We start from the raw sequence: 57,671 nt of genomic DNA on the forward strand, positions 1-57,671 counted from the left end.
GGTCCACGTCGAGGCGAGAATAAATAAGCGTTGCCTGCGGTGACTTGTGGTTGAGGCTCTTGCCGATGATCGCCATCGAGGCACCGGTCTTTGCCTGCCAGCTACCCATGGTTCGCCGCAGGTCATGAAGACGGAGGTCGGTCATATCGAACAGTTTTGGATCAACGCCGTGGCTTGCGGCTAGAACCTGACACTTCATTTCCGCATTACCCAACGACCGGCTGGCATCCGACCTGATCGCTGCTCGGGCCGCGTCATCGAGGGCGCCCTTGGCATGCAATGCATCCACCAGCCGGGAGAAACTGGCCTTGTGACGGACGGTGTCCCAAGCCTTTTTCGGCTCGACTAGGTGGCCCGTTTTCCCGCTGCCCGGAAAAACGAAGGGGCAGAAGACTGTCGACTTGTCTGCGCGCACCTCATGGTCCGCCTCTGCGGCACACTTTCGCGCTTCAAGGATCGTAACGGCCTCGGGCAAGAGCGGCACGTATTGCGGCGTGCCATTTTTGGTTTTTCCGATCCGCCAGATGGCATCGGCAAGATCCACGTCCTGCCACCGCATGGCTTGGACATTTGACCGGCGGGCACCGGTCAACAGAAGCAGTAGGAAATAATCCCGCTGATCGCTCTCGGAGATCGCCTGAAAAAGGTAAGGGACTTCGCTTGCTTGCACAAATCGCTCTCTTGCCTCCTCGGCATAGGAAAGAACACCAGCCGCGGGATTATCGCCCGCGAAAATCCGCTTGGCCTTCGCGAAGTTGAAAATCGCGCTGATCAGGGTTTTGGCCCGATTGGCCGCGTAGGGAGAATCCTTGCCGATCTTGTGGTGCAGGCGAGCAACCTGCTCATGGCTGATTCCCGACAATCTCTGGGCCATGAATCCGGAAAGATGACGGCTGGCAATCTCGCGGTACTCAGCGACAGTGCGATCCGACAGTGCCGATCCGTTCCGTTTCCGCTTGTGGATGAGATAGTCGTCAAAGACCTCCTGCAACGTCGGCTCGCCTCTCACGGTCCTCTTCGCAGCCGCAGGGTTCGCGCCGTTCTCGAATTCGGCGATGATCTTCGATGCTTCCTTGCGAGCCTGCTCGACCGTCATCGCCGGAAACTTGCCGAGAGTGACGCGCCCGGCTTCGCCGCCCTTCACGCGCCGAAAGACACTGAACGACTTCACCCCCGTCGAAGAAACCCGGAGCTGCAAGCCCCTCATTTTCTGGTCGTGGTAGGTAAAGCGGCCCTTCTCCGGCGAGGGCAAATCCGCGATCTTTTCCTTGGTGAATGAAAAACGCGAACTGTCGTTTGCAGCCATCTGCTTGCCTCGCCTCGACCAATCTGGGGTAACGCTGGGGTTACGGTTTCGGGAAAAGACGGTCAAGATTGAGGCGGCTTGGTTAAGCGAAATGTCACACAATTGTTTGTTTTATATGAATTAATGATGCTGCGTTAAGGTCGGAGAAAACACACCCCCACAGATTTGTAATCAGGGGGCCGCGGGTTCGAATCCTGCAGCCGGCACCATTTGGCGCCTTCTTTGGGGCTTCCCCCTTTATCGTTTCTTCCGCCGGCCTAATTGCATTGCCGGCGCTTCGACATCGCTCGTTGGGGAGATGGTTGGCTCTATTCCCCTCCACCACCTTTAACCATCATTGGCGCCTGCGACAGCTCGCCGAGCGGCACCGGCACGCTTGTGCTGACATGGCCGAGGTTCCGCGTCCGTCGCTGCCCATAAGCAGGTGGCATCGCTCGGAAGGCGCGGACGCGGGGGCAATGAAGTCGCAGGCCAGCGGCTGCTGGACCAAACCCGACCGGCCAAAGCGTTAGATATTCGCGCCAAAGCGAGAAGTCGAAAAACCTGAAGAAAAGTTCGAATGCCAGTTTTCATGCAGCAATTCAATGGCGTCGCTGCCTGAACGTTCGTACCTTTGTCGTACACGACTCCTCGGCAGATACCCAGCGACCGTGATCGACTTAGCCTCGGGAGCCCCTGAACCCCGCTCCCGAGGCTTCTTTTGATCTGCGTCCAGGCTTAGACAGCTTCCATGCCGTGACATCGTGGCGCGTCACCCATGGCTTCACGACCGCATCCGGCCGCCGATCATGCTTTGTCCGCGCGATCGCCTCAGCGCGTTTCGCAGCCATGGCGCAAGAAGGATCGGCACGGCGACCAAGAGCGTGAGGCTCATCCACAGCGCCAGCGGATCGCCGGACGCCTCGCCGGGCATGTCCAGATGTGCGGCGCATGCGGCCGCGATCATGAAGGCGGTGAGCGCACGCAGCGCTGCCGAGAGGTTGGAAACCTTGCACGGCGGCACCGCAGCCAGCACAGTGACGAGCGTCCCTGCAACATAGGTGGCGGCCGCGGAATTCGGCCAGATCGCCGCTGCCAGCGCGGACCCCGCCAGCGCCGCCGGCTGCCCCCACAGCACCGCGATCCAGAGCCGTTCCAGACGCGGCGAGTGCAGCCCCTTGGCCTGCCGCCGCTCGAACCAGATGGTCATGCCCGTGGCGGTGATCCAGCACAACGCAAATCCCAGCAGGACATAGAGCAGGCGCATGGCAAGTCCGCCGAACTTGCCGACGTGCAGCGGATAGAGCGCGGCCTGAAGCTGCTTGCCCGTGCTTCCATCCGTAAATCCGGCCTTGATGAATTGCCTGCCGTCCCCGACGGGATACCACGCCTCGCCATTGGCGAGATCGTACGGCGCATCAGTGCCGATCTCGATCGACCGGTCCCGCCTTCCGGCGCGCTGCACGAGCAGAAAGTTGACGCGCGCCGGAGCCGCCTTGCGTTCGACTGCGCGCACCATGGCCGCGATGTCCGGATAGGGCTCGGCCCCATGCCGGACGGCCGCCGCGGGCGGCGCGAAAAGCTCGGCCCGCGCGCCTCCTTCGCCGGGGGAAAGCTGGGCAAGCAGCGGCCAGGCAAAGGCCATGAGTGCCAGCGCAGCCCCGGTCAACGCAATGCCCGCGTGAAAGGGCAGAGCCCACACACTCATCCGGTTGTGGAGGTCGGCCGCCTCCAGCCGCTTCGAGCCGCCGAGCCGCAGGCGAAACGCGTCCCTGAAGATGCGGCCATGGGCCATAACCCCCGTCCCGACGGCGGCGAGCAGGGCAACGCCGGATACCGCGATCAGCAGCCGTCCCCAAGGGAAAGGCAGGTGCAGGCTGTCGTGCAGACTGACGAGGAATGTCGTCCAGGGCGTTGTCGCCGGAGCGACCGGAACGCCATCGGCGTTGGTCCAGCCATGCAGCGTTCCGGGCACGCGAACGCGCATACGCGCCAGTTCGTCCGTTGGGCCGAACACCATGACGGTCGCGTCCGGATCGCGCGCCTGCTCGATGCCCGCCGCCAGTGCCGCCGCGAAAGCCTGCGGATCGGCCGCCTCGACCCGCGGCGCCCCGGGCTGCTCCCAGCGCTTCCACTCGGGCGCGAGCATGCTCACCGTCCCGGTCAGACAGACCTGATAGATCAGCGCCCCGAGTACCAGCCCGAGGAGCGAATGGGCGCGCAGCGCCTGCGCGATCAGGCGGCGATAGCCCGTCGGCCCCATTCTGTCGGACCTGCTCATGCGAATTGCCGGGCGGTGATGGCGGCCGCGGCAATGCAGGCCGCGAGAAACGTCGCCGCCGATGCGCGCGCCGGCCTGCGACTGCCGAGAATCCAGCCGGCCAATGCCGCCCAGACCAGCGGGAACGAGAGGACGGCGAAAATCAGGCGCGGCTCCATGTCCCCCGGCAGCCAGACGGCCACGGCAACCGTGGTGGCCAACGCGGCCGCCAGCGCGCAGACCGCCGCGCCCGACCAGCGCATGGTCAGGCGTGCCGATACGCTCGGATCGTCTGCCCCGGGCGGATGCGTCCTTGCGCGAAGCGGTGGACGCCGGGTGGCATTGACGGCCACCACCGCGAACGCGGGAACCGAAAGCGTCACGGCCAAGACGGCGACGGCGACTTCCACACTCGTGACGGCGGAGGCGAGCATCAGCGCGACCGGCAATGCCGCCCCGGCCAGGCCCAGCCACATCCCGCGCCGTTGCGGCCGCCCCCAGGCCAGCCGCAACGCCATCACACCGGCGGCGAGCGCAAGCCCCGACAAGATGGCCGGAAAGAAAGCCGGCATCAGTATCGCGCTTGCAGCGTCACTCCGACCACCCGCGAGCGGCCCATCGTGGCGTAATAGTCCTGCACGCCCAGGCCGTAGTCGGTGCGGTCGAAGTAGGTGAAATACTGCTTGTCGAACAGGTTTTCGGCAAAGAGCATCAGCGAGATGTTGGACAGCGCATAGCCGACGCGGGCGTTGGCGATCAGGTAATCGCCCAGCTTGTCGATCGGCGCGTTCTGCATGTCGCGCGCGAGGAATGAGCCCGTGTACTTGACGTCCGCACCCGCGAAGAAGCCCTCGTCCGGCCGGTAGTCGACGCCGGCCGCCACTGACCAGTCCGGCGACTGCGGGAACGACAGGCCAGTAAAGTCGCCGAGACCGGCTGCATCGAAGTCGGTAAAGCGCGTGTTGACATAGCCGACCGACAGAAAGCCCGAGACGTCCGGAAGCGGATTGAGCTTCGCTTCGAGTTCGCCGCCATAGAGGCGCGATTTGCCCGCATTGGCGACGATCCGGGTCGTGCTGCCATCGGGGTTGATGTTGTCGAACTGGATCTGCTGGTCGGTCCAGTCGGTATAAAAGACGTTGAGCGACACGGTCCCGGTCGCGCCCATGGTGTGGCGCACCGAGCCTTCGTACGTCGTCGCCTTTTCCGGACCGAAGGTCATGACAATACCGTCGCTGTCGCGGGTGATGCCACCGGGCCGCCAGCCGCGCTGGAAGACGAAGCCGAGCTTCGTTTCGGGGGAGAGCGCGAGGTCGATCCCCAGCTTGGGCAGAAACTCGGTCTCGTTCCTTTTCCCGTCGTAATCGACGTTGGACACCGGCTGCGACATGTCGGCGTAACTGCGGCGCAGATGCGAGGCGAGCAGCATGTCCGTGTGATCGATCCGCCCGCCCGCGACCAAGCTGATCGGATCGGCCAGCGGTACGGTGACTTCGCCGAACAACGCATAGTTGCGCGCGCGATTGAGCAACGTGCTGTCATCCGTGCGCGTCGTGGCCCCGCGGGGGGTCGTGATCGTCCTGCTCGCGGCGCTGCGCGAGAAATTGTAGTAGAGACCGGCGACACCGCGAAGGCCGTTCGCGCCTTCGTAATTGAGCCGCAGTTCCTGCGTGAAGACGCGGTCCTTCTCGCCTCCGGTGGTCACCAGCGCTTCACCCGCTGTGCCGGCATTCACCGATCCGCGATCCGACTTGGTGTTCACCAGCGACGTGATCGACGACACGGTGACTTCGGGCGACAGCGTATAGGCGATGCGCGACGCGCTCGAATGGTTCTTCGTGCTGCGCACTTCCTGATAATACGGCGCGTTGAAATCGCCTCGCCTGTCCGCGAAGTCCCATCCCAGGCCCGGCCCGCCGATATCGTCATAGGCCGGGGAATCGTAGCTGTAGGCGTGCGACAGATTGATCGTCAGCCCGGGCAGCGGATCGAGCCGCACCTTGCCGCGAAGCTGGTAGTACTCGTCTTCGACCAGCTTGTCGTAGCGGTCATATCGCGTGAAGTCGGGATAGTTGGTCTCGCTGTCGCGCCGCTGGTATTCGGCGGCGAAGCGGAATGCCACGCGATCCTCCACCAATGGGCCGCCGAACGCGACGGCGGCTTCGCGCGTGTCGAGCTCGCCCGCGCTGAGGCGCGCCGCCGCGTCGTAGTCATAGCCCGGATCGCGCGTGTTCACGTAGATCGCGCCGGCCATCGCCGCGCGTCCCGTCAGCGTCGATTGCGGACCCCGAAAGACCTCGACCTGTTCGACATCCCAGAGCCCGCGCGCGCCGCGCCTCGTCCCCATCTTGGACTGTTCCGCGCCGTCGACGTAGAGCGCGGCCAGCGGAGCCCCCGAGACGAGGCCCTCCGAATTGATCCCGCGAATGATGAAGCCGGTATCCAGCCAGTCACCGTCCATCACGTTGCCCATGGTGCGGAAGGCTTCCCGGAAACTGGTGAGATCCTTTTCCCGAATGTCGCGCGCCGTCGTCACCGCGACGCTCGCCCGCGTATCGAGCAACGTGCGTGCCGCCTTCTGCCCGGTTACGATGATCTCGGGCGGCTTGATCCTTTCGGGAGTCGTCGCGGCAACGGTGCGTTCGTTCGCCGTGCGGGCGGCGGGCGCGGGCGCGGCCGGGCGTGACCTCGCGGGCGCGGGTGCCGGAGCCAGAACGTAGCCGCCCTTGCCGTCCGCGCGCGCCACGATACCGCTTCCGCGCAACAGGGCCTCGAGCCCTTCGCCGGGGGTGTAATTGCCCCGCAACCCTTGCGTGCGCCGCCCCCGCACGAGATCGGGATCGACCGTGATCATGATTCCCGCCTGACGGCCAAGCCGGGCGATCGCCGCGCCGAGCGAGCCGGCTGGAATGTCGAGCGCGATCTCCGCCCCGCTCTGCGCCCAGGCGGGCCGGTTCGGCACGACGGCTCCCGCGCCCGCCATTGCGACCAGCGCCGTGGCGTGAAGAAATGTCCGTGCGAAGTGCTGCATTGAAGAGAGCCCCTTTGAGGTTTCGTTTCCGCGATCCGGTTTCACGGAGCGGGACGGACGAAATCGGCAAACGGCTCAAAAAAAGTTCAGTGTGGAGGAACGGCGTTCATGTCGCGGGCCTTTTGGCCTGCTTGCCCTCGAGCATCCGCACGAGGCGGATCAGGCGCTCTCCGGCTTGCGTGAAGGTATCGAGAATACCTTCGTCGAGTTCGCCCGAGCCGTCGCCGCTCGCGCTCCTCAGGCGATCGGAGAGAAAGATGGCGAGGGCGCGGTAGAAACGCGCCGCCTTGGCCGGATCGCGCGCGAACTCCGCCAGCATCGCGTCGCGCGGCACCGCCAGCACCCGGCCGGCGCCGGCGGCACGCACATTCGCTTCGGGCGGGCGCTTTTCCACGAAGCTCATTTCGCCGGTCACATCGCCGAGTCCGAGCATCGCGAGATGCTGGCCAGACCGGGTGGTGACTTCGAATTCGCCTTCGGTAACGAAGAACAAATCGCGCACTTCGCGTCCCGCCTCGATCAAGGTTTCACCCGGGCAGAGGCTGCGCACGGCTCCCGAGGCAGCGAGGAATATGACGTCGCGGTCATCCAGTTCGCCCAGGATATAGAGCGCCTTGCGCATCGTCAGCCTCCCATGAGTTGGCGCCGGGCCAGCGCGGCGAAGTGCCCGTTTCGCTTCATCAGGTCGTCGAACGCGCCTTGCTCCACGAAGCGCCCGTCCTTGAGCACGCAGATGCGCGTCGCGTTGCGTACCGTGGATAGCCGGTGGGCGATCGTCACGCGCGTCGCGTCGAGCGAATCCAGCGTCTGCGCGACCCTCGCCTGCGTGGCGTTGTCGAGCGCGCTGGTCGCCTCGTCGAAGAACAGGATGCGCGGCTTTTTCGCCAAGGCGCGGGCGATGAGCATGCGTTGCTTCTGACCGCCCGAGAACATGCCTCCGCCCTCGGTCACGGGGGTGTGGATTCCCATCCCCATCATTGCCAGGTCGGGGCCGAGGCCCGCCGCTTCGGCGGCATCGAGGCAATCCTCGAGGCTGGCATCGGAGGGCCCTCTGATGTTTTCGAGAATGCTGCCGGCAAACAGCATCGAGCCTTGCAGGACGACACCGATCTGCGCGCGCATGCGCACGAGATCGAGGTGCGCGATTTCCTGCCCGTCATAGGCGATGGAGCCGACCCGGGGCGTCTCGAAGCCGAGCAGCAACCGCAGCAGGGTCGACTTGCCCGATCCCGAGCCGCCGACGATCGCGACGTGTTCGCCCGGTTCGACCCGCAAGTCGAGCCCATCAAGGACGGGCGGGGCGTCCTTGCCGTAGGCGAAGGTCACGGCGCTGACGTCGATCCGTCCGCTCAGCCGGCCCGGATCGCCCGCGCCGCGCGCACGTTCCGTCTCCGCCTCCAGCACCACGGCGGCGCGCTCTGCCAGCGGCTGCGCGGCAAGCAGGCCGAGCAGGCTGCTGCACAGGCCGATCAGCGTCGCCTGGAACATCCCGAAGCCGGCGAGGAAGGCGATGAAAGTCCCTGGTGCGATGCCGGCATCGGCAAAGCGGTTCGCCGCTGCAAACAGCACCATCAAGGTGGCGATGGCATAGGCCTGCGCGACGATGCCCACCGTTCTTGCAACCCGCTCGCCACGCACGCTCGCGAGCTGTCCGGCGACATAGGCCTCGCGCCAGCGCGCCAGGCCGCGCTTTTCGGCGCAGCCGGTGCGCAGCTTGGGCACGGCCTCGAGCAGCTCGTAAGTCATGCTCGCCACCTTGCCGTCGAGCGCGGCGGCCTCGCGCAGCGGACCGATCTGCAGCAGCCGGCCCACGAAAACGAGCGCAATGCTGACGAGGGAAAGCGCGACGGCCACCAGCGCCAGGCTCGCGTCATAGCTGTAGAGCAGCGCGAAATAGACAATCGCCATGATCGCGGTGAAGCTCGTCGAAAGGATGATCGATGAGACCAGTCCGCGCATCTGCTCGACGCTCTCGAGCCTCTGGTTGATATCGCCCGCGGGCAGGTCCCGGAACAGGCTGGTGGGCAGCGAGAGGACGTGATCCGCCAACGCGGCGGCGAGCCGCATTTCGCTTTTCGCGTCGATCCGCGCCAGCGCCAGCGCGTTAACCGCGCTGAACAGCGTGGCGAACAGCGCCGCCGCGACCAGCGCGATGCCGACGCCGACGAGTTGCCCGGTCGCGCCGGCGGGTACGAAATCGTCGAAAATCGCCGCTGTCGCGAGCGGTACCAGCAGACCGAGGCATGCCAGCACCACGCTACCCGCGAGGAACACCGGCGCGCCGACGACGACATCAGGCATGATGAACCGGCCAAGGTCGAAGAGACCGCGCACCGTGCGCGTAAAGGCCGGATGCAGCGACCACGCCGTCCGCGCGTAGGCGCCGCGATCGTCGAGGGCGATCGCCTCTCCGCTACGCCGCCGCCAGGCGCCGCGCTTCCAGCGAACACCCACGATCGCGCCATCGTTACGATGCAGCAGCATGGGAAGGCCTTCGCGGGCGGGCCATCGGCTTTCCAGTTCGATGCGCCGTGCGCGCAGGCCCGCCAACCGGACGATCGGCGCGAGGGCATCGAAAGACACATCGGCCGGGAGCTTCGCGTCCCCATGCTCGCAACCGAGCGCGGCGGCGAGCCAGGCCAGTTCCGCCCGCCAGTCTTCCGAGGCTTCATGCGAATCGAGCCGGCGTGCGACCAGGCGGTCCTGCAAGCGGCGGGCCTGCCGTGCCTCGACCTTCGCGAAGTGCGCGTCGAACCCGGCCATGGCTTCGCGCACGGCGGGAAGGGTCGCCTCCTCGTCCGGCGGAGGCTCGAAGGCGAAGTGATCGGCGAACCAGTGCCTTGCGCTCGAGCCGAGCCCCTCTGGGTCCTCGACCAAGGCCGCGCCTTCGCTCGAGACCAGGACGATCCGTCCCGGTGCGGATGCATCGGCGGGAAAGACGTGCTGCCCTTCCTCGACGATGGCGATCAGGCGGCGGCGCGCGGCGCTGACCCAATAGGCATCGAGCCTGCCGCGCACGACGCGCAGCGGCGGTCCGCCGGGCGGCAGCTCGCGCTGCGCAAAGGCATCGAGCGTGGTTTCCCCCCGCCCGCTCATGCTTCGAGCAACTCGCGATAGCGGCTCGACGCGGCGACGAGATCTTCGTGGCGGCCCCGCTCGACGATCCGCCCCTTGTCGAGCACGAGGATCTCGTCGGCATCGCGGATCGCCGAGAGGCGGTGCGCGATGATGATGCAGCTCATGCCGCGCCTGCGGATCGCCTCGAGCACGCGCACTTCGGTGAGCGGGTCGAGCGCACTCGTCGCCTCGTCGAGCACGAGGATCGCGGGATCGGTGGCCAGCGCGCGCGCGATTTCCAGCCGTTGGCGCTCGCCGCCCGACAGGTTGGCTCCGCCTTCGGCGATCGGTGCGTCGTAGTTGCCCGGACGGCCGGCGATCACGTCGTGGATCTGCGCGTCGCGGCAGGCACGCGCGATGTCCTGCAGCGGCAGGTCGGGATCGAACAGCGAGAGGTTGTCCTGAAAGCTCGCCTCGAACAGCATGATCGACTGCGGCACATAAGCGAGGCGCTGCGAGAGCATGTCGCGCGGCCATTCGTCCAGCGGCGTGCCGTCGATCCGGACGGTGCCCGAGATCGGCGCCTCGAGCCCGGCAATGATGCGCCCGACGGTGGATTTGCCCGACCCCGATGCCCCGACCAGCGCGATGCGGCGCCCCGGCGAGAGTTCGAGACTGAAATCCTGGATCAGCGGCGGATCGAGCGGGGCATAGCCGAACGTGACGTCGCAAAGCGTCAGCCGCCCACGCTGCAGCGCGAGCGCGGTCTCGCGCGATGAAGTGCGGAACAGTTGCGCCGGCTCCTGCGCGAGGACGTCATCCAGCCGCGAGGTGTAGGAGCGGATCTGCTGCAGCTCGGCGCCGAAGCCCGCGAGAGCGGCGACGGGTGCGGAAAAGCTTGCGGCGAGGCTTTGCAGCGCAACGAGTTCGCCGAGCGTCAATTCACCCGCGATCACCGCGCCGCCCCCGCCGACGAGCACCAGCGCCACCGCGAGCGCGCCGACCAGCAGGGGCATCGGGTCGAGCCAGGCGCTGATCCGAGCGATCGCCTGCTTGTGGTTGAAGGCATTCACCGCAAGGCCGAGCCAGCGCGCGAAGAGCATGTCTTCCGCGCCGCTCGCCTTGAAGGTCTCCATGTCCTTGATGCCCGCCACGCGCGCCCCCATCAGCTTGCCGTGATCGAGCGAAAGCTTGCGGTAACGCTCGGAGATCACTCGGCTGCTGAGCGCGAGAACGACGATGTTGAGAACGGCGAGAACCAGCACGCCCAGGGCAATCGGCCAGTGGTAGAACAGCATCGCCACGAAGAAGAACAGCGCCGTGATCATGCTCACCAGCGCCATGGCGAGCTTTCCGGTCAGCAGACCGGAAAGGCGCTCGTTGAGATCCACGCGATCCGCGATCTCGCCGGTGAAGCGCTGCGAGAAGAACGAGATCGGCAGCCGCATCATGTGATCCATCAGCCGCCCTCCGGTCGCGAGCGCCATCGCCAGCCGCACCGAGATCAGCGCGCGTGCTTGCAGCAGTGCCAGAACGAACTGAACGGCGGCGGTAAGCCCCATGCCGATCAGCAGCGCGGCGAGCCAGTCGTCGAGGCTCCTGACCAGCACGTAGTCGACGAAGATGCGCGAGAAGACCGGAAGGACGATGCCCGGCACCGCGAGCGCGAGGCTGACGAGGACGGCGAAGCCGAGTGGACCGCGCAGACCGTCAAATCGGCTCCTGAGCGAATCCGCAAGCGCAGGCCGGCGATCTCCGCTGACGAACTGCGGCCCGGGCGCGAACGTCAGGACAACCCCGGTGAAGGACTGCTCGAATTCTTCCATCGCCAGCCGCGCGCGCCCGTTCGCGGGGTCGTTGACCCAGACATGCCGCGCGTCGGCGCCTTCCACGACGAGGAAGTGATTGAAGTTCACGAACGCGATCACCGGCCTATCGAAGTCGACGAGATGCGCCATCTCGGCCTTGAACCCCTTGGCCTCCAACCCCAGCGTGCGCGCAGCGCGCAGGATCGAGGATGCCTTGGCGCCATCGCGCGAAACTCCGCAAAGCTGGCGCAGTTCGTCGAGCGGCAGATGCAATCCCCAGTAGCCGAGGATCATCGCCAGCGAGGCGGCGGCGCATTCGGCCGCCTCCATCTGCAGAACGACGGGCGTCCGGTTCGGCGAACGCGACAGGATTGCGGACACCGGCACTATTCCCCGCTGGGCACAAGCCAGTCGATCAGGCGCTTGCGGCGCACGGTCACGTTGCCCGCGGCAAGCGTGCCCACCTCGATGCCGCCTTCGGGTCCGTCGGAACTGGTCCAGGCGAAGCCGCTGGGCGCGGCCGGGTCACTGTCGAGCGCGATGCGCACCTCGACGACCGCGCCTTGGGCCAGCAGTTCTTTCACCAGAGCATCATTGCGCAAGGTGCGCCGCATGCCCGCGGGCGTGGCCGGAAGCGACGAGACCGAACGCACGGTGCCGGTGATCTGTCCGTAGACCGCGCGCTCCACGGTCATCGGCGCGATCTCGGCTCTCATGCCGCGTTCGATACGCTTGCCCTCCCCGGCGGGCACGTAGACGACGGCGATCAGACTGGACCGCCTGCCCGCGCGCGCCAGCGTGGCGATCGGAGAGCCCGCCGACACGACATCGCCGGGCGCGGCCTGCAGTTCGACCACGCGTCCGTCGGCCTGCGCGCGCACGACCGTCTGTTCCGCCACGAGAGCGGCAAGCCGCTCGCTCTTGCGCTCCAGATCGTTGAGCGCATTGCGTTCGTCGAGCAGCACGAGTTCGCCCTGCCCGGCCCGCCGCAGTGTTTCGATGCGGATTTCGTCGGCCTCGGCATCGAGCGAGGCGATGCGTTCGCGCACCGCGGCGACGGCGGCGTCAGCCTCGACCTGTTCGTCGCGGCGCACGAATCCGCGCGGCACGAGTTCGGCGATCCGCGCCGCGCGCTCGGTCAGGAGTTTCTCGCGCTTCACCAGTTCCGCCCGGGTACGCGCGATACCGGCCAGCCGATCGCGCGCGGCCTCGCGCTCGCGTCCGCTCTGGCCGAGATAGAAGTCCGACAATCGCGTCACCTTGGTGCGGGCCTGTTCGGTTTCGGAGCGCGTATCGCGTATCTCGCGCTCGAGATCGGCGCGCGACAGCGAGGCGACGGCATCGCCCTTCTCCACGCGGTCTCCGGGCGCGACCTCGACAGCCGTGACCTGGCCCTCGCCGTTGGCGACGACGGCGGAAAGCCCGGCCTCGTCGATCAGGATGCCTTGGCCGGAAATCCGCACCGGCGCCGTCGTCAGCGAGGCCCACACGAGCAGCGAGACCACCAGCGCGACGAATCCGGCAAGCAGCAGCCAGTCCGCGCGCGGCACGAGGCGCACGGGACTGTCCAGCGCTTCCGGATTCGCCATGCGATCCAGCGCTTCCTTCCTGAAAATCGAACCGCTCAGCCGGACTGCCCCCAGATCGCCACTGAATCGTCAACGCTCACAAGAGGTTGACCATCCTCGATTGTCAACCCGATGGCCGCTCCGCCAATCTTTCCAAATTTGCGCGATACAACGCGACTCAGATGCGCGTTCCGTACAATCGCCCATGGATGGTGCAGTATCGAGATCATGCATATCCTTGTGAAATACGCCTGATGCGCTGTTTTCCAAAGCCGGCCATCATGTGTTACGTAGCTTATGCTTTTCGGATTCCGGAATGCTGGGGGCGCTTCTCACAATCATCTTGTGGTTTTTACCACATTTCGCAGCGCGCGCCGTGGTTAGCCAACCCCCGTCGTCAAACGCAGATGGGAGCGATCGACATGACCAAGGAAACCAAGAAGAACCAGGACGAAATCACCAAGGCCGGCGCGGTCGAAATCGAGGAAAGCGATCTCGACAACGTTCAGGGCGGCGGCTTCAACGACTATCTGAAGGTCCCTCCCGTTGGCGGCAAAGGCTTCAAGGTTCAGAAATTCGAGGAGATCGATTTCGATTACTCGAAGAAGACCTTGAACCACATCAAGATCAAATACTGATCCGGTCGCGAGGGCGGTCCGCGCCGGACCGCCCTCGCCCATGCCGGACCTGCCGGGGCCGCGCCATGGGCTCGGCTCCGTATCTTCAGAACAGCGGAATCAGCCAGCCATGACGGACGCCGCGTCGGTCGGCGCGGGACCCGCCAATATCGACGGGTACATCGCCGATTCGCTCTATCCGAGCGTGTATCACTACCTGTTCGCGCCCGAGTGGACCGACACGGTGCTGTTGCGTGCGGGCAAACGCCCGCCGCGAGGCTTGCCGGGAGCGGACTGCGGCACGACAATGCTCGACCTCGGCTGCGGCGACGGCCTCGGCCTGATCGCGTCGGCCTATGCGGACCCTTCGAGCCGGTTCATCGGCATCGACGCCATGCCCGGGCATGTCGAACGCGGCAGGCAAGCCGCGATCGAACTGGGCCTCGCGAACGTCGAACTGCGCTGCGCGACCTTCGGGCAGGCGCTGGAGTTCGAGCCGGTCGAGGCGCACTACGTCGCCGCGCAAGGCGTGCTGAGCTGGGTCTCGCCGCAGGCGTGCGCCGATCTTATCGCCCTGATCGCCCGAAACCTGGGACCCGGTGGCGCCGCCACGGTCGGCTATAATACCATGCCGGGCTGGACCAGCCGGCTGTCGTTCCAGAAAATCGTGCATACGCTTTCGCGAACCGTCGCGGGATCGCCGCAGGAACGCTTCGCGGGCGGCTTCGCGCGCACGCGCGAACTGCCCGCGCTCGGCGCGCACGGCGTGAGCGAGCACGTCTTCGAATGGATGGACGAACTCAGCCTGGACGTGCCCGCAGGCTACCTCCCCCACGAATATCTCAACGCAAACTGGCAACCATTGTGGTCGCTCGACGTGATCGAAACCTTCGCGGACAACGGCTTGACCTATACCTGCCCGGCCATGCCGCAATTGCTGCGCGACGCGTTCGTCCTCAAGCGCGCACAGCGCGAGACGCTCGCGACTTACGACGATGCGGCGACGCGCGAACTGGTGAAAGACCACTTCATCAACGAGCAGTTCCGCATGGACGTCTACACCGGCGGCGAAGCGTCCGAGGTCGCCCGATCCGAGGCGGCGGAGGCGCTGATGCATTCGACATGGCTGCTGCGCAGGCCCGAGGAACAGGTCGAGTTCGCCATCGACGGGCGCGTCGGCAAGGTCCGCTTCGACAATCTCGCGGCGCGCGCGGTGGTCGAAAGGCTGTCGCGCGGTCCGGCCAGCCTTGCCGAAATCGGCGAGGCGCATGACGACTGCACGCGCGCCGATCTGCTGCTGGCGATCGATGCGCTCGCATACGACGGCCAGGTCGTCCCAGTCCGCCCGCGCGACGATTCGATCGACTGCGCGGCGTTCAACCGCTGGGTCGTGGCGGGCGGCGTTGCGCGGATGGGCGCGGTGATGACCCCATTCGGACCCGTGTCGGTCGGGCCCGCTGTGCTGCCCAGCGCGCTCGACGACGCGGCCTCGCGCCGTCGCCTCGGACTCTAGCGGCCAACCGGATCGCCGCGCATTCGGGGAATGTTAAGCGCGGCGCGCTAGTGGGACGGGATGCTGCCCGTCTTCCTGACCATCGACACCGAGTTTTCGTCCGGCATGTTCGCCCGGGGCGAAGGCCGCGACTGGCAGGACAATTTCGCCCGGTGTCTGTCATGCGAAACGACCGGCGGCGAAGTCGGGATCTTCTACCAGATGGACGTGGCCGACCGCCACGGTCTGAAGCTCGTCTTCTTCGTCGATCCGATGCCCGCGCTGGTATGGGGAATCGAGCCGATCAAGCGCGTGGTCGGCCCGGTCCTCGATCGCGGCCATGACGTGCAGCTCCACCTGCATCCAGAGTGGCTCGCGTTCGCCCAGACAAATCCGCTCGGGACACGCACCGGCCGCAATCTCGCCGATTTCACCCGCGAGGAACAGCTCGTGCTGCTCGCCTGGGCCGTCGAGCGCCTGACCGCTGCGGGAGCGCCGCGTCCGGTCGCCTTCCGGGCCGGCAACTACGGCGCCGACGACAACACCTTGCATTGCCTGGGCGAACTCGGCATCGCTTTCGACACGAGCTTTCCGCCGGGCATCGGCCGGTCGGACTGCCGCCTCTCTTTCGGTTCCGAAACGATCCTGCCGGTCGCGCGCCACGGCGTCACCGAGCTGCCGATCGGCGCGATCGGCGGCCGTGGCCTTCGCCGCCGCCACGCGCAACTGACCGCCATGTCGCAGTGGGAACTGCGCAGCGCGACGCGCCATGCGCAAAGGTCGGACTGGCCCGCCTTCGTGCTCGTCTCGCACAGTTTCGAGATGATGAACCGCGCGCGCGGGACCGCCAATCGCATCGTCCAGACCCGCTTCGAGCGGTATTGCGCATGGCTCGCCGCCCAGCCCGGTATCGAAACGTGCGACTTTCGCGACGCGGCGCGCAACGCGCGGCTGGCGTCGACGCGAGACCATCAGGCCGCCAGGCTGATGCCCTACAATCCGGCGCGCGAGATCATGCGCATTGGCGAGCAGGCGCTCGCCAACGCGCTCTACTGAGCGCCATGAGCCTGATCGCAGCGCAATTCGGCACATGGCGCGGCCTCGTCCGGCTGGCGCTCTCCTATGCCGAGACCGGCCTGGGCCTCGCCCCGTCGCGCCGACCCGATCCGGATGCGGTCCATCGGCTCGTTTTCGTCTGCCACGGCAATATCTGCCGCAGCGCCTATGCCGACGTGCTCGCGCGCGAGGCCGGTATGGCGGTCTGCTCGTTCGGTCTGTCGACCTCGACCGGCAATCCCGCCAACGATACGATCGTGCGGATCGCCGCGCGGCGAGGTCACGACCTCTCCCGGCATCGCGCCACGGCCCTTGCCGACTACGCGCCGCGCGAGGGCGACTGCCTCGTCGCGATGGAAGTGCGCCACTTGCGCAAGCTGGCCGCCGACGAGCGGCTGAACGGCCTGCCGCGCGTGCTGCTCGGGAACTATTGCCGGGTGCCGGTGCCGCACCTGCACGATCCCTACACGCTCAGCCCCGCCTATGCCGCGACCTGCATGGACCGGATCGAGCACGCGGTCGTCGGGCTGTGCCGCGCCTTTCCTAACGCAGTCGCCGCCGGATCGAATCGATCAGATCGCCCAGCAGCGGCATCGGATCGCGCCAGTTCCACACGTAGTACTCTGTGCGCGGATTGAAGAACTCGGCGAGAAACTGAGCCGACAGCTTCAGCTTCCGCCCCGGCGAGAGCGAACCGCCGCGCCATTGCGCGACAAGGTGCTTCATGTCGGGCGCCATGAACCGGGCCCGGCGCGGCTTGAGAGGGGTTGGCGCTTCGCTGCGATCGCCGCGCGCGAACCTTCGGTAGAGCTCCCAGGCGAATTCGGCGCCGGACGACGAGGCGAGCGGCAGGCTCCCCCAGAACCGGCCGTTGACCTCCATCAGCCAGTAGCTGCCGGTATCGGGGTTGTAGCGATATTCGACCATCGCCGGCCCGCTCCACCCGATCTCGCGCAGCAGGGCCTCCGATCGCGCCATTTGCTCGGCATGGAGGGCCAGCGGAACCGTGGTCGAAAGCGAGGAGACGCCGCCGGTCGGGGGCCATTCGCGCAGCCGCCGGTGCTGGAAACGCAGGGTCGCCCGGCCGTCCTGCATGTGAAGCATCTGCCCCAGTCCATAGCCCGCGCACCAGGTCTGGACCAGCGGCCAGGTCCCGATCCGATCGTAGCGATGAAGGATGCCGAGAAGCGCCTCGGGGCCATCGGCGTATTCGACCTTCTCCCAGGCCAGCCCCGCGGTGGCGAGCGCACCCATCACGGCACCCGGCTCCGGCCACTTGACCGCGACGGGATAGGCGAGCCGCGCCGCATGAACCTCGAAAGTGCCGGGATCGTCCGGCTGCCAGCTATCGGGGACGTTCATACCGAGCCGCGCCGCGATCTCCAGCGTGCGCCGCTTGTCGAGCACCAGCGCCAGCTTGTCGGGTGGCGGGCACAACACCGTGCAGCCCTCGAGCCGGGGCGCGAGCAGCGAGAGTTCGACGAGCTGGTGCTCTGATATCGCCATGATCGCGGTGATGCGCTTCTTGGCGACGAAGCCCGGCAGCCAGTCGGCAAGCGGCTTGCCGATGATCGAGAAGCCCTTGGCGTAGCGCGAGTGCCGTCCGATCGACAGCGCGCTCTTGCCGAGCGCGACCACCGGGACGCCGTGGCGCCCGAGTTCACGGATCACGGTCAGCCCGATCGGACTGTCTGCTCCCAGGACCGCGGCAAGCTCGTCGACAGGCATTTTCGAACGGACCCTTGAGCTTTCAGGGCGGTGCCGGTCGGGCAGCGCGCACGTCTCGTAACGGACGATGCGTAAACGCACCACTAAGCAATTGGCGGGGCTGCCTGCCTGCATCGAAACAAGGACCCCGCAAGCTGCGGCACCGGCTTGCGTAAGAACGCAAATGCAACTGAATTTGGCGGATATCGCCGCGAAATTGTGCTGAAGGTTCCCTTTTGCCCCACGATTTGATAGGGGGCCCGCCTTCCAGCAAACAGCAAGAGCACCGGCACCACGGCCGGCAGGATGGTCAAGGGCACATCACGGTAGAGTGCGGCAACTCGAAGAAGCGATCCGTTGCGGATCCTTCGCGTCTTTGTTCTTCGTCTCGATTCAAAAGGCGTGCCCCCGCCCCTGCGCGATTTGCATGGCTCATCGGGATTATCATCGCGTTGACTTCGGCCCCGGCGATCGCATCGCCGCCGGCCTTCTCGGCCAGCGAACCGATCGTCACCGACACCGGCTACAGCCTCATCGAATGGCGCTCCGACGGACCGGTCAGCCTCGAGATCGCGCGCGCCGGCGGAGGCATGACGCCGGACACGCTCTACGAAGGGACCAACAAGTCGTTCTTCATCTCGGGCCTCGCCAACGGCACCTACGACCTGACGCTGCGCGATGCCTCGGGCGCAGAGACCAGCGCGGTCAGGCTCGAGGTCGCGCACCAGTCGCTGACGCAGGCGCTGTGGCTCGTCGCGCTCGGCGCGGTCGTCTTTCTCCTGATCGTGGCCACGATCGCGAAGGGAGCGCGCGATGACTGAGACACAGGCGCTTCTTCCTCCCACCCTGGGCTGGCTCCTGCTCGCGGGCTTCAGCGTGCTGTGGGTCGGCCTCGGGATCTACTGGGGCCGCCGCAACAAGAGCTTCGAGGACCATGCGCTCGCGGGCCGCAACATCGGCCTCGCGCTGGGCTCCGCAACCGCCGCCGCGACCTGGATCACATCGAACACGACGATGCTCGCGCCGCAGTTCGCGCTGCAGCTCGGCATCTGGGGCATGCTCGCCTATTCGACCGCCTCGTTCGGCCTGCTGCTGTTCGCGCCGATGGCGGGGCGCATCCGCACGCTCATGCCCAACGGCTATACGAGCGGCGATTTCTTCCGCCTGCGCTACGGGCGCGCGGCTTGGGCGATCTTCCTCGCCTTCACGCTGTTCTATTCGCTGACTTGGCTGGTGAGCATGGCGATGGCGGGCGGCATCCTGCTCAACGCGCTTTCGGGCATCGACTATGCCTGGGGGATGAGCGTGATCCTGGGCGTGTGCGTGCTCTATACGATGCGCGGCGGGCTCGCGGCGGTCATCGGCACCGACTTCATCCAGAGCATGATCATCCTCGCGGGCATCGTCATCGTCGGCATCGCGGTGCTGAGCCACGTGCCCGTCGCGGACATTCACGCGAACCTCACGGCCGAGCGCCCGGCGCTGCTCGACGTGCTGTTCCCGGCCGCGCTCATGGCGATCTTCAACAACCTCCTGTTCGGCCTCGGCGAGGTGTTCCACAACAACGTGTGGTGGAGCCGCGCCTTCGCGTTCCGCAAGGGCGTCGCCGGCAAGGCCTTCGCGCTCGGCGGGGTGATCTGGTTTCCGATCCCCATCGCCGCCGGCTTCATCGCGCTCGCCTCCGGCGCGCTCGACGTTCCGGTGGCCGCCTCGGACATGGTCGGGCCGCTGGTGATCGCCGACGTGCTCGGCTTCGCGGGCGCGATCGGCATCTTCATCATCGTGTTCTGCTCGCTCGCCTCGAGCATCGACAGCCTGCTCGCGGCGACCGCGGACCTGCTGACCGAAGACGTCTATCGCCGCATGCTGCGCCCCGACGCGCCGCACGACCGGCTCAAGACGATGGCGCAGTACGTCACGCTGGGCCTGGGCCTGTTCACCTGGGCGGTATGTCTGCCCCGGATCGGCACGCTGGCGACGGTTCTGTTCTTCGCAGGACCGCTGGTCGGTGCTATGATCTGGCCGATCATCACCGGCCTTTACTGGCGCAGCGCGACGACTGTCGGCGCTGTCGGCGGGATGTTGCTCGGCGCGGCCGCCGGGCTCACCTGCTACTTCCTCATCGGCTGGTACACCGGCGCGCTCGTCGCCACCGCCGTTTCCATGGTCTGGGTGCTCGCCTGCGCCCGGCTTTCCAAGTCCCGTTTCGACTGGACCAAGCTGAAAGAGACCGAATGACCTTTTCCATCGGCTTTCTCGAAGTCATCATCTACGGCTCGCTCGGCTGGTGCGCGCTGTCCGTGATCGGCCTGTCCGCAACGCTCGTGCGCGACATCGTGCGGGGAGAAACGTGGTGAACCTTTCCGCCTCGCAAGTCGACCACGTCGCCGATCCGGCCCGCAAGGACGGCGGCATCATCGGCAATCGCCCCGATCCGGGCAGGTTCCTGGCGCGATCCCCCAAGCTCAAGGTGACGGTGCTCGACCGGCTGCACCACGGCTCGGTGCTCTCGGCGACGCTGTTCGATCAGGAGTTGCTGGTCGAACTCGCCAAGCTCGCGGCCTATCTCCAGCTCGGCCAGTTTCCCGCCGGCCACGCGCTCGAGGACAAGATCATGGCCGCCGCCTTCTTCGAACCGAGCACGCGCACGCGGCTCTCGTTCGAAAGCGCGATGCTGCGCGTGGGCGGCAAGACGATCAGCGTGGCCGACGCCAAGACCACCGGCGTCGCCAAGGGCGAGAGCCTGCGCGACATCGGCCAGATGTTCAATTCCTACGCCGACGTGGTGGTCGTGCGCCACACCGAGCAGAAGGCGATCGAGGAGCTTACCGACTACCTCAAGATCCCGCTGATCAACGGCGGCAACGGCTCGGACGAGCATCCGACCCAGGCGCTCGCGGACTGGTATGCACTGCTCAAGTGGAATCCGGAAATCGCCTTCGGCCAGCTGCCCGAGAAATTCCGCCTCAACATCGGCATCATCGGCACTCCGGGCAACATGCGCACGGTCAAGAGCTTCCTGATGCTGGCGCTGCTGTTCCACGAGAACATCAACCACATCACGATCTTCTCGGAGATGGCCGACCCCTTGGGCGACGAGATCCGCGAGTTGACCAACGCCAGCCCGATCGGCATCGATTTCTCGCGCAACCTCAAACAGAGCCTCGAGTATCTCGATGTCATCTACATGAACGCGATCGCCTTCCTGGGTGACGGCTATCGCTCGTTCGGCAGCGAGTTCGCGCTCGACAACGACAGTGCGCTCAAGCCCGACACCGTGATCCTCCATCCGCTCGCGCGCGGCCCCGAACTGTGCACCGGCCTCGACCAGACGCAGCACAATCTCTATTTCAACCAGGCCGACGGCGCGGTCTGGATACGCCAGGCGCTGCTCCTGTCGATCTTCGGCCGGGTCCGCGACGTCGTGCCGACCACTTTCCTCGCTTGAGCGGCGAAACCTTGAACGCGACGCTTTTGAACACGTCTTTGAAAACAGGAACCGACTGATATGTGCGGCATTGCCGGGCTGTGGAGCCCCACTCGCTATACCTCCGAGACCGAGGCTCATGCGCAGGCGATGGCCGATGCGCTCTACCATCGCGGCCCCGACGGACGCGGCTTCCACTTCGACGAGGCCGAGAAGCTGGCGATGATCCACACCCGGCTGTCGATCATCGGCCTCAACGCGGGCGACCAGCCGATCTACGGCCGCGAGGACGACGGCACGAGCGATCTGATCCTCACCGCCAACGGCGAGTTCTACGACTACAAGCGCCTGCGCGGCCTGCTCCGCACCGACGGCTACAGCTTCGCGACCAAGTCCGACAGCGAGATCGCGCTCAAGCTCTACGACAAGCACGGGCTCGACTTCGTCGACCATCTGCGCGGCGAATTTTCCTTCGCGCTGTTCGACCGGGCCAAGCAGCGGCTTATCCTGGTGCGCGACCGCTTCGGGGTGCGTCCGCTGTTTTACCACAAGGGCGAGGCCGGCTTCTTCTGGGGCAGCGAGATCAAGGCGATGCTCGCGCATCCCGATCTGCCGCGCGAGATGTGCCCGAAGGCGCAGCTTCACCAGATGATGCAGGTGATGGTGCCGGGCATGACGCTGTGGAAGGACGTGCACGCGCTCAAGCCGGGCCACATGCTTATCGTGCAGCGCAAGGGCGACGATTTCGAGCTCGAGGAACGGCAGTACTGGGACGCCGAATTCCCGCTCGAGGGCGAGCATGACGAACTGCCCGACGAGGAGCATATCGAGCGCGTACGCGCCGCGCTGGTCGAATCGATCGCGTTCCGGCTCGAAGCCGACGTTCCGGTCGCCTGCTACCTGTCGGGCGGCATCGATTCCTGCTCGATCCTGGGCATGGCCGCCGCGATCCAGCAGTCGCCGGTCAAGGCCTTCACCATCTCGTTCGACGACGACCGCTACGACGAGGCGGCGATCGCCACCGAAATGGCCGAGAAGGCCGGCGCCGACCAGGACATCCTCAACATCAAGGCCGAGGATCTGTACGGTAAAAACTTCGAAGACGCGGTCTACTATTCCGAGCGGACCTTCTACAACACGCTCGGCGTCGCCAAGATGCTGATGAGCAAGCACGTCACCGACAGCGGCTACAAGGTCGTGATCACCGGCGAGGGATCGGACGAACTGTTCGGCGGCTATGCCCAGTTCAAGGCCGACCTGTTCCTGCACGATCCCGAATACGCGCAGACCGCGGCGGGCGACGACATGAAGAAGCGCAACGCGATCTTCTCGGGCTCGGTGCTCGCCGAACAGCAGATCAGCCACCCCGCCTTCGAGGAAGTGATGGGTTTCACCCCCTCGTGGATCCAGCCCTGGATGCTGGTGCTCGAACGCGTCAAGCCGCTGCTGTCCGAGGACTTCAAGGCCAGGCTCGGCGACTACGATCCGGTCGCGGCGATCGCCTACAGCCTAGACAGGTCGAAGCTCGACGGACGCCACGTGCTCGACAAGGTCCAGTATTCGTGGATCAAGACCATGCTCGAGGGCCAGATCCTCAACTGGGGCGGCGACCGGGTGGACATGGCCAACAGCCTCGAAAGCAGGCCCGCGTTCCTCGACCACCACGTCGCCGAACTGGCGATGCGCATCCCGCCGCACGTGCGCATCCGCGACGGCATCGAGAAGTGGGTCGTGCGCGAGGCGATGAAGTATGTTCTGCCCGAAGTGCTCTACAAGCGAGAGAAGTTCGCCTTCATGGCGCCGCCCGCGCACACCGACGAGGCCAAGACCGCCGAGATCAACAAGCTGATCCTCAAGTGGCTGTCATCGGAAAAGCTCGCCGAGCTGGGTATCTTCGACGAAGAGAAGCTGACCGCCTCGATTGAGGACTACCGCAAGAGCGACGATCACACGCAGAACACGCGCAAGGACATCATCCTCAATCACGCGATCGGCCTGCACGCGATCGGCGAATTGATCTGATCCGGGCCTGACATGAAACGGGGCGGAGGACACATAGTCCCCCGCCCCGCTCACATGGGATCGCCGCCTGCGGGCAATCACATCATCATACTGCTGCTGTCGGGCGTGAATTCGCCGAGCATATCGAGAACGCTGTCCGCGTTGTCGGCCATGACCATCTCCAGTTCGCCCGCGGCGACCGGAAGGTTGCCCTTGTAGCCCGCGGTGCCATCGGCCTCGCCGTCACCGGCACCCTGGCCTTCCTCGAGACTCAGACCGTGCAGAACGATCTCGCGCAGGTCGAGCATCGGGTCGGCACCGAGATCCTCGGCGGGCAGTTCGAACGACATGGTGTAGGACACCGTTCCGTCCTCGCCCGGCGTCGGGAAATCGCCCATGTCGTCGGTGAGCGGCAACAGCACCTCGCCGTAGTCGGGCAGCGCCTCGGCGAGTTCGACGTAGCCGTCGTCGTCCGCGTCAGCGTCCATGGTCGGGCTCATCGACTCTTGCACGTCGCCCATCTCGTCGGCCATGAAGCCGTGGATGTGCTGCGCGTGCATTTCGCCCGGTTCGAGGCCCTCGGCGTAGACGGTGACGGTGAGCGTATCGCTGTCCTCGTCGAAGCCGGCGAGCGCCATGCCGCTCACGCCCGACCCGTTGAGCTCGGTGAACGAGGTGGTGAAGAACATCTCGTCATCGGCGTAGGCGGTCTCGCCCGTGAGCTGCGCGACATCGGTGGCGAAGCCCAGCGGGAAATCGCCCATGTCGGGATTGGCGGCCGCGGTCAGCATGTCGAGCGTGTCGATCGCATTGTCCTCGGTGACCATCTCCAATTCGCCTGCTGCAACCGGGAGATTACCCTTGTAGCCGGCGGTGCCGTCGGCCTCGCCGTCGCCGGCGCCGTCGCCTTCATCAAGGCTCAGGCCGTGCAGGACGATCTCGCGCAGGTCGAGCATCGGGTCGGCGCCGAGATCTTCGGCGGGCAGATCAAAGGTCTGCGTATAGGCGACCATGCCGTCCTCATCCGGCGCGGGGAAGCCCCCCATGTCATCGGTGAGCGGCAGAAGAACGGGCCCGTAGACCGGCACGCCCTCGGCCAGCTCGATGAAGCCGTCATCGTCGGCATCCGCGTCCATGGTCGGCGTCATCGAATCCTGCACATCGCCAATCTCGTCGGCCATGAAGCCGTGGATGTGCTGCGCGTGCTCCTGACCCGGTTCGAGACCCTCGGCGTAGATGGTGACGGTCAGTTCGCTGGTGTTCTCGTCAAACCCCACGAGCGCCGTACCGGTGACATCCGACCCGTTCAGCTCGGTGAACGAGGTGGTGAAGAACATCTCGTCGTCCAGGTAGGCGTCCTCGCCCGTCAGCGTTGCGACACTGTTGGCGAAAACCGTCGGGAAGTTTTCGTTGGCCTCGTCGTCGAGGTCGGTCACGTTGACGGTAATATCCTGGGACGACTGGTTGCCCTGATCGTCAGTCGCGATGACAGTGAAGTCATAGCTTTCCTGAGCTTCGAAATCGGGCGCCTGCAGGATTACGATCTCGCGGGTTTCGGCATTGATCGCAAACTTCTCGGCATCCTCTCCGGTAAGGCTGAGGGTAACGTCGCCGCCTTCCGGATCGGTCGCACCGGGCGTCAGCACCACCGTACCGGCCTCGACGTTTTCATCGAATTCGAAAGTGGTCGTGGCGTTGGCGAAGACCGGCGCCTCGTCGACATCCTCGATATTGATCGTCACGTCCTGGTCGGTCGAGTTGCCCTGGTCATCGGACGCGGTCACGGTGATCGCGTAGCTGTCCTGCGTCTCGAAGTCGGGAGCGGAGACAAAGGTCACTTCTCCGCTGTCCGCATCGATCGCGAAGGCGTCGGCATCGGTGCCCGAGATGCTGAAGGTGACGGGATCACCGTCCGGGTCCGTCGCATCGGCGTCGACGATCACGGCGTCGGTGCCGGTGTTCTCGTCGAAGGTCACGGAGTCGGCGACGGTCAGCGTCGGCGCCTCGTTCATGTCAACGGGCGGCAGATCATCGTCGTCATCATCATCGGTGAGAATGAGCACCGCGGCGCCGACCGCGGCGATCCCGAGCACGGGCAGGACCCAGCCGCCCATGCCTTCGCCACCGAACTGGAAGTACCCTTGCGAGCCGGATTCCGGAGCGGCGGTGACCGTATCGCCCGCGCCGCTCCAGGCGACTTCGACGGACTCGCCCATCATTTCGCCGAGCATGGCCGAATTTTCGGCCGCGAGTTGCTGCGGCGGCGCTTCGCCGTGCTGCGCGGCGCGCGCCTGCGCTTCGCCCTCACCCGGCTCGCGATCGGCCTCGGCGCGGCCATGTTCGGGCTCGTCCTCGTTGTCGCGTTCGATCTTCGCCCATTCCACGTCAGCGAAGTCGCTGGGGGCGCTCGCCTCGGGGCCGGTGGCCTGGCCAGCTGCCGCGGCAGCCACCTTCTCGCCGTCTCGACCTTGCGGCGCGCGCGTGTCCGGGTTCCTGGCTCGGGCGGCTTCGCTAGCCGCGGCGTTGACGGCGCCATCCTGATGGTCGCGGTGTGGATTGTCGCTCATGGCGTGCTCCTAGGTTCGTGTGGCGAGCCCAGGGAAAGAAGAAACAAGAGATAGTATTATACCCTCTCCAAAGACCCATTATGAGCAAAAAGATACATAGCCGATCATCAATATGACTTATATGTGTCCGTTGCTATCGACCTAACGATGACGAATGGCGGATCGTTCCTCAGAGATTCAATTTAACTTTTGAGTATATCTCTGAAGCAGATCATCATATGTTATAATTTCTGATGGCGACCCAATTCCGAATCGCATGGAAGGGGATTCGTCTCGGTCATTTCTCCGGCACGGGAGGTGGCAGCCGCAAGATGCCTGCCACACCTCCGGCGCGGTTGCCCGCGCGCGAGGGGAAGGCAACGGCTTGTGCCCGCGCCCAACCTCTGAGCGGGTCAGTTTCCGGTTTGGGCGGGACCCGGACGGTCGCGTTCGTATCGCCGCGTGCCGGGAAAGGCGGGCAACCAGCTTTCGCGGCGGATCGTCCACAGTTCGTAACCGGGCTCGAACCGGTCCGGCGTATCGAGCGCGCCGAGGTTGACTTCCACCTCGTCATCGCTGCGGCCAAAGACCGGCGAGCCGCAGCGCGGGCAGAAATGGCGCCCGCCAAAGGTGCCGACTTCGCCTTCGACGGTCACCGCGTCGGCGGGGAAAATCGCGGAAGCGTGGAACAGCGCGCCGTGGTGCTTGCGACAGTCCATGCAGTGGCACAGCCCCACGCGGCGGGGCTCTCCCCGCGCGATGAAGCGAACCGCGCCGCACAGGCAGCCGCCGGCGACCTCGCTCACCGCGCTGTCCGCCACCCCGCTCAGGCCGGGACCTTCTCGCAGGCCAGTTCCTGTACGCATTCGTAAAGCAGTTGCGCGCCGCGCTCGATGTCGGACCAGTGGGTCCACTCGTCGGGCGCGTGGCTCACGCCCTTGACCGAAGGCACGAAAATCAGCGCCGCGCGTGTCAGGTTGCAGAAGAACTGCACGTCATGACCCGCGCCGGAGGGCATGAGCTTGTAGCTGTAGCCCAGCGCCTTGGTGCGCGCCTCGATCATGTCGATCAGGCCCGCGTCGCAATAGGCCGGTTCGAGCCAGCTCATCTTTTCGTATTCGAAACGCAGCTTGTGCTTGCGCGCGATCGTCGAGAGCACGCGTTCGCAGGCGGTGGCGAGCGCGCGCATCTTTTCCTCGGACAAGTCGCGGCCGACGATGGTGAAATCGACCTCGCCGGGCACGGTGTGCGGAAAGCCGGGCTTGCAGGCGACGTGGCCGATGGTGATGCGGCTCTTGTCGGTCCCTTCCTCGTCGATGATGCGCGGGATCTCGTGCGCGAAATCGACCATGCCCATCAGCGCGTCGGCGCGCATGTTCATCGGCGCGGTGCCGGCATGGTCGGGCTTGCCGATCATGCGCACCTTCCACTTGAACACGCCCGAAATGCCTTCGACGATGCCGATCGTGGTCTTCTCGGCATCGAGCACAGGGCCCTGCTCGACATGAAGTTCCAGGAAGGCGCGGATCGTCTCGGGCCGCCGATAGGCGTGCATCGCCTTGGTATAGTCGAGCCCCGCCTCGGTCATCGCGTCCTTGAGCTTGTAACCGTGTTCGTCCGCCGCGTTTTCGAGCCATTCCAGCGTCAGGTTGCCACTCATTGCCTGCGCGCCGAGCATGCCGCCGAAGCGGCCTTCCTCCTCGCTGGTGGCGATGACCTCGATCGGATAGTCGGGCTTGATGCCGTTCGCCTGCATGGTGCGCACCACTTCGAGCCCGGCAGCGACGCCGAGCACGCCGTCGAAGATCCCCGCGGCGGGCACCGAATCGAGGTGCGAGGCAAGAATGATCGCCGGCTTGTCATCGGGCCCGAAACGGCCGCAGACGTTGCCCGCGCCGTCCATCCAGTGCGTCATGCCGAGCTTTTCGAATTCGCCGCGCAGCCATTCGCGCGCCGCCATGTCCGCCTCGCTGAAGCCCTGCCGGTAGACGCTGCGGTCCTCTTCGTTGAAGCCGAAGCGGGAAATGGTGGCAATGTCTGCTTCGATCCGTTCGACGTCGATGCTTGCGATCTGGCGTTGGGGCACGGGTCCTCCTTGTTTGTCTTGTCCAGCATAGCCCCGCGGGCCGGAAGTCGCAAAGCGGGCTCGCGACGCGGGCCACCGCCCGGCGGTCGACACGGGGCCGAACGATGGCGCAACGCAGAGGTCTTCCACAGGTTTCCGCTCGATACCGGCGGTAATCGCGCATTTTCGCGTCGGGGCCGGACCATCGGACGCGGCCGCAAGCAAGCGGCGCGGGCCCCGGCGGCGCGTCGTCGGGCGGTCCGGGGCCGCGAGCGGCGCGCCGGGCGGACTAGGTGGATTCGATCGCGCGCGAGGCGCGAAACGCGCCGCGCAGGTTATGGCGATGCCGGTCGTAGGACGCGCGGGAAAACCCGGCCTCACGGCAGAATTCCCAGTGGCGACCGGCTCGGGCCGTATCAGCCTCGGCGGGCTCGGCGCGTCTCTCCGGTCGCGAATGCGCGGGGTTAGCGATGGGTTTTGTCTTCGTCATTCTGGCTCGTCCGAACTGTTCGGATGATGCCCGCCAAGGCTCTCGATAGGCAGATCGTGCTTGCCTCTTCGCAAACGCGTAACCACGGAATTCCCCGTATTTTCGCAGGCACTTGGTGCATCGCGCAAGGGGCCAGATCCGGGGTTCTGCGGATCCCTGACTTAACCCGACAATTGCTATGGTGCGCCTAGAACCGTCACCGGCAAGCAGAAGGCAGTCCGTTTGCCAAACCGTAGTGCCGAAGGGCCGAGGTGTACGTTGTTCCCGCGTTCGACGCAGGGCCGTTCCATAAGGGAAACGCCTGCGAGAACGCGCAGGCGCGACGTCCGATCGAGCTCGTCGGCAGCAAACGCGAGGCTGCCTTATGCTGAGATCGCAGAACACCCATGCCGATCCGAAGAACTCCAAAGATGATCCGGAGACGCACAGCGCGTTTCAGTTCAGCGACTGGGATGATCTGAAGGCGTTCCAGGCGATCTTCGACAGCGCGCCCTATGGGGTGCTCATCACCAATTCGAACGGTGAGATCGAAGCCGCGAACGCGAGAGTGCTCGACATGTTCGGCTACGAGGAAACCGAACTCATCGGCAATACCGTCGAGATGCTCGTTCCGGCGCGATCGCGCAGCGGCCACGTGCGGCAGCGCGAGGCCTACCGGCGCAACCCGTCGGCCCGCGCGATGGGCGCCGGGCGCGACCTGACCGGCCAGCGCCACGACGGAATCGAATTCCCGCTCGAGATCGGCCTCAACATCCTCGACGCACCGAGCGGGCAAAAGACCTGCGTGACCGTGATCGACATCACCCAGCGCAAGCGTATCGAACTGCAACTGCGCGACACCAGGGCCCAGCTCGAGGAGTTCTGCTACGTCGCCTCGCACGATCTGCGCTCGCCCATCCGCGGCGTGGCCAATCTCCTCGAATTCCTGCGCGAGGATATCGCCGAGAAACCCCGCGCCGAGCTGATGCACCACGTCGATCGCATGGCCCATCGCGTGGAGAACGTGGAGCGGCTGATCACCGACCTTCTGGCCTATGCCCGTGCCGGCAAGCGCGAGGCCGCGACCGACACCATTTCCCTGCCCGAGCTGATTGCCTGGACGATCGAGCTCGAGGACCCGCCCGAGACCTTCGAGATCGTGGTCGACGTCCCCTCGGCCACGTTCACCGGTTCGGCCACTGCGCTCGGCACCGTGATCCGCAACCTCCTGGCCAATGCGATCCGCCACCACGATCGCGAAGAGGGCCGGATCGAAGTGCGCGGCTGGTTCGAGGGCAGCCACTGCGTCATCGAGATCAGCGACGACGGCCCGGGCATCCCCGCGGCGGCACACGACCGGATCTTCCGTCTGTTCCAGAGGCTGAACGCGCGCAAGGCCGAGGGTAGCGGCCTTGGCCTCGCGCTCGTGCGGCGTCTCGTGGAGGGGCACGGCGGCACAATCTCCCTCAGGAGTCCGGATGGCGAACGCGGGGCGACCTTCCGGATCGAATGGCCCCGGTTTGCAAGGACTGACCACGATGACTGACGAAGTAACCGACATACTGGTTATCGACGACGACGACATTACCGCCGAACTCGTGGAGCGCGCACTGCGCCACGAGGACGGCACCTACCGGATTATCTCCGCCACCGACGGAATCGACGGCCTCGCCCAGTTGCGCGGGACAGCTCCCAACAGCGCACGGCGACCGCTCGTCGTCCTGCTCGATCTCAACATGCCGCGCATGAGCGGCTTCGAATTTCTCCGCGCCGTCCGGGCCGACTGCAGCCTGCGCGACAGCGTGATCTTCGTCCTGACGACCTCGGACGCGGAGGAAGACCGCGCGCGCGCCTATTGCGAATGCGCCGCCGGTTTCATGACGAAGAGCGAAGTCGGGCTTGGTTTCCGGCAGGTCGCCCGCCTGCTCAGCACATACTGCAACACCGTTTACCTCCCTGCATGAAGGACCCGATGATGCACAATTTCCGGCATAGGTTTCTTATCGTCGACGACGACGAAGTCGATCGCGAGCGCCTGACGCGGCTACTGGGCAATATCTATCCCAATGCCGAGCTCCACAAGGCGGTTTCGATCGAGGACGCCCGCCGCTCGCTGCGCGGCTTCCAGTTCGATTGCGTCATGATCGACTACGAACTCGGCGATGCGACCGGCACCGACCTGCTCGAAGACGTGGCCGCGCATCGCGGCGAGATCTGCCCCGTGATCCTGATCACGCTGCACGAGTCCGACCAGCTCATCGTCGATTCGATCCGCAAGGGCTTTGCCGACTACATCCCCAAGTCGCACCTCACCGCCGAGAGTCTCAAGCGCGTGATCGACGAAGCACTCGCCCGCGCCGCGGCCGAGGAGAAGCGCCGTTCCGACGAGGTGGGCCTGCGCGCGCTGGCGAACTCGATCCAGCGCAGCTACGAGCAACTGCTGATCGCAACGGCGGATCGCGCCCAGGACATCTCGGACAGCAAGAGCCTGTTCCTGGCGAACATGAGCCACGAGATCCGCACCCCGCTCAATACGGTCATCGGCCTTTCGCACTTGCTCGAACGCACCGCGCTCGATGCCGAACAGGCCGACATCGTCCACAAGATCCGCATCGCCAGCCGGACATTGCTGACCACGGTCAACGACGTTCTTGACCGCACCAAGCTCGACGCAAACGAGATGACGCTGGAAAGCGTCCCGTTCTCGCTCGCCGAGATCGTCAGGGACCTGCGGACGATGACCGAGCCGCAGATCGACAAGCGGCCGATCAAGTTCGAGATCGCCATCGACGAGGAACTGCCCAAGCATCTGGTCGGCGATCCTTCCCGGCTTCATCGCATCCTGCTCAATCTGCTGACCAACGCGATCAAGTTCACCGATACGGGCAAGGTCAAGCTGGCCGCGTCGCTCGATCCGAGCGGAACGCGCCTGCTGATCAGCGTCAGCGATACCGGCATCGGCATCAAGCCGGAGCTGCGCGAACAGCTCTTCACGCCCTTCACGCAGGCCGACTCCTCGACGACGCGCAAGTTCGGCGGCACGGGGCTCGGCCTGTCGATCTCGCGCGATCTGGCCAAGCTCATGGGCGGAGACATCTCCGTCGAAAGCATGCCCGGCACGGGCAGCGTCTTCACGCTCGAACTGCCCTATCAGCCGTTCGAGCAGGAAGTGCGCGAAGTTGCCGAGGAAGCGGAGAACGGCGAGCCGAGGCTCAAGGACGTGCGCGTCCTCATCGTCGACGATTGCGACATCAACCTCGAGGTGGCGACGCGCATCCTCGAGATGGAAGGGTGCATCGTCGCCACCTCGGTCAACGGACACGACGCCGCCAAGTTCGCGATCGACGCGCAAGGCGCGATCGACGTCGTGCTGATGGACCTGCAGATGCCAGTGCTCGACGGGCGCGACGCCTTCCGGCGGATCAAGTCGGTCCTCGGGGACGAGCGGCCCGTGGTCATCGCCCTCACCGCCGGCGTCTCGGCCGGTGACTTCGGCACGCTCGACATCGCGGGCATGGACGGCCTCATCTCCAAGCCCTTCGACGTCAACGAGCTCGTCGGAGTGATCCGCAGCAAGATCGAGCAAGGGCCGGGCGGCGCGGCGCAACACAGTGTGGTCCCGCAAATCGCGGACGAATGGCCGGCGATCGACTGCGTCGACATCGATGATGTCCGCTCGCAGTTGGGTGACGATGTCCAGCTCTTCCGCACGATCCTGCGCCAGCTCATCGACGATTACCACGACATCGCCTGGCTCAACGCTTCGGCGAACAGCCAGGAGCAGAGCAAGCGGCTCAGCCTGCTCCGCACCGGCGCCAACCTGGTCGGCGCGGGCGATCTCGCGCAGGCCGCGGGACGCGCCGCCGAAGTCGCGGCGCGCGGCGCCTTGCAATCCGAGCCGTCGTATCTGGCGGCCGTCTGCTTCGAGGTGAGCCGTCTGCAATCGGAATCGGCATCGTTCCTGGAAGGCCTCGCGCTACCCCGCGAGGGCCGGCGCAAGGCCTCCTTGCCACGCCCGACAGCCGGGTCCGACATGGCCGAAGGACGGACGCCTGTTTTCCACTGAGAAGCCACCTTACGCATCGCGAATTGACACCTGCCTGACCCTGCAACCACCTGCAAAAGAGGATAACTTCCATGCCCCAGACCACCATCCCCGAGGCGATACAGAACCCGCAACTGATTGCCCGCTTCGAGGCGCGCCGCGCCGACTTCCTGCGTTCGCTGAAACGGCTGCGCCCCGCCGATGCCGCGAACGACGACAGGGTGGGCGGCATTCTCACCGAACTGCACAAGCTGGCCGGCGTCGCCTCGCTGTTCGGCGCCGAGCAGCTCGGCACGCATGCCACGGCCTATCATCTCAAGCTGAAGAACGCCCCGGTCGGCAGCCGGCCCGAGATCCTGCGCGAGATGCTGCGGGTATTCAGCGACGACAAGCGCTGATGCCTCGCGTCCTCATCGCGGAAGACGACCCCCTGGTCGGCGACATGCTGCAATTTGCGTTCATGGAAGCCGGTCATGGGGTCGGTGTGATCGGGGACGGCTCCGACGCACTCGGGGCGATCCGGTCGAGGCGGCCGGACCTTGTCATCCTCGACTGCGAATTGCCAGGCATGCACGGCCTCGCGATCCTGGCGGAGATGCGGCGCGACGCGTTCCTATGGAAGATCCCCGTGGTCTTCCTCACCGGCGCGCGCGGCCCCAACGACGCGGACATGGCGATGCAGTCCGGGGCGAACGGCTTCCTGCACAAACCGTGCGATCCCCGTCGCGTCGTCGCGCGCGCGGAGGAGGAACTGACCCGCGCGAAACGCCCCGTAACTCTCGTTCGAAGCGTCGGCTAGCCGAAAGGTAGCGCCGACCCCCGGATTGCCCCGGGTCCGGTCCGGATGGAACCCAGCCGCCTCCCGGCTTCGCCCCCACGGTTCCATCCGGATCGGATCGTCACAAGGCAGACGACGCGATTCCATAGAGTTAGCGACTACTGTTGACACGATCCAAACGTTGCAGGGGAGCCCCCCTCCGCTTCGCGTGTCACCGCCGGCGGGGCCGGACGCAATGCCTGCGAAATCGCTCCATGTCGGAAAAAGGGAGAACGTGTGGAGGCGTGCTGCATGCCTGAAAGAACAATACTCGTCGTCGATGATCACCCGCTGTGCGCGGCAGCGATCATCCAGGCGTTGGAGACTCTCGATCCGGGTCTCGCGGTGCGCCATCTGGCCAGCCTGCGCGATCTCGAACAGTCCGCGCCAGATCCTTCGGTTTCCTTGATCCTGCTGGACCTCAAACTGCCCGATGCCACGGGAATGCAGGGCATAGGCCTGGCCAAGAGCGCCTATCCGACGGCGTCGGTCTGCGTGGTCAGCGGACAGTCCGACGCCGGAACGGTACGCCAGGTCATCGCGCACGAGGCGGATGGCTTCATTCCCAAGTCGCTGTCCTATGCCGACCTCTCGGAGTCGCTGGAGCGCATGTTGCAGGGAGAGAGGGTCGTGCCCCGCTGCGTCGCGGAGCCGGCCGAGCCGGTCGCCCACCTCAGCCCGGCGGAGAGCAGGATTATGAAATGCCTTTGCCTGGGGCTTCAGAACAAGCAGATCGCCTACGAACTGGGCATCTCGGAATCGACCGTGAAGAGCCATCTTGCCCACATATTCGCGAAACTTCGCGTCCAGAACCGATCTCAAGCCATCGTCGTGTTCACGCGTCGGACCAATGACGATTCGTTTACGGACGACGGTCCGAGGCTAGCCTTCGGATAGCCTCCGCGCCGCCCGTATATCCAACGAAACTGCGGAAATCGCACGAAAAAATTGAGCCGGCTCCGTCCTCCCCGTGGCAGCGCGGACTGCCCCGGCCCTGCCGTCGCGAGAAGGAATGGTCCTGAACGACCGGCCCTGCACCAAGCACCTCCTGCATTTGCGCACGGCACAAGGCGGGTTCGGTCGCCGGCCAGCGGTCGAGAGGCGTAACGCCCGCCGGAGCCGGCCACGGCAGCCGCCCGCGTGAAGTTGGACGACGTGGGCGACTGCCTGGATGTCGAAGAGGATCGTCGCGCCGCCAAAAAAAGGCAATCGTCCGTATGGCTTAGGTCAAGAGTCTCATGCCCCGAGGGGCAGCCATGGACGACCCGCCCACGCTCGTCCCGCGCAGCGCGCGCAGGCTGTGCTCGGAGCATGCCCGATGCGGACGAGAAATCGCCGCGACGACAAACAACAGAACTGGCCGCGAAGGCCTGGTCGAAATCTGAGGATGAGCAGATCGGCAGGCGTCGACGCCGGACCCCAAAGAGAAACGTCGATGCACGGGCCTGTTCAATTCCGCGTTCGGCGGGACAGACCTCGCGCATCGACGCCAACCGGGAGATCGGCGGACTTCATCTTCCCCGGCCCGTGAGGCAGCACGGACCATTAGCCGAAGGTCGTCCGTCGGTTGATCCGAACGCCTTCGTTGCCTTGTTGGTCGCACACACGGGCGGCACAGTATATCGTCCAAAAGTATGAACGAGAGCGCAAAGTCGCCCCGATGTCCATGAAAAGGCCCGGTTAATTCTTCTATGATGCCCGGCGACACCCCGGGGGGCGCGAGCGGCCGCCGCGCGCACGGGCATTGCCCCGACGCGGCGGAGATCATTCGGCCGATCTGGTGATCTGGCGGCGCGAGCCGGGCCCTTGCGCGGCACGCGCTCGTCCCCGTCTGTTTAGCCAGGCTTCTTGGCGGGCGCCCGGCGAGCACGCTTGGGCTTCGCCGCCGGGGCGGCCGTCACCGGCTCTTCCGGTTTGGAGAGCTTCTCGATTTCCTTCTCGGGAGAGACGAAGACGTCCTCGCCCTTGGCTTTGCGACCGATCGAATACTTGTAGATGACGTAGGCCGAAGCACCGCCGACGGCCCATCGAAGCAACTTCATCAATGTGTCCTTTGCGTTGTCTGTCCAGCGGTCGCGCGCGACGGCGTGCGGCCCGCCCCCGAAGCCCCCCAGCCATGCGAATGGGGTGCGAAGATACCAGCCTGTAGCCAAAAATGCCGCCATTGTAACGCTTTCAACTGAAAGTTTTCCCAAGTGCGCGCATGCGAGACCGTTGAACTGCCGCGGCAATGGCGGCGCGACCCTCGCGGAACCCGGCTCGCCAAGCCCGTCGCCGGGCTTGACGGATCGCCCGGCGCACGGCTCTCTCACAGCGACGCGTTCGACCGGCGAAAGCAAATGCCGGCGAACGAGATCGCCGAGGGGCGGGCGGCACCGCCCTGGCCCGCGGCGGAGGGAGACGAGATGGCCGACGCGAACCTGCACCGCGAACTCTACAACACCGACGTTCTCGCCAATGCGCTCAACAACGGCGGTGACCGGCCGCTGCTGCACCAGCTCGACGGCCCGACGCTGACCGTGCGCGACATGCGCGACGAGACGAGCCGCTATACGCAGGTGCTCGCCGGCCTTGGCGTCGGCGCCGGAGACCGCGTCTCGCTGATCGCGCCCAATATGCCCGAGTGCCTGCATGTGACGCATGCGCTGCAGTTCCTCGCGACGCTCTATGTGCCGATGCATCCGCTCTCGGCCCTGTCCGACCACCTGGGCGTGATCCGCGACGCCGACGTGGCGCTGCTCGTGTTCGATGCCGAGCGCTTCGAAGCCCGCGCGGCGGAGATCGCAGCGCAGGTTCCAGGCATCAAGCTGCTCGCGATCGGCAAGAGCGATCTCGCCCCCGACATCCGCGAACTGGCCGCCGGATATGCGCCCGCAAAGCTGGTTCCGCCCGTGGTGGACGGCCACGACGTGATTCGGCTCGGCTATTCGGGCGGCACCACCGGCAAGCCCAAGGCGATTCCCAGCATCCAGCGCACCGGCGCGCTCACCGGGCTTTACATGCAGGCGGTGTGGGAATGGCCGCAAACCCCGCATGTCCTCTCATGCGCGCCGCTCACGCACGCCGGCGGCGCGATGTTCATGCCCGCGCTGCTGCGCGGCGGCACCTTCCTGATCCTGCCGCGCTTCGATCCGCTGCAAGTGCTCGAGATGATCGAGGCGCGGCGGATCAACTGCATGATGCTGGTGCCGACAATGATCTACGCCCTGCTCGATCATCCGCGCTTCGGCGAATTCGACCTCTCGAGCCTCGAAACGGTGTTCTACGGCGCTTCGGCGATCAATCCCGTGCGGCTGAAGGAAGCGATCGAGCGGATCGGGCCGGTCTTCGCGCAGTTCTACGGCCAGGCCGAGGCGCCGATGGTGCTCACCTACTTCCGCAAGGCCGATCACGATCCGAACGATCTCAACCGGCTGACGAGCTGCGGCACGCCGAGCCCTTACGTCCGGCTCGAACTGCACGACGCCCAGGGCAACGAAGTTCCCGACGGCGAGCCCGGCGAGATCGTCGTCCAAGGGCCGCTGGTGATGGACGGCTATCGCGACGCCGAGCTTACCCGGCAGGCGTTCGAAGGGGGCTGGCTGCACACCGGCGACGTCGCGGTGCGCGATCCGGACGGCTTCCTGCGGATCGTCGACCGCACCAAGGACATGATCATCTCGGGCGGGTTCAACATCTACCCGCGCGACATCGAGAACATCATCGCCGAGCATCCCGCCGTCGCCGAGATCGCCGTGATCGGCGTGCCGCACGCGAAATGGGGCGAGGCGGTCATGGCCGTGGTCGTGCTCAAGCCGGGCGAGAGGGTGAGCGAGGAGGAGCTGTGCGCGCCGGTCGCGCGGCGCAAGGGCTCGTACCAGACGCCCAAGGCGGTGGCCTTCGTCGATGCCATTCCGCAAACGCCGGTGGGCAAACCCGACAAGAAGGCCTTGCGCGCGCGCTACGCCGAGGCAGCGGCGGCAGGCTGAGGAATTTGCTGAACCTGCCTTGGCATTTGCTCGCAGCGCTGTAGCATCCCCGGCTTCGCCCACGAGGCAGGACAACAGGGACACGCATGACAGCCAGCACACCGTCGGGAACCTTCGAAGCAGCGTTCACCCGGCTGACCGAGCCCGTCATCAACATCTCGGACTTCATCTGGGGCGGCACCTGGCAGGGGAACGAGGTCCTGCCCTTCCCGCCGATGGTCTTCATCCTGCTGGGCATCGGCCTCTACATGATGGCGGGGCTCAGGCTCTATCCGATCCGCAAGCTCGGCTCGGCCTTCGCGGGACTGTTCAAGCGCGGGGACGGCGGCGGTTCGGCCGGAGAGATCTCGCCGTTCGCGGCGCTCTCCACGGCGCTGTCGGGGCAAGTCGGCACCGGCAACCTCGCCGGCGTCGCGACCGCGATCACGTTGGGCGGCCCCGGCGCGATCTTCTGGATGTGGATCACCGCGCTGATCGGCATGGCGCTCGCCTTCGCCGAGGGCGCGCTCGCGGTGCGCTTCCGCGAGACCACGCCCGACGGACACGTGCGCGGCGGACCGATGGCCTACATCACGCTCGGCCTCGGCCCGAAGTGGAAATGGCTTGCCGCGCTGTTCTGCCTCGGCACGCTGTTCTCGGCGCTCGTCACCGGCAACGGCATCCAGGCCAATTCCTTCGCCGATTCGGTGCAGGAGCTGACCGGGCTCGACGAATGGATCGGCGGCCTGATCGCGGCGATCGCCGTCTTCGTGGTCATCATCGGCGGGATCAAGTCGATCGGCAACGTCGCCGAGAAGATCGTCCCGACCATGGCGGGGGCCTACATCCTGATGGCGCTGATCGCGCTGATCATCAACATTCAGGACATTCCCGAGACGTTCTCGCGCATCTTCACCGGCGCGTTCAACCCGCAGGCGGCGAGCGGGGGCTTCCTGGGCGCGGCGCTGATCATCGCGATCCGCGCGGGTGTTTCGCGCGGCCTCTTCTCGAACGAGGCAGGCCAGGGCTCGACCCCGATCGCGCACGCCGTTGCGCAAAACCCCGATCCGGCCGCGCAGGGCCGCTTCGCAATGCTGGGCACCTTCATCGACACGATCGTGATCTGCACGATGACGGCGCTGGTGATCCTCACCGTCGAGGGCAACTTCACCCACGTCGACGCGGCTTTGGGCGCGAGCGAGGCGGTCAAGCATGCCTGGCAGTCCGACCTTGCCGGCTTCGCGATGACATCGGGCGCATTCGCCGCGGCCTTCCCCTTCGAACTCTTCGGCATTCCCATCGGCACGCTGGTCGCCTCGGTGGCGCTGCTGCTGTTCGTGTTCACCACGCTGCTCACCTGGAGCTACTACGGCGAGCGCGCGATCACCTTCCTATACGACATGGTGCCCGGCTCGAACCGCAAGGGCGAGCTGGTGCTGCACATGATCTGGCGCGTGCTGTGGTGCGTGGTGATCTTCATCGGCTCGTTCGCGCCGCTCGGCTTCGTCTGGCGCCTGGGCGACATCTCGAACGCGGCGATGGCGCTGCCCAACCTGCTCGCGCTGCTCGCGCTCTCCGGCCTCGTCTTCGCCATGGCGCGCGGCGAGCCGGTGCGCGGCAAGGGCGAGATCGTCCCCGCCGAATAGAAAGAGGACGGCCGCATTCGCGCGGTCCGGCTCTTCGCGGGGGCACACATGGGGACAAACCCGAGGCTATGGTCCTGCCAAATGGGCAATGTGGACTTGTCGGTCCTCAGTTCCTAGATTGGCGGTTCGAAATCCAGAGGAATGCCGGTCCCCCATGGCCACAAAGCCGCCTGCAAGCGACTTCCCCCGCGAATCCGTCCTGTTCCGCCTGCTGAGCGCGGTGATGGGCGAGCCGCGGGCGACATACGCTCTCACCACGCTCGAAATCGAACCGCAGCTATTCCGCGCGACGGAGCGGATCAACCGCGCCCACCTGGCGATGGCGCTCAACGCGGTGCTCTTCGTCGACCTGCTCGACCGCGTGCCAACCGCCGCCCGCTATGTCGGCCAGCAACGGCAGGCGGGCGAGAAGATCGTCTTCGACCACGGTGCGCTGCGCACCGTGGACAGCGAGTGCGGCGATCTCATGCCCGGCTACGGCGGCTTCGCCCGCTTCCTCGACCCGCTGGGCTACGACGTTCGCGGCGTCTATCCGCTGCCCAATCTCAAGATGACCGGGCGCGCCTTCGTCCATCGCGACTTCCCCGAAGCGATCCCGCAGTTCTTCGTCAGCGAACTGCACCTCGACGATCTGCCCGGCCCCGCGCAGGTCGCCTGCATGCGTGTGTTCGGCAATTCGCGCGATCCGATCACCGTCACCGAGTGGAGCGCGCTCGACGCGCTGGTCCGCGACGGCGAGGTGTTCATGACCGAGGCGATCACGATCCTCAAGGGCACCGTGCGCGCCTTCGGCCGCCAGCACCAGATGCCGGCGCTCGCCGATTACGAGACCTTGCTCCAGCACACGCCCGAAGGCGCCTGGATCGCGACCGAGGGCAACGTCTTCAACCACGCGACGACGCGCGTGCCAGACGTGATCCAGCTTGCGCACCGGCTCAAGGCGGCAGGCTATCCGATGAAGGCCACCGTCGAGGTCTCGCGCAACAACCGCGTGCGCCAGACCGCCTTCGTGGCCGACAAGGTGCGCCGCGAATTCCGCACCCCCGACGGCTTCGTTGAGCGGATGGTACCCGGTTCTTTCTACGAGTTCATCAGCCGCGACATCGACCCCGCCAACGGCACGATCGACCTCACGTTCGACAGCGGCAACGCCACCGGCATCTTCGCGGTCACGAGGGAGCAGTAATGCCGTTGCAATCGATCGATCCGGCGACGGGCGCGGTCGTCTGGGAAGGTCCATCGCACGATGCGGCGGCTGTCGCGGCCGCGCTCGGCAAGGCCCGCGCGGCGTTCCCCGCCTGGGGCAGCCTGCCGCTCGCCGATCGCATCGCCCATGTCGAGGCCTTCCGCGCCGCGCTTGAGGCGCGCAAGGATGCCTTGGCCGAGACGATCTCGCGCGAGACCGGCAAGCCGCGCTGGGAGACGCTGGCCGAAGTCGGTTCGATGATCGGCAAGGTCGGCATCTCGATCAAGGCGCATGCCGAGCGCACCGGCGAGCGGCGGCAAGAGATGCCCTTCGGCGAAGCCGTGCTGCGACACCGTCCGCACGGCGTGATGGCGGTGCTGGGGCCGTTCAATTTCCCGGGCCACCTGCCCAACGGCCATATCGTCCCGGCCCTGCTCGCCGGCAACACGGTGGTCTTCAAGCCGTCCGAGATGACCCCCGCGACCGGCGAGGCGATGGCCGCATGCTGGGCCGAGGCGGGCCTGCCCGAAGGCGTGTTCAATCTCGTCCAGGGCGCGCGAGAGACCGGCGAGGCGCTGGTCGGCGGCGCGATCGACGGGCTGCTGTTCACCGGCTCCGCGGGCGCGGGCGCGCATTTCCGCCGCCTCTTCGCCGACCGGCCGCACGTGATCCTCGCGCTCGAGCTCGGTGGCAACAACCCGCTGATCGCCTGGGACGGCGACATCGCCGAAACCGCCGCGATCGTCGTCCAGTCGAGCTTCGTCACCACCGGGCAGCGCTGCTCGTGCGCGCGCCGCCTGATCGTGCCCGACACGGCCTGGGGCCGCGATCTCGTCGAGGCGGTCGACGCGCTCTCGCGCCGGATCGTGATCGGTGCGTGGAACGACGATCCGCAACCTTATATCGGACCGCTGATCTCCGAGGCCGCCGCCGGTTCGGCCAAGGCCGCCGTCGACGGGATCGTCGCACGCGGCGCGAAGGCGTTGCGCGAGTTCAGGATTCTCGACTGCATGAGCCCGGCCTTCGTGCGCCCCGCGCTGCTCGACGTGACCGGCATCGACGCACCCGACTCGGAAATCTTCGCGCCTGTCGCGCAAGTGACCCGCGTCGCCGACTTCGACGCCGCGATCGCCGCCGCCAACGATACGCGCTTCGGCCTTTCCGCCGGACTCGTCACCGGCGACGACGGCCTGTGGGACAAGTTTCTCCTCGAATGCCGAGCGGGCGTGGTCAACCGCAACCGGCCGACCACCGGCGCGGCCGGCTCGATGCCGTTCGGCGGGCTCGGCGAGAGCGGCAACCACCGCCCCAGCGCCTATTACGCCGCCGACTACTGCGCCTATCCGGTCGCCAGCTTCGAGGCATCGAGCGCCGAGGGAAACTCCGGCGCGATCGCGGCGATGCTCAAGCCATGAGCGGGCTCAAGCCCGACGAGCGGAGTTTTCTCGAGACGGTGGAGCGCGCGCCGATCCTCGAACGCACGCTCGATTGGGCCGCGATCAATTCGGGCACGGGCCATATCGCCGGCGTTTCGGCCATGGCGCAGCACCTCGCCGATGCCTTCGCCGCGCTGCCTGGCGAGATCCGGCTGGTCGAACCTGCCCCCGTCGAGAAGATCGACGCGGCCGGGCAATCCTATGCGGTCGAGCATGGGCGCCACTTCGTGCTCTCGGTCCGCCCCGAGGCGGAGCGGCGCGTGATCCTGACCGGCCACATGGACACGGTTTACGCCAAGGACCATCCTTTCCAGACCTGCGACTGGCTCGATGACGACACGCTCCACGGTCCGGGCACCGCCGACATGAAGGGCGGGCTCTCGCTGATGCTCGCCGGCCTCGCCGCCTATGAGCGTGCGGCCCCGACGCTTGGCTACGACGTGCTGATCAACTCGGACGAGGAGACCGGCTCGCTCTCGTCCTCGGCGCTGATTGCCGAACTGGCCGAGGGCAAGCTCGCCGCGCTCACCTATGAGCCGGCGCTGCCCGGCGGGATCATGGCGCGCGCGCGGCCCGGATCGGGCAATTTCGCCGCCGTGATCACCGGCAAATCGGCCCACGCGGGACGCAATCCCGAAGACGGACGCAACGCCGTGGTCGCCGCCGCCGACCTCGCCCAGCGGCTCCACGCCGCGCGGCGCGACGGTCTGACCGTCAATCCCGCCCGGATCGAGGGCGGCGCGCCCAACAACACCGTGCCGGACCTTGCCGTGCTGCACTTCAACATGCGCCCACGCGGCCCCGAAGACCTCGCGGCGGGACAGGCGATCATCGATGACACCGTCGCCGTCGTCGCCGCCGCGCACGACGTTGCGATCCACGTCCACGGCGGCTTCGCGCGCCCGCCCAAGCCTGTCGGCGAGGCCACCGGGCGGCTCTTCGCGCTCGTCAGCCGGGCCGCCGAGGACCTCGGCGACACGATGAGCTGGAAGGACACCGGCGGCGTGTGCGACGGCAACAACATCGCCGCGTGCGGCGTGCCGGTGATCGACACGATGGGCGCATGCGGCGGCGCGATCCATTCGCCCGACGAGTTCATGCTCGCCAGCAGCCTCGATACCCGCGCGAGGCTGACCGCGCTGGCGCTTTACCGCCTTGACCGATACGGTCTCGCCGCATGACCTTCCTGCTGCGGACCGCCCGCGAATCCGATCTCGACGCGCTGTACCGCATGGCCAAGGGGACCGGCGGGGGCTTCACCAACCTGCCGCCGGACAAGCCGACGCTCGCGTCAAAGCTCGAGCGCGCGGCGAACGCCTTCGCGCGGCCAGACGACACCTTCGGCGACGACCTGTTCATCTTCATTCTCGAGAACACCGCCAACCGGCGCGTGGCGGGTACGTGCCAGATCATGTCGCAGGTCGGCACGCAGTGGCCCTTCTATTCCTATCGCATCGGCCGGATCACCCAGCATTCGAAGGAGCTTGAACGCACCTTCCGCGCCGAGATGCTCACGCTGACCACCGATCTCGACGGGTCGAGCGAAGTCGGCGGGCTCTATCTCGACGCCAACGAGCGCTCGGCGGGCGTGGGCAAGCTGCTCGCGCGCAGCCGCTATATGTTCATCCGCAGCCATCGCGCGCGTTTCGCCGACCGCACGCTCGCCGAACTGCGCGGCGCGATCGACGACGCCGGCAACTCGCCGTTCTGGGACGGGCTGGCGGGCCGGTTCTTCGACATGAGCTTTCGCGACGCCGACGAATTCAACGCGCGCCACGGCAACCAGTTCATCGCCGATCTCATGCCCAAGCATCCGATCTACACCGCGCTCCTGTCCGACGGCGCGCGGCACGTCATGGGCCAGCCGCACTACTCGGGCCGCCCGGCGATGCGCATGCTCGAAAGCGAGGGCTTCGCCTTCACCGGCTACATCGACATTTTCGACGGCGGCCCCTCGATGATCGCCCAGACAGACCAGATTCGCACCATCCGCGAAGCCCGCGAAGCGCGTGTGGTCGCGCTGGGCGAGGAAGCGACCGGCGGCGACCACCTCGTCTCCACAGGGCGTCTTTCCGAGTTCCGCGCCTGCCTGGCGCATCTCACCGAGACCGACGACGGCGTTGTCGTGGATGCCGAGGCGGCGGGCCTGCTCAATATCGAGGCGGGCGATACGGTGAGCTACGCACCGGCCTGAGCCGGGCGATCGCGCGACACAAGCCGATGGGCCATCGGGCGATCAAAGCGCGAGAAACGGGTCCTTTCCCTGTCCGTACAGAACACGCTCGTTCTGTAGAGTTTAACGTCGCAATACGGCGTCCATAGATACGATATTCGCACGCCAGTTGGCATTGATCCGCTTCGCGGCAGACGATCCGAATCCGGGTTTCGGCTTGCCTCGCCTTTCACGCGCAAGGCCCGGCGTGGGTCTCGGCGGGTCGTGGGCGATACGGGGGCGCGTCCGGTCACTTCCGTAAATGCACGGCGGGCTGCCTGAAGCACTCGGGGACCGCCGCCGCCAGGCTGGCGAGGTCGGCGCGCCTCGGCTAGACCGCTGCGATGCTCAGCGAAATCAACTTCGACGGGATCGTCGGCCCCAGCCACAACTACGCCGGGCTCAGCCTCGGCAATCTCGCCTCGACGCGCAACATGGGCGCGGTCTCGCGCCCGCGCGACGCGGCGCTGCAGGGGCTCGCGAAGATGCGCGCCAATCTGGAACGCGGGTTGCCGCAAGGCTGGTTCATGCCGCTGCCGCGCCCCGACGCGCGCTGGCTGGCGGCGCTGGGCACCGACATGGCGCATGCCGATGCGCGGTTGCGCTATGGGGCAATGTCGGCCTCGAGCATGTGGGCGGCGAACGCGGCGACGGTGAGCCCCGCGCCGGACACCGCCGATGGCCTGTGCCACCTCACGGTCGCCAATCTCGTGACGATGCCTCACCGCAGTCACGAGTGGCCCGACACGCTCGCGCAAGTCCGGCTCGCTTTTGCCAACCGCGCCGCCTTCGCGGTCCACGTGCCGGTGCCGCCGCCCTTCGGAGACGAGGGCGCGGCCAACCACATGCGGCTATGCGCGGGGCACGACGCGCCGGGCATCGAGGTCTTCGTCTACGGCGAGAGCGGCGGCCCCTTCCCCGCCCGCCAGCACCGTGTCGCGAGCGAGAGCGTCGCACGGCTTCACGGGCTCGATCCAGCGCGCACGGTCTTCGCGCAGCAGTCCGCAGAAGCGATCGCGGCGGGCGCGTTCCACAACGACGTCGTGGCCGTCGCCAACGAGCGCGTGCTCTTCGCGCACGAACTCGCCTTCGCCGACAAGGATGGGCTCTACGCGCAGCTTCGCGACAAGCTGCCCGAGATCGAGATCGTCGAGGTCCCGGACAGCGCAGTGCCGCTCGGCGATGCGATCACCTCGTACTTGTTCAACGCCCAGCTCGTGAGCCTGCCCTCGGGCGAACAGGCGCTCGTCCTGCCCGGCGAGGCGCGAGAGACCTCCAGCGTCTGGTCGTGGCTGGAGGGGCATGTCGCGGGCAACGGACCGATCCGCCACCTCTTCGTCCACGATCTTCGCGAATCGATGGCGAACGGCGGCGGGCCCGCGTGCCTGCGGCTGCGCGTGGTCGCCGATCCGGCGACGGTCGATCCGCGCTTCCTGGCCAGCGAAGCCCGCATTGCGCAGGTCGAGGCGGTGGTCCGCGCCCACTGGCCCGAAGAAATCGCGCCCGACGACTTGGCGCGCCCCGCGCTGTGGGCCGCAGCCAAAGCCGCGCGTGCAGCACTGTTGGCGACGCTTGGGCTTAGTGAACTGGAGGCGCTGGCTTAGCGCTGTCGTGAGAGGTCACTTGGAAAGCCATCCACGGCTGCTATCGCACGAATACGGTTTGCAAGCGGACTTTCCGGACACGACGACGTTGCGGACATTGCGCTTATCGATCCAAAGCTGGATCGCGGCCAGTCAACCCGGCTTTCAGCAGTCGTCGAAGAGTTGGCCAATAGGGTCGGCGGGGCTCGGTTGGCATTCTTCCCGCTATCGCATCTCGAAAATCTAAGGGTCGAAATTCGAGAAATATACTTCGCTCATCATTGCTAACGAGAAGACCTCGTGACCAAGCGTTCGCATACCAAATCCATCGATCTGGGCAGCCTTCAAATGCGGTCGCGAGGATGGCAAGCCGACGGTTTCTCATCTCACGATCATATGACCATCCGTGTCCGCTCACCACGACATTGGCGACGTTCTAGGCTCGCAAGGATTTCATCGAAAGCGGAAATTGGCAGGACTCATGCCAATCCCGCTCGTCCTGGTGCGAGCCGGCCCCGCTCAGACCTTCTCGACCACCTGTTCGATCGCGCCGAAGATCGAGTGGCCGTGGGCGTCGCACATTTCGATGCGGACGGTGTCGCCGGGGCGCATGAATTCGGTGGTGGGCTTGCCGTCGTTGATGGTCTCGATCATGCGGATTTCGGCAATGCACGAGTAGCCCAGGCCCCCGTCCTTGACCGGGCGCCCCGGCGAGCCGTCGGCGTCCTTGTTGGAGACGGTGCCCGAGCCGATGATCGTGCCGGCGCACAGCGGGCGCGTCCTGGCCGCATGGGCGACCAGTTCGGCGAGCGAGAACGTAGCATCGTTGCCCGCCTCGGCGCGGCCGAAGGCTTCGCCGTTGTAATCGACCTTGAGCGGCAGGTGGACCTTGGCGTCCTTCCAGGCCTCGCCCAGTTCCTCGGGCGTCACCGCCACGGGCGAAAAGGCCGTCGGCGGCTTCGACTGGAAGAAGCCGAAGCCCTTGGCGAGTTCGCCAGGGATGAGGTTGCGCAGCGAGACGTCGTTGGCGAGCAGGATCAGCTTGATGTGATCGAGCGCCTGCGACGCGCTGACACCCATCGGCACGTCGTCGGTGATCACCGCGATCTCGCCTTCCATGTCGCAGCCCCAGGCCTCGTCGCCGAGCGGGATCGGATCGCGCGGGGCGAGGAAGCCGTCCGAGCCGCCTTGGTACATCAGCGGGTCCGAATAGAAGCTTTCGGGCACTTCGGCGCCGCGCGCCTTGCGGACGAGTTCGACGTGATTGATGTAGGCGCTGCCGTCGGCCCACTGATACGCGCGCGGCAAAGGGGAGGCCGCGTCGTGCTCGTGGAAGCGCTCGCAGGGCACCGCCTGGTGCTCGACGTCGGTATAAAGCGCTTCGAGCATCGGCGCGCAGCGATCCCAGTCGTCTAGCGCGGCCTGAAGCGTCGGCGCGATGTTGTCGGCCGCGCAGTAGCGGGTCACGTCCTTGCTGACCACGACCAGCTTGCCGTCGCGGCCGTGCTTGAGGCTGGCGAGCTTCATGCGGAAAATCCTCTCGTTGTCTAAGTCAGTGCTTGGGACTGTCGGGCTGAGTGTCGGGATGCGCCGCGATGAAGGCCGGATGCGCAAGACATGCGGACTCGATGCGGCACAGGTGCGGCATCGCGGAAAGTTCGAAAGCGAACCGGCGCGCGTTGTAGAGCTGCGGGATCAGCACGGCCTCGAACATCCCCGGCGCGTTGAACAGGAAATCGCCGCTGCCCCGCGCCGCGAGCCGGGCTTCGAGCGGCTCGAGCGTCTTGGCGAGCCAGTTGCTGTACCAGGCGTCGATCTCGGTCTGCGAATGGCCAAGCTCGTGCTTGAGATATTGCAGCACCGGCAGGTTGAGCGGGGCATGCAGTTCGGTCGCGATCGCATAGGCGAGTTCGCGTGCATGAAAGCGGTCCTCGACGTCGGAAGGCAGGAGCGGGCGATCGGCGAAGCGTTCGTCGAGCCATTCCATGATCGCCATCGACTGCGCATGGACCTTGCCGTTCAACTCCAGCGCTGGCACTCCGGCAAAGGGATTGAGCGCACGGAAATCCTCGCCGCGCTGCTCGTTGGACCGCAGGTCGACGGGAACGACCTCATAGTCGAGACCCTTGAGATTGAGCGCGATGCGCAGGCGGTAACTCGTCGAACTGCGGTAATAGGCGTATAGCCGCATCAGGTCTCGGCCTCGATCTTCTCGTGCAGCCATGCCGCGTGACGCGGGGCTTTCTTGGTTCGCGACCATTCCTCTAGCATGTCATCGGCCACGTCCTTCAACATTTCGTACTGGTCGGGCGTTCCGAAGTCCCACGCCAGTTCGAGACGATGCCCGTTCGGATCGAAGAAGTAGATCGACTTGAATACGCCGTGATGCGTCGGCCCGACGACGTCGAGCCCGCGCGCCTCGGCGCGCGCCTTCGCGCTCATCAGGCTGTCGTAGTCGGCGACCTTGAAGGCGATGTGCTGGACCCAGGCCGGGGTCTGCTCATCGCGGCCCATCTCGGGCTGGGTCGGGAGTTCGAAGAAGGCGAGCACGTTGCCGCCGCCCGCATCGAGGAACACGTGCATGTAAGGGTCGGGCTCACCCGTCGAGGGGACGTTGTCCTCGGCGATCGCGAGCTTGAAATCCATGCCCATGACGTCGCGATAGAAGTCGACCGTCTCCTTGGCATCCTTGCAGCGATAGGCGACGTGGTGAATGCCCGAAAGCGCGGGGGGGCTGTCTGCCAGGCTCATCTCGACTCTCCTTTGCCGCTCACGGCGCAGGCCGGACGCGCACTGTTTTTCGTGCGTCGCCCGGCCCAGCCTGAACGAATGTGTTGTTATTCCGCCGGTTCTTCAACCTTGAGCACGCCGCGGCGAAGCTGGTCGCGCTCCATCGATTCGAACAGCGCCTTGAAGTTGCCCTCGCCGAAACCCTCGTCGCCCTGCCGCTCGATGAATTCGAAGAACACGGGCCCCACGTTCGCTTCGGCGAAGATCTGCAGCAGCAGGCGCGGGCGGCCGCCTTCGGTGGTGCCGTCGAGCAGGATGCCGCGCGACTTGAGCTCGCCGACCGGCTGGCCGTGGCCCGGCAGGCGCTCGTCGAGCATGTCGTAATAGGTCTCGGGCGGTGCGGTCATGAACGGCACGCCGAGCTGCTTGAGGTGGTCCCAGGTCTTGACCAGATCGTCCGAGATCAGCGCGATGTGCTGGATGCCCTCGCCGTTGAACTGGCGCAGGAACTCCTCGATCTGGCCCTTGCCGCCATCGCCCTCTTCGTTGAGCGGGATGCGGATCTTGCCGTCGGGCGCGGTCAGCGCCTTCGAGGTGAGGCCGGTGTACTCGCCCTTGATGTCGAAATAGCGGATCTCGCGGAAATTGAAGAGCTTCTCGTAGTAGTCCGCCCAGAAGGCCATGCGACCGCCGTAGACGTTGTGCGTGAGGTGATCGATCAGCTTGAGCCCCGCACCCTCCGGATGACGGTCCACGCCGGGCAGATATTCGAAGTCGATATCGTAGATCGAAAGGCCTTCGCCCTCGCCGGGGCGCTCGTAACGGTCGATCAGATAGATGATCGAGTTGCCGATGCCGCGGATGCCGGGCAGGCGCAGCTCCATCGGCCCCGTCTCGACCTCGACCGGCTCGGCCGAGCGCGCGAGCAGCTCGGCATAGGCCGCGCGGGCATCCCTGACGCGAAAGCCCATGCCGCAGGCCGAAGGGCCATGCTCGCGGCTGAAGAACCACGCCGGGCTCCTGGGCTCGTAATTGGTGATGAAGTTGATCTCGCCCTGACGCCAGAGTTCGACGTCCTTCGAGCGGTGCCGCGCGACGCGGGTGAAGCCCATCGCCTCGAACACGGGCTCGAGCATGCCCTTCTCGGGGGCTGAGAACTCGACGAACTCGAAGCCGTCGAGGCCGATCGGATTTTCGAACAGGTCGGTCATGCAGTGGGTTCTCCCGTGGTCTGTGCAGTGCGCAAGGGCGTTTCGCCCGGCAGGATCTCGCCCGCCGGCAGCGGCGGGCTATCGCGGTAGCTTTCGTAGATCGGCCCGAAATCGAGATCGACGAGCCCGTCGATAAGCTGCGGCAGGCTGTCGAGCACGAAGTAGGTCTTCTGGTAGCTGTCGATGTTGTAAGCGGTGCGCATGATCCGCACCGGCTCGAACGGCAGCCGCACGACATCGGGGTCCTCGATCGAGAAGACGGTCTCGCCGGGCGAGGAGACGATCCCCGCGCCGAAGACCTTCAGGCCCCGCTCGGTCCTGAGCAGGCCGAACTCGATCGTGTACCAGTAGATCCGCGCGAGCATGTCGAGCGCGCCCATCGCCATCGCCCGCTCGCCGGCCTTGCCGTAGAGCTCGAGGAAGTCGGCTATCGTCGGGTCGAGCAGCATCGGCACGTGGCCGAAAAAGTCATGGAACACATCGGGCTCGACGAGGTAGTCGAACTCGTGCTCCTCGCGCAGCCAGCGCGTCACCGGGAAGCGCCGGTGCGCGAGGTGGTCGAAGAAATGGTCGTCGGGAATGAAGCCCGGAACGGCAACGAGCTGCCAGCCCGTGGCCGGCCCCAGCACCGCGTTGGCGTCCTCGAACCGGGGAATGCCGTCGGCGCAATCGAGACGCTTCAAACCCTTCACAAACTGCGGCGCGGCATAGCGCTCGGCGAGGCGGCTCTGGTTGGCGTAAAGGCGGCGCCAGCGCGCATGCGGCTCGGCGGTGTACGATTTCCACTGCTGCGCGACGGTAAAGTCGCTCGCGGCATCCTCGTAGTCACCCCGAAGCCCGCTCGTGCTCGTTTTCGTCAGCGGTGTCTTCATGCCTTCGTTATAGCAGATTCGCCGCGTCAGGTTCGTGCGGATTGTCTACCATGACGCCATCGCTATAGTGAAAATCACTAATCCATATGGCGCGGGTAGCGAAATCATGCAGGTTGACGAATTCGATCGCAGAATCATCGCGGCGCTGCAGGAAGACGCGCGCATGCCCGTCTCCGCGATCGCGGAACGCACGGCGCTCTCGGCAACACCGGTCAGCCGCCGCCTCAAGCGGCTCGAGGACGAAGGGCTTATCGAAGGCTACGCACCGATCCTCGACGAGCGGAAACTGGGCTTCGAACTCAACGCCTACGTGCTGATCAACCTCGCCGCGCACAGCGACGAGAACATCGACGCCTTCGAGGAGGAAATCGCGACCAACCCCTACGTCATCGCCTGCCATGCGGTGACCGGCGACAGCGACTACCTCGTCCACGTCATCGCGCGCGACGTCGAGCACCTCAGCGAGATCACCCTGCGCAGGCTGGTGCGCATTCGCGGCGTGCGCGACGTGCGCTCGATCATCGTGCTCGACACGATCAAGGAAGCCCGCGCACTGCCGCTGGAGTGAGCGGAGCAGCAGCGCCCGGCGCCTAGCGCGTCAGCAGGTGACGCGCCTGGCTGGCGATCTGGGCGAGCATGGAAGGCGTCACCGGAACAGCGCTCTCCGCGCGCCGGACCATCGCGCGGAAGGTCGCGATCGCGGCCTTGTTGCGCGCGCCCCACTGCTCGACCGCGCCGACCGGATCGGATCTGGCGCCGCGCTCGCGCGCCAGCGACTTGAGGAAATCGAGCCGCATCTCCTGGAAGTCGCGGGCGAGGCCGGCCACCAGCAGGCGCTCCCACGGATCGGAGGGTTCGAGCAGCGCCGCCGTCGTCTGCGCCCAGTCGAGCCCCAGCCCGCTACCGAGCCGGGTGAAGGCGGCGACGACCTGGCGCGGCGCGATGCCGGTCTGCTCGGCGAGATCGGTAATGCCGATCGCGCCGTCGAGGTCGAAAAGGTGCACCACCTGCGCGCTCACATCAGCGGGCGCGCCGATCCCGGCGAGTTGCTCGCGCAGCTTCGCCGAATGAACCTGCGCGCTCTCGCCCAGCATTTCCTCGGTGTCGGTCGAAAGTGCGGCCACGCCTTTTTGCAGACGCTTCGCGAGAGCGCCGGGCGCCGCTCGGCCCGCTCCGGCGCGCAGCAGGTCGGCCATGTGGGTGCGGGTAATCAGCGCCAGCTTGTCGAACAACGCGAGGCGCGCGGTCTCGCTCGTCTCGACCGCGTCGAGCCGCTGCCAGATCGCGTCGAGGCCGAACAATCGGTCGGCGAGCGTGAAGGCCGCAGCGACCTGGGCGAGATCCGCGCCCGCCTCCTCGGCCAGTTCGAAAGGATGCACGATGCCCAGGCGATTGACGATGCGGTTGGCGAGCTTGGTCGCGATGATCTCACGCCGCAGCCGATGCCCCTCGATGTAGCGTCGGAAATCGCCGCGCATCGGCGATGGGAAGGACGAGACAAGCAACTCGGTCAGGCCCGGATCCTCCGGCAGGTCGCTGTCCTCGATCGCGGCCTGCAACAAGAGCTTGGTGCTCGAAAGCAGGACCGCGAGTTCGGGCCGCGTCAGCCCATGCCCGTCGACCGCGCGGCGCGCGAGCACGTCGCCGTCCGCAAGCCCCTCGGTACGTCGGTCGAGATTGCCGGTCTCCTCGAGCATTTCGATCAGCCGCAAGTGCGAAGGCATCGCCCGCGCGCCACCGCGTTCGGCGATCGACAAAGACAGGGCCTGAAGCCGGTTGTCCTCGAGCACGAGTTCGGAAACCTCGTCGGTCATCTGGCTGAGCAATTCGACGCGGCGCTTTTCGGAGAGCTTGCCCGACCGGCGCGCCGCGGCGAGCGCGATCTTGATGTTGACCTCGTTGTCCGAGCAATCGACGCCCGCCGAGTTGTCGATGAAGTCGGTGTTGATGCGTCCGCCGGCGCCGGAGGCGCCCCGCTGCGCGAACTCGATGCGGCCCGCCTGGGTAACGCCGAGATTGGCGCCCTCGCCGATCACTCGCGCGCGCACCAAATCGGCATCGACGCGGATCGGATCGTTCGTGGGATCGCCCACGGTGGCGTTGTTCTCCGCGGCGGCTTTGACATAGGTGCCGATGCCGCCAAACCAGATCAGGTCCACCGGCGCGCGCAGGATCGCCGAGATCAGCGCCTCGGGCTCGAGTTCGCTGGCATCGGTATCGAGCAGCGCCCGCATCGCTTCGGAAAGCGGAATGCGCTTCATCGTGCGCGCGAACACACCGCCACCGGGAGAGATCAGGCTCTTGTCGTAGTCGTCCCAGCTCGAGTGCGGCAAGTCGAACAGCCGCTTGCGCTCGAGCCAGCTCGTCGCCGGGTCGGGATCGGGATCGATGAAGATGTGGCGGTGATCGAAGGCCGCCACGACCTTCACCGCCTTCGACAGCAGCATCCCGTTGCCGAACACGTCGCCCGACATGTCGCCGCAGCCCGCGACGCGGATGGGCTGGGACTGCACGTCGACACCCATTTCGAGGAAGTGGCGCTGCACCGAAATCCACGCGCCGCGCGCGGTGATGCCCATCGCCTTGTGATCGTAGCCGTTCGAGCCACCGCTGGCGAAGGCGTCGTCGAGCCAGAAATCGTGCGATTCGGCGATGCCGTTGGCGACGTCGGAAAACTTCGCGGTGCCCTTGTCGGCCGCGACGACGAAATAGGGGTCCTCGCCGTCGCGCACGATCACGCGCTCGGGATGGACGACCTTGTCCTTGACGATGTTGTCGGTGACCGAAAGCAGCGTGCGGATGAACAGCTCGTAGCTCGCTTGCCCCTCGGCGGCCCATGCGGCACGGTCGCGCGCCGGATCGGGCAGAAGCTTGGGATAGAAGCCGCCCTTGGCGCCGGTCGGCACGATCACCGCGTTCTTGACTCGCTGCGCCTTCATCAGGCCGAGGATCTCGGTGCGGAAGTCGTCGCGGCGGTCGGACCAGCGCAGTCCGCCGCGCGCGATCGGCCCGGCGCGCAGGTGGATGCCTTCGACGCGGCGCGAATAGACGAAGATCTCGCGCCAGGGCACCGGCTTGGGCAGGCCGGGCACGAGCGCGGATTCGAGCTTGAAAGCCAGCGCCTCCCGCCCCGCCGGAGCAAAGGCATTGGTACGCAAGATCGCCTCGACCAGCGCGCGGACCTGACGCAGCACGCGGTCGTCGTTGATCGCCGCGACGCCCGCGAGGCCCGCACGGATCGCCTCGGACGCGGCCTGCTCCGCCGCCTGGCGATCTTCCGCGAAGTCCGGGTCGTGGCGCGCACGGAACAGTTCGATGATCGCGCGAGTCACCTCCGGCGCGCGGCCGAGCGCATCGACCACGGTGTAGATCGTGTAATTGCTTCCCGCCTGCCGCAGGTAGCGGTAGAAGGCGCGCAGCCAGTCGGCCTCGCCCGCATCGAGCCCGGCGGTGGTGACGAGCCGGTTGAAAACGTCGTTCTCAGCGCCATTGCTGAGCACCGAGGTGATCGCCTCTTCGATCACGCCCGCCCTATCGAGCATGTCCAGCGCGGGCTGGCCTTCGGGCAGTTCGAGCAGGAAATCGTGAATCGTGCCGATTCGCCCATGGTCGAGCGGAGTCGGAATTTCCTCGAGCACGCGGAAACCGAAGTTCTCCAGCGCCGGGACCGCATCGGACAGCGGCAGGCTGCCCTCGAACTGGTAGACCTTGAGCCGCAGCCGCTTGGGATCGTCCGCTTCGTGGCGATAGAGCCGTGCATCGCGGCGGCCCGGGCGCCCGGCGGTCTCCTCGCTGTCGCCGCCCGCGAGCTTGCGGATGTGGCGGATGTCGATCGCCGCTTCGGTCGCGCCGTAGTCGCTGCGGTAGGCCATCGGGAAGGCCTCGGCATAGCGCGCCGCGATCGCCACGGCGCGGCCCGGTTCGCCATCGGCGGCGATCGCGGCCTCGACCGCCTCGCTCCAGCCGCGCAGCATGACCTGCAGTCGCGCATCGAGTTCGGCCTCCTCGGGGACGGTGCCGGTCTCGCGAATATCGAGCTGATAGCGCAGGATCGCCAGCGCGCCCGCCTCGACCTGCAGGCTCCAGTCGAGCGTCGACGCACCGACCTTGGCCTCGATCATCGCCTGGATCTTGAGCCGCATCTGCGTCGACAGCATGTCGCGCGGGAGCCATACGAACGCGAGCAGGTGGCGGGCGAGCGGCGCCTCGACCAGCAGCAGGCGCGGCCGGGGGCGATCGACGAGGCTGGTCATCGCGGTGACGACGCGCTCGACGTCGTCGTCCGAAAAGCTGACGACGAGATCGTGCGGCAGGCTGGTCAGCGCGTGAGTGATGGACTTGCCGGTATGGCCGTTCGGATCGAAACCGAGCCGGTCCGAGAGCACCGCGAGCTGCTGGCGCAGCCGCGGCACGCGATCGGGCGGCGTGCCCAGCGCCTGGCTCGTCCAGATGCCCGCATGGATCGAAAGCGCGGTGACCTTGCCGTCCTCGATGATCGGCACGATGAACAGGTCGAGCGGGACGCGGCGGTGGACCGTGGCAATGCGGTTCGCCTTGACGATCAGGGGCGCGCGCACCGCGCCGCGCTTCACGGCATTGTCGAACCAGGCGAAGGCGCGCTCGTAGCTCGGGTCGGCGAGAATCGCCTTGGCGCCGCGCCGGCAAATGCCGAGCAGTTTTTCATGGCTGCCGTCGCGCCGCCGGGTGACGTGGCCAAGCTGGGTGAGGTTGTCCGCGTTGAGCCAGGTCAGCAGCGCCTTGCCTTCGTCATCGGCGATCCGCGCCGCGTCCTCGGCCATGGCCTCGACCATGCGCGACCAGTCGGCCACCGCCGCGCGAACGTCGGCGAGCGTGCCGTTGATCGCCTGGAGCAGCGCGCGCCGGTCCTTGGCGTCGATACGCGCGGTCTCGACGTAGATCATCGATTCGCGCAAGGCATCCCCGTCCGCGCTTTCGGGGACCGCCAGGAGCTTGCCCTTGGCGTCGCGCCGCACGGGAATGACAGGGTGCACCAGGCGATCGACCACCAACCCCGTCGCCGAGATCGCGAGCGCGAGCGAATCGACGAGGAACGGCATGTCGTCGTTGATCACCGCGATCCGCAGGTGCCGCCGTCCCTCGCTGGTGGAAGCGAGTTCGATCGCCGCTTCGCCCGGCTTGCGGGTCCGCGCGGTCTCGAGCAGGAACGCGGCCGCTTCCTCGACCCAGCCCTTCTCGTACGGCAATTCCCCCGGCAGCAGCGAGTCGCGGATGCCGGCGGCGATCTCGCTTTCGAGCGCGGCCTTGGTGGTGGCTTCGCGCGCACCTTCTCGCTTTGCGCGCCGGGATTTCGCGGCGGTATCGGTGGCGGTCATCGTCTTCTCCGCAAACGTATTCTCGTGCCCCGTCGAACGGACGAGCCTTTGTTGTTGCGGATATATAGGAGGCCGCGGCGAATCGGACACCCCACGTTCGCACGACCTCCGCAAGGCTCCGGCGCGCGAACTGTCCGGGCCACGAACAAGGCCGTGATCGCATGCATGGTCGTGCTGGGATGTTCGCCCGGGCGGTGCTAGGATCGCCGGGCAATGGGCGAGATCGTCAATCTGAGGGCCGCGCGCAAGATCAGGCTGCGCCGCGACAAGGAGGCGCAGGCCGAAGCGCAGCGAATCAGGCACGGGCGCACCAAGGCCGAACGCCGGCTCGCCGAGGCAGAGGCGGCACGCTCCGACCGTCAGCTCGAAGGCGCGCGGCGCGATCCGCGCGATGATCCGGGTGACGGAGACGCCTGATGCGCACGACCTTCTCCGATGCCAGCGTCAGGCTCTATCATCTCGAAGGCGGGACCGAGGGGGGCGCGGCGACGACGCTGTTCTACGGCCCCTTGTCGCAGGCGATGGACATCGCCGCGCAGCAGACCGAGATCGTGCAGGAAGGCCTGTTCCTCGCCACCGACAACGACGTCATCGCCTACCTCGACCTGATCGAGGGATGAGCGGGCGCCCTTGTGCCGTCAGCCCGCCTGACCTAGCGGCCTCGCCATGGGCACGCTGGACACCCTGCTTGGAGAGCGACTCGCGCGCATCGAACGCGCCGGACGATTGCGCCAGCCGCGCCCGACGCGGATGCTGCCGGGCGGCCGGGCGCTGCGCGAGGGCCGCGAGTACCTCGATTTCTCGAGCAACGACTACCTCGGCCTTGCGCTCCACCCGCTGCTGATCGAGCGGGCGCGCGAAGCCGCAGCCCGGGCGGGCACGGGTTCGGGCGCGTCGCGGCTGGTTACCGGCCTGAGCGAGGAGCTCCGCGCGCTCGAGGCGCGGCTGGCCGCATTCAAGGGCACAGAGGCGGCACTGGTCTTCGCTTCGGGCTGGCAGGCCAACGCGGCGACGATCCCGGCGCTGCTCGCGGCCATGCCCGGCGCGGCGGTCTTCGCCGACCGGCTCGTTCACGCGAGCATGCACGCGGGTCTGGCGATGGCGGGCGCGCGCCAGCACCGCTTCCGGCACAACGACCTCGACCACCTCGAAGCCCTCCTCGCCGAAAAGGGCGCGGAGGCGCCCGCGCGGGTGATCCTTGCCGAAAGCATCTATTCGATGGACGGCGACGGCCCCGACCTCGCCCGGCTTTCGGTGATCGCCCGGCGACACGACGCGATCCTCTACGTGGACGAGGCCCACGCGACCGGCGTGCTCGGCCCGCGCGGCGCCGGGCTTTCGGCGAGCGTGCCGGGCGCGATCGAGGTGATCATGGGCACCTTCGGCAAGGCGCTCGGCGGCTTCGGCGCCTATGTCGCGGGCTCGCGCAGGCTGTGCGACTACCTCGTCAACGCCGCCTCGGGGATGGTGTTCTCGACCGCGCTGCCGCCCGCCGCGATCGGCGCGATCGATGCAGCGCTCGATCTCGTGCCCGACATGGACGCCGAGCGCGCGCACCTGACGGCGCTCGGCGATCGCCTGCGCGCCGGGCTCAACGGTCTCGGCGTGCCCAGCGGCGCCTCGGTCTCGCAGATCGTGCCGGTAATTGTCGGCGCGGAGAGCGCCGCGATGCGGCTGAGCGAGGCGCTGCTGGCCGACGGCATGCTCGCCTCGGCGATCCGCCCGCCGACGGTTGCAAAAAACACGAGCCGATTGCGCATCGCGCTCAAGGCGACGCATTCGGCCGCGGACGTCGACCGGCTGCTGGCGGTACTGGGCCGCGCGCTTTGAAGCTCGTCTTCGTCCACGGCTGGGGATTCGGTGCCGATTTCTGGGACCGGCTGCGGGCGAGACTGCCGCGACGGGACCACGCGGTCGAGGATCGCGGCTACTTCGGCGATCCCCGCCCCGTCGAATGGGAAGGCCCCTGCGTCGCGGTCGTCCACAGCTTCGGCGCGATGCGGCTGCTTTCGGAGCCGCCCGCCTCGCTCCATGCGCTGATCGCGATCAACGGCTTCGACCGCTTCGTCGCCGGAGAGGGCTTTCCCGGCGTCGATCCGCGCACGCTCGATGCCATGATGGTGCGCTTCGGACGTGCCCCCGAAAAGACCTTGCGCGATTTCCGTTCGCGCTGCGGAACGTGCCAGCCCTTCGGTCCGATCCGCGCCGAAATCCTCGGCGCGGACCTGGCGAGAATGCGGTCC

47 protein-coding genes and 1 tRNA gene (2 of these 48 only partly in view) are annotated in these 57,671 nt (G+C 66.4%); 29 read left to right on the top strand and 19 right to left on the bottom strand.

The features are described from left to right. Positions 1-1,306, bottom strand: partial view of a tyrosine-type recombinase/integrase gene (locus B2G71_RS10260; protein WP_098105669.1) — the 5' portion only. 98 nt of this gene lie to the left of the window's left edge; only the first 1,306 of its 1,404 coding nucleotides appear in the window; the start codon lies at positions 1,304-1,306; its stop codon lies beyond the left edge, outside the window. Positions 1,307-1,378: 72 nt separating this feature from the next. Here B2G71_RS10260 and B2G71_RS24080 point away from each other — a divergent pair. Beyond that, a tRNA-Thr gene (locus B2G71_RS24080) sits at positions 1,379-1,515 on the top strand. A 554-nt stretch (positions 1,516-2,069) separates the two neighbouring features. On the opposite strand, the gene B2G71_RS10265 is transcribed toward B2G71_RS24080, so the two are convergent. From B2G71_RS10265 to B2G71_RS10295, 7 genes are all read right to left on the bottom strand, one after another. After that, the gene (locus B2G71_RS10265) at positions 2,070-3,566 is read right to left on the bottom strand and encodes a PepSY-associated TM helix domain-containing protein (protein WP_098105670.1); all 1,497 of its coding nucleotides are present in this window, start codon (positions 3,564-3,566) and stop codon (positions 2,070-2,072) included. Next, positions 3,563-4,117: a hypothetical protein gene (locus B2G71_RS10270; protein ID WP_098105671.1), complete on the bottom strand. Its 555-nt coding sequence runs from the start codon at positions 4,115-4,117 to the stop codon at positions 3,563-3,565. The genes B2G71_RS10265 and B2G71_RS10270 overlap by 4 nt, the downstream gene beginning before the upstream one ends. Further along, positions 4,117-6,576 (bottom strand): TonB-dependent receptor, encoded by a 2,460-nt coding sequence (locus B2G71_RS10275; protein ID WP_098105672.1) that lies wholly within the window; start codon positions 6,574-6,576, stop codon positions 4,117-4,119. Before B2G71_RS10275 ends, B2G71_RS10270 begins: the two co-directional genes overlap by 1 nt. A 106-nt stretch (positions 6,577-6,682) precedes the next feature. After that, positions 6,683-7,198 (bottom strand): cyclic nucleotide-binding domain-containing protein, encoded by a 516-nt coding sequence (locus B2G71_RS10280; protein WP_098105673.1) that lies wholly within the window; start codon positions 7,196-7,198, stop codon positions 6,683-6,685. Positions 7,199-7,200: 2 nt separating this feature from the next. Then, positions 7,201-9,672, bottom strand: a complete 2,472-nt coding sequence (locus B2G71_RS10285; RefSeq protein WP_098105674.1) for an ATP-binding cassette domain-containing protein — start codon at positions 9,670-9,672, stop codon at positions 7,201-7,203. Further along, positions 9,669-11,822, bottom strand: coding sequence for an NHLP family bacteriocin export ABC transporter peptidase/permease/ATPase subunit (locus B2G71_RS10290; RefSeq protein WP_141521547.1), 2,154 nt, complete (start codon positions 11,820-11,822; stop codon positions 9,669-9,671). The genes B2G71_RS10285 and B2G71_RS10290 overlap by 4 nt, the downstream gene beginning before the upstream one ends. Positions 11,823-11,827: 5 nt before the next feature. Further along, positions 11,828-13,030, bottom strand: a complete 1,203-nt coding sequence (locus B2G71_RS10295; RefSeq protein WP_098105676.1) for an NHLP bacteriocin system secretion protein — start codon at positions 13,028-13,030, stop codon at positions 11,828-11,830. A gap of 86 nt (positions 13,031-13,116) precedes the next feature. Between B2G71_RS10295 and B2G71_RS23730 the strand changes: the two genes are divergently transcribed. From B2G71_RS23730 to B2G71_RS10315, 4 genes are all read left to right on the top strand, one after another. After that, the gene (locus tag B2G71_RS23730) at positions 13,117-13,647 is read left to right on the top strand and encodes a hypothetical protein (RefSeq protein WP_141521548.1); all 531 of its coding nucleotides are present in this window, start codon (positions 13,117-13,119) and stop codon (positions 13,645-13,647) included. 109 nt (positions 13,648-13,756) lie between these two features. Next, positions 13,757-15,139, top strand: a complete 1,383-nt coding sequence (locus B2G71_RS10305) for a class I SAM-dependent methyltransferase (protein WP_168176329.1) — start codon at positions 13,757-13,759, stop codon at positions 15,137-15,139. Positions 15,140-15,199: 60 nt separating this feature from the next. Next, positions 15,200-16,174 (top strand): hypothetical protein, encoded by a 975-nt coding sequence (locus tag B2G71_RS10310; RefSeq protein ID WP_098105679.1) that lies wholly within the window; start codon positions 15,200-15,202, stop codon positions 16,172-16,174. Between the two features lie 5 nt (positions 16,175-16,179). After that, entirely contained in the window at positions 16,180-16,812 is a 633-nt protein-coding gene (locus B2G71_RS10315; protein WP_240530097.1) for a phosphotyrosine protein phosphatase, read from the top strand. Here B2G71_RS10315 and B2G71_RS10320 read toward each other — a convergent pair. Next, positions 16,718-17,902: a carboxylate--amine ligase gene (locus tag B2G71_RS10320; RefSeq protein WP_098105680.1), complete on the bottom strand. Its 1,185-nt coding sequence runs from the start codon at positions 17,900-17,902 to the stop codon at positions 16,718-16,720. The two genes, B2G71_RS10315 and B2G71_RS10320, sit on opposite strands and share 95 nt — an antisense overlap. A 431-nt stretch (positions 17,903-18,333) precedes the next feature. Here B2G71_RS10320 and B2G71_RS10325 point away from each other — a divergent pair, with 431 nt between their 5' ends. Genes B2G71_RS10325 through asnB form a run of 5 tightly spaced genes read left to right on the top strand, consistent with a single transcriptional unit; the run spans position 18,334 to position 23,330 of the window. After that, a complete protein-coding gene (locus B2G71_RS10325; protein WP_240530098.1) occupies positions 18,334-18,702 on the top strand; it encodes a hypothetical protein in 369 nt (122 codons plus the stop codon). Next, positions 18,695-20,119, top strand: coding sequence for a sodium:solute symporter family protein (locus B2G71_RS10330; protein ID WP_098105681.1), 1,425 nt, complete (start codon positions 18,695-18,697; stop codon positions 20,117-20,119). Before B2G71_RS10325 ends, B2G71_RS10330 begins: the two co-directional genes overlap by 8 nt. Continuing rightward, positions 20,116-20,238 (top strand): hypothetical protein, encoded by a 123-nt coding sequence (locus tag B2G71_RS24755; RefSeq protein WP_276306915.1) that lies wholly within the window; start codon positions 20,116-20,118, stop codon positions 20,236-20,238. The genes B2G71_RS10330 and B2G71_RS24755 overlap by 4 nt, the downstream gene beginning before the upstream one ends. Further along, positions 20,235-21,329 carry an aspartate carbamoyltransferase gene (locus B2G71_RS10335; protein ID WP_098105819.1) on the top strand — a complete coding sequence of 365 codons (1,095 nt, stop codon included), beginning with the start codon at positions 20,235-20,237 and terminating at the stop codon, positions 21,327-21,329. The genes B2G71_RS24755 and B2G71_RS10335 overlap by 4 nt, the downstream gene beginning before the upstream one ends. Before the next feature lie 60 nt (positions 21,330-21,389). Next, on the top strand, positions 21,390-23,330 hold the full coding sequence (asnB, locus tag B2G71_RS10340; RefSeq protein ID WP_098105682.1) for an asparagine synthase (glutamine-hydrolyzing): 1,941 nt from the start codon (positions 21,390-21,392) through the stop codon (positions 23,328-23,330). Between the two features lie 77 nt (positions 23,331-23,407). Here the strand turns inward: asnB and B2G71_RS10345 are convergent, their stop codons facing one another. From B2G71_RS10345 to B2G71_RS10355, 3 genes are all read right to left on the bottom strand, one after another. After that, positions 23,408-25,876 carry a cadherin domain-containing protein gene (locus tag B2G71_RS10345; RefSeq protein WP_098105683.1) on the bottom strand — a complete coding sequence of 823 codons (2,469 nt, stop codon included), beginning with the start codon at positions 25,874-25,876 and terminating at the stop codon, positions 23,408-23,410. Between the two features lie 392 nt (positions 25,877-26,268). After that, positions 26,269-26,661, bottom strand: a complete 393-nt coding sequence (locus B2G71_RS10350; protein ID WP_098105820.1) for a GFA family protein — start codon at positions 26,659-26,661, stop codon at positions 26,269-26,271. A gap of 20 nt (positions 26,662-26,681) precedes the next feature. Further along, entirely contained in the window at positions 26,682-27,941 is a 1,260-nt protein-coding gene (locus B2G71_RS10355; RefSeq protein ID WP_240530099.1) for a Zn-dependent hydrolase, read from the bottom strand. 833 nt (positions 27,942-28,774) lie between these two features. Here B2G71_RS10355 and B2G71_RS10360 point away from each other — a divergent pair. The 7 genes from B2G71_RS10360 (at position 28,775) to B2G71_RS23735 (ending at position 34,889) form a co-directional block, all read left to right on the top strand. Then, positions 28,775-29,935: a PAS domain-containing sensor histidine kinase gene (locus tag B2G71_RS10360; protein WP_098105684.1), complete on the top strand. Its 1,161-nt coding sequence runs from the start codon at positions 28,775-28,777 to the stop codon at positions 29,933-29,935. Continuing rightward, positions 29,928-30,353: a response regulator gene (locus tag B2G71_RS10365; protein ID WP_098105685.1), complete on the top strand. Its 426-nt coding sequence runs from the start codon at positions 29,928-29,930 to the stop codon at positions 30,351-30,353. The genes B2G71_RS10360 and B2G71_RS10365 overlap by 8 nt, the downstream gene beginning before the upstream one ends. Positions 30,354-30,361: 8 nt before the next feature. After that, positions 30,362-32,455 carry a hybrid sensor histidine kinase/response regulator gene (locus B2G71_RS10370; protein WP_168176330.1) on the top strand — a complete coding sequence of 698 codons (2,094 nt, stop codon included), beginning with the start codon at positions 30,362-30,364 and terminating at the stop codon, positions 32,453-32,455. 71 nt (positions 32,456-32,526) lie between these two features. Further along, positions 32,527-32,832: an Hpt domain-containing protein gene (locus B2G71_RS10375; RefSeq protein ID WP_098105687.1), complete on the top strand. Its 306-nt coding sequence runs from the start codon at positions 32,527-32,529 to the stop codon at positions 32,830-32,832. Beyond that, on the top strand, positions 32,832-33,233 hold the full coding sequence (locus B2G71_RS10380) for a response regulator (RefSeq protein ID WP_098105688.1): 402 nt from the start codon (positions 32,832-32,834) through the stop codon (positions 33,231-33,233). Before B2G71_RS10375 ends, B2G71_RS10380 begins: the two co-directional genes overlap by 1 nt. 255 nt (positions 33,234-33,488) lie before the next feature. Beyond that, positions 33,489-34,148 (top strand): response regulator transcription factor, encoded by a 660-nt coding sequence (locus tag B2G71_RS10385; protein WP_098105689.1) that lies wholly within the window; start codon positions 33,489-33,491, stop codon positions 34,146-34,148. A gap of 414 nt (positions 34,149-34,562) precedes the next feature. Next, entirely contained in the window at positions 34,563-34,889 is a 327-nt protein-coding gene (locus B2G71_RS23735) for a hypothetical protein (protein ID WP_141521549.1), read from the top strand. Between the two features lie 197 nt (positions 34,890-35,086). Here the strand turns inward: B2G71_RS23735 and B2G71_RS10390 are convergent, their stop codons facing one another. Continuing rightward, a complete protein-coding gene (locus tag B2G71_RS10390) occupies positions 35,087-35,293 on the bottom strand; it encodes a hypothetical protein (protein WP_098105690.1) in 207 nt (68 codons plus the stop codon). Between the two features lie 363 nt (positions 35,294-35,656). Between B2G71_RS10390 and B2G71_RS10395 the strand changes: the two genes are divergently transcribed. The 7 genes from B2G71_RS10395 to B2G71_RS10425 all read left to right on the top strand — a co-directional run bounded on the left by B2G71_RS10395 (position 35,657) and on the right by B2G71_RS10425 (position 45,282). Next, entirely contained in the window at positions 35,657-37,219 is a 1,563-nt protein-coding gene (locus tag B2G71_RS10395; RefSeq protein ID WP_098105822.1) for an AMP-binding protein, read from the top strand. A gap of 86 nt (positions 37,220-37,305) precedes the next feature. Then, entirely contained in the window at positions 37,306-38,844 is a 1,539-nt protein-coding gene (locus tag B2G71_RS10400; RefSeq protein WP_098105691.1) for an alanine/glycine:cation symporter family protein, read from the top strand. Between the two features lie 154 nt (positions 38,845-38,998). Then, the gene (locus tag B2G71_RS10405) at positions 38,999-40,030 is read left to right on the top strand and encodes a DUF1338 family protein (protein ID WP_098105692.1); all 1,032 of its coding nucleotides are present in this window, start codon (positions 38,999-39,001) and stop codon (positions 40,028-40,030) included. Then, complete coding sequence (gene astD / locus B2G71_RS10410) at positions 40,030-41,445, top strand: succinylglutamate-semialdehyde dehydrogenase (RefSeq protein WP_098105693.1); 1,416 nt, start codon at positions 40,030-40,032, stop codon at positions 41,443-41,445. Before B2G71_RS10405 ends, astD begins: the two co-directional genes overlap by 1 nt. After that, entirely contained in the window at positions 41,442-42,647 is a 1,206-nt protein-coding gene (locus B2G71_RS10415) for a hydrolase (protein ID WP_098105694.1), read from the top strand. The genes astD and B2G71_RS10415 overlap by 4 nt, the downstream gene beginning before the upstream one ends. Beyond that, a complete protein-coding gene (locus B2G71_RS10420) occupies positions 42,644-43,660 on the top strand; it encodes an arginine N-succinyltransferase (RefSeq protein WP_098105695.1) in 1,017 nt (338 codons plus the stop codon). The genes B2G71_RS10415 and B2G71_RS10420 overlap by 4 nt, the downstream gene beginning before the upstream one ends. A gap of 362 nt (positions 43,661-44,022) precedes the next feature. Further along, positions 44,023-45,282, top strand: a complete 1,260-nt coding sequence (locus B2G71_RS10425; RefSeq protein WP_098105696.1) for an N-succinylarginine dihydrolase — start codon at positions 44,023-44,025, stop codon at positions 45,280-45,282. Positions 45,283-45,780: 498 nt separating this feature from the next. On the opposite strand, the gene B2G71_RS10430 is transcribed toward B2G71_RS10425, so the two are convergent. From B2G71_RS10430 to phhA, 5 genes are all read right to left on the bottom strand, one after another. Next, positions 45,781-46,788: a fumarylacetoacetate hydrolase family protein gene (locus tag B2G71_RS10430; protein ID WP_098105697.1), complete on the bottom strand. Its 1,008-nt coding sequence runs from the start codon at positions 46,786-46,788 to the stop codon at positions 45,781-45,783. Between the two features lie 25 nt (positions 46,789-46,813). Further along, positions 46,814-47,452 carry a maleylacetoacetate isomerase gene (gene maiA, locus B2G71_RS10435; RefSeq protein ID WP_098105698.1) on the bottom strand — a complete coding sequence of 213 codons (639 nt, stop codon included), beginning with the start codon at positions 47,450-47,452 and terminating at the stop codon, positions 46,814-46,816. Further along, entirely contained in the window at positions 47,452-48,012 is a 561-nt protein-coding gene (locus tag B2G71_RS10440; protein WP_098105699.1) for a VOC family protein, read from the bottom strand. The genes maiA and B2G71_RS10440 overlap by 1 nt, the downstream gene beginning before the upstream one ends. 86 nt (positions 48,013-48,098) lie before the next feature. Then, positions 48,099-49,202 carry a 4-hydroxyphenylpyruvate dioxygenase gene (hppD, locus tag B2G71_RS10445; protein WP_098105700.1) on the bottom strand — a complete coding sequence of 368 codons (1,104 nt, stop codon included), beginning with the start codon at positions 49,200-49,202 and terminating at the stop codon, positions 48,099-48,101. Then, the gene (gene phhA / locus B2G71_RS10450; protein WP_098105701.1) at positions 49,199-50,074 is read right to left on the bottom strand and encodes a phenylalanine 4-monooxygenase; all 876 of its coding nucleotides are present in this window, start codon (positions 50,072-50,074) and stop codon (positions 49,199-49,201) included. Before phhA ends, hppD begins: the two co-directional genes overlap by 4 nt. Before the next feature lie 106 nt (positions 50,075-50,180). Here phhA and B2G71_RS10455 point away from each other — a divergent pair, with 106 nt between their 5' ends. Then, positions 50,181-50,642, top strand: coding sequence for an Lrp/AsnC family transcriptional regulator (locus tag B2G71_RS10455; RefSeq protein WP_098105702.1), 462 nt, complete (start codon positions 50,181-50,183; stop codon positions 50,640-50,642). A gap of 22 nt (positions 50,643-50,664) precedes the next feature. Here the strand turns inward: B2G71_RS10455 and B2G71_RS10460 are convergent, their stop codons facing one another. Continuing rightward, entirely contained in the window at positions 50,665-55,428 is a 4,764-nt protein-coding gene (locus tag B2G71_RS10460) for an NAD-glutamate dehydrogenase domain-containing protein (protein ID WP_098105703.1), read from the bottom strand. Positions 55,429-55,641: 213 nt separating this feature from the next. On the opposite strand from B2G71_RS10460, the gene B2G71_RS10465 reads away from it, so the two are divergent. The 4 genes in view from B2G71_RS10465 to B2G71_RS24085 are tightly spaced (at most 46 nt apart) and all read left to right on the top strand, a layout consistent with a single transcriptional unit that may run on beyond the window. Beyond that, positions 55,642-55,845: a DUF4169 family protein gene (locus tag B2G71_RS10465; protein WP_098105704.1), complete on the top strand. Its 204-nt coding sequence runs from the start codon at positions 55,642-55,644 to the stop codon at positions 55,843-55,845. Further along, positions 55,845-56,048, top strand: coding sequence for a hypothetical protein (locus B2G71_RS10470; protein WP_098105705.1), 204 nt, complete (start codon positions 55,845-55,847; stop codon positions 56,046-56,048). Before B2G71_RS10465 ends, B2G71_RS10470 begins: the two co-directional genes overlap by 1 nt. A gap of 46 nt (positions 56,049-56,094) precedes the next feature. Then, entirely contained in the window at positions 56,095-57,258 is a 1,164-nt protein-coding gene (locus B2G71_RS10475; RefSeq protein ID WP_098105706.1) for an 8-amino-7-oxononanoate synthase, read from the top strand. Continuing rightward, positions 57,255-57,671, top strand: partial view of an alpha/beta hydrolase gene (locus B2G71_RS24085; RefSeq protein ID WP_168176331.1) — the 5' portion only. It continues 216 nt past the right edge of the window; 417 of the gene's 633 nt are visible here — the first part of the coding sequence; the start codon lies at positions 57,255-57,257; the stop codon falls past the right edge of the window. The genes B2G71_RS10475 and B2G71_RS24085 overlap by 4 nt, the downstream gene beginning before the upstream one ends.

Source organism: Novosphingobium sp. PC22D (assembly GCF_002556635.1).
Lineage (GTDB): Bacteria > Pseudomonadota > Alphaproteobacteria > Sphingomonadales > Sphingomonadaceae > Novosphingobium.

Bases quoted from the DNA above. Each gene is read 5' to 3' on its own strand.
- B2G71_RS24755 (WP_276306915.1), top strand. From the start codon at position 20,116: ATGACCTTTTCCATCGGCTTTCTCGAAGTCATCATCTACGGCTCGCTC.
- B2G71_RS10285 (WP_098105674.1), bottom strand. From the start codon at position 9,672: ATGAGCGGGCGGGGGGAAACCACGCTCGATGCCTTTGCGCAGCGCGAG.
- B2G71_RS10275 (WP_098105672.1), bottom strand. From the start codon at position 6,576: ATGCAGCACTTCGCACGGACATTTCTTCACGCCACGGCGCTGGTCGCA.
- B2G71_RS10455 (WP_098105702.1), top strand. From the start codon at position 50,181: ATGCAGGTTGACGAATTCGATCGCAGAATCATCGCGGCGCTGCAGGAA.
- B2G71_RS10470 (WP_098105705.1), top strand. From the start codon at position 55,845: ATGCGCACGACCTTCTCCGATGCCAGCGTCAGGCTCTATCATCTCGAA.
- B2G71_RS23735 (WP_141521549.1), top strand. From the start codon at position 34,563: ATGCCCGATGCGGACGAGAAATCGCCGCGACGACAAACAACAGAACTG.
- B2G71_RS10465 (WP_098105704.1), top strand. From the start codon at position 55,642: ATGGGCGAGATCGTCAATCTGAGGGCCGCGCGCAAGATCAGGCTGCGC.
- B2G71_RS10380 (WP_098105688.1), top strand. From the start codon at position 32,832: ATGCCTCGCGTCCTCATCGCGGAAGACGACCCCCTGGTCGGCGACATG.
- B2G71_RS10320 (WP_098105680.1), bottom strand. From the start codon at position 17,902: ATGCCTGTCGACGAGCTTGCCGCGGTCCTGGGAGCAGACAGTCCGATC.
- B2G71_RS10270 (WP_098105671.1), bottom strand. From the start codon at position 4,117: ATGCCGGCTTTCTTTCCGGCCATCTTGTCGGGGCTTGCGCTCGCCGCC.
- B2G71_RS10475 (WP_098105706.1), top strand. From the start codon at position 56,095: ATGGGCACGCTGGACACCCTGCTTGGAGAGCGACTCGCGCGCATCGAA.
- B2G71_RS10330 (WP_098105681.1), top strand. From the start codon at position 18,695: ATGACTGAGACACAGGCGCTTCTTCCTCCCACCCTGGGCTGGCTCCTG.
- B2G71_RS10440 (WP_098105699.1), bottom strand. From the start codon at position 48,012: ATGAGCCTGGCAGACAGCCCCCCCGCGCTTTCGGGCATTCACCACGTC.
- B2G71_RS10310 (WP_098105679.1), top strand. From the start codon at position 15,200: ATGCTGCCCGTCTTCCTGACCATCGACACCGAGTTTTCGTCCGGCATG.
- B2G71_RS10425 (WP_098105696.1), top strand. From the start codon at position 44,023: ATGCTCAGCGAAATCAACTTCGACGGGATCGTCGGCCCCAGCCACAAC.
- B2G71_RS10415 (WP_098105694.1), top strand. From the start codon at position 41,442: ATGAGCGGGCTCAAGCCCGACGAGCGGAGTTTTCTCGAGACGGTGGAG.
- B2G71_RS10360 (WP_098105684.1), top strand. From the start codon at position 28,775: ATGCTGAGATCGCAGAACACCCATGCCGATCCGAAGAACTCCAAAGAT.
- asnB (WP_098105682.1), top strand. From the start codon at position 21,390: ATGTGCGGCATTGCCGGGCTGTGGAGCCCCACTCGCTATACCTCCGAG.
- B2G71_RS10460 (WP_098105703.1), bottom strand. From the start codon at position 55,428: ATGACCGCCACCGATACCGCCGCGAAATCCCGGCGCGCAAAGCGAGAA.
- B2G71_RS10315 (WP_240530097.1), top strand. From the start codon at position 16,180: ATGAGCCTGATCGCAGCGCAATTCGGCACATGGCGCGGCCTCGTCCGG.
- B2G71_RS10295 (WP_098105676.1), bottom strand. From the start codon at position 13,030: ATGGCGAATCCGGAAGCGCTGGACAGTCCCGTGCGCCTCGTGCCGCGC.
- B2G71_RS10345 (WP_098105683.1), bottom strand. From the start codon at position 25,876: ATGAGCGACAATCCACACCGCGACCATCAGGATGGCGCCGTCAACGCC.
- B2G71_RS10405 (WP_098105692.1), top strand. From the start codon at position 38,999: ATGGCCACAAAGCCGCCTGCAAGCGACTTCCCCCGCGAATCCGTCCTG.
- B2G71_RS10370 (WP_168176330.1), top strand. From the start codon at position 30,362: ATGATGCACAATTTCCGGCATAGGTTTCTTATCGTCGACGACGACGAA.
- B2G71_RS10420 (WP_098105695.1), top strand. From the start codon at position 42,644: ATGACCTTCCTGCTGCGGACCGCCCGCGAATCCGATCTCGACGCGCTG.
- B2G71_RS10390 (WP_098105690.1), bottom strand. From the start codon at position 35,293: ATGAAGTTGCTTCGATGGGCCGTCGGCGGTGCTTCGGCCTACGTCATC.
- astD (WP_098105693.1), top strand. From the start codon at position 40,030: ATGCCGTTGCAATCGATCGATCCGGCGACGGGCGCGGTCGTCTGGGAA.
- maiA (WP_098105698.1), bottom strand. From the start codon at position 47,452: ATGCGGCTATACGCCTATTACCGCAGTTCGACGAGTTACCGCCTGCGC.
- B2G71_RS10365 (WP_098105685.1), top strand. From the start codon at position 29,928: ATGACTGACGAAGTAACCGACATACTGGTTATCGACGACGACGACATT.
- B2G71_RS10280 (WP_098105673.1), bottom strand. From the start codon at position 7,198: ATGCGCAAGGCGCTCTATATCCTGGGCGAACTGGATGACCGCGACGTC.
- B2G71_RS10395 (WP_098105822.1), top strand. From the start codon at position 35,657: ATGGCCGACGCGAACCTGCACCGCGAACTCTACAACACCGACGTTCTC.
- phhA (WP_098105701.1), bottom strand. From the start codon at position 50,074: ATGAAGACACCGCTGACGAAAACGAGCACGAGCGGGCTTCGGGGTGAC.
- B2G71_RS10430 (WP_098105697.1), bottom strand. From the start codon at position 46,788: ATGAAGCTCGCCAGCCTCAAGCACGGCCGCGACGGCAAGCTGGTCGTG.
- hppD (WP_098105700.1), bottom strand. From the start codon at position 49,202: ATGACCGACCTGTTCGAAAATCCGATCGGCCTCGACGGCTTCGAGTTC.
- B2G71_RS10375 (WP_098105687.1), top strand. From the start codon at position 32,527: ATGCCCCAGACCACCATCCCCGAGGCGATACAGAACCCGCAACTGATT.
- B2G71_RS10400 (WP_098105691.1), top strand. From the start codon at position 37,306: ATGACAGCCAGCACACCGTCGGGAACCTTCGAAGCAGCGTTCACCCGG.
- B2G71_RS10305 (WP_168176329.1), top strand. From the start codon at position 13,757: ATGACGGACGCCGCGTCGGTCGGCGCGGGACCCGCCAATATCGACGGG.
- B2G71_RS10265 (WP_098105670.1), bottom strand. From the start codon at position 3,566: ATGAGCAGGTCCGACAGAATGGGGCCGACGGGCTATCGCCGCCTGATC.